Annotated in this window: 51 protein-coding genes (2 of these 51 cut by a window edge); 21 read left to right on the top strand and 30 right to left on the bottom strand. The window is 69.6% G+C overall.

Translation table 11 applies throughout. The annotated features are described in order from the left end of the window. The 5 genes from ACIN94_RS15405 to miaA form a co-directional block, all read right to left on the bottom strand. A protein-coding gene (locus ACIN94_RS15405; protein ID WP_400705459.1) for an HNH endonuclease family protein crosses the window boundary here: on the bottom strand, nt 1–396 show its 5' portion. It extends 294 nt beyond the left edge of the window; 396 of the gene's 690 nt are visible here — the first part of the coding sequence; its start codon is at nt 394–396; the stop codon falls past the left edge of the window. Nucleotides 397–572: 176 nt separating this feature from the next. Then, on the bottom strand, nt 573–2,849 hold the full coding sequence (locus ACIN94_RS15400; RefSeq protein ID WP_400705456.1) for a tetratricopeptide repeat protein: 2,277 nt from the start codon (nt 2,847–2,849) through the stop codon (nt 573–575). Nucleotides 2,850–2,895: 46 nt separating this feature from the next. Then, nucleotides 2,896–3,645: a hypothetical protein gene (locus ACIN94_RS15395; RefSeq protein WP_400705453.1), complete on the bottom strand. Its 750-nt coding sequence runs from the start codon at nt 3,643–3,645 to the stop codon at nt 2,896–2,898. 87 nt (nt 3,646–3,732) lie between these two features. Beyond that, on the bottom strand, nt 3,733–4,539 hold the full coding sequence (dapF, locus tag ACIN94_RS15390) for a diaminopimelate epimerase (RefSeq protein ID WP_400705450.1): 807 nt from the start codon (nt 4,537–4,539) through the stop codon (nt 3,733–3,735). Between the two features lie 97 nt (nt 4,540–4,636). After that, nucleotides 4,637–5,563 carry a tRNA (adenosine(37)-N6)-dimethylallyltransferase MiaA gene (gene miaA, locus ACIN94_RS15385; RefSeq protein WP_400705447.1) on the bottom strand — a complete coding sequence of 309 codons (927 nt, stop codon included), beginning with the start codon at nt 5,561–5,563 and terminating at the stop codon, nt 4,637–4,639. Nucleotides 5,564–5,782: 219 nt separating this feature from the next. Between miaA and ACIN94_RS15380 the strand changes: the two genes are divergently transcribed. Beyond that, a complete protein-coding gene (locus ACIN94_RS15380) occupies nt 5,783–6,115 on the top strand; it encodes an antitoxin (protein ID WP_400705444.1) in 333 nt (110 codons plus the stop codon). A gap of 61 nt (nt 6,116–6,176) precedes the next feature. Here the strand turns inward: ACIN94_RS15380 and ACIN94_RS15375 are convergent, their stop codons facing one another. Then, the gene (locus tag ACIN94_RS15375) at nt 6,177–6,698 is read right to left on the bottom strand and encodes a methylated-DNA--[protein]-cysteine S-methyltransferase (protein ID WP_400705441.1); all 522 of its coding nucleotides are present in this window, start codon (nt 6,696–6,698) and stop codon (nt 6,177–6,179) included. 19 nt (nt 6,699–6,717) lie between these two features. Here ACIN94_RS15375 and ACIN94_RS15370 point away from each other — a divergent pair, with 19 nt between their 5' ends. Continuing rightward, entirely contained in the window at nt 6,718–7,662 is a 945-nt protein-coding gene (locus ACIN94_RS15370; RefSeq protein ID WP_400705438.1) for a ribonuclease Z, read from the top strand. A 160-nt stretch (nt 7,663–7,822) separates the two neighbouring features. Here ACIN94_RS15370 and ACIN94_RS15365 read toward each other — a convergent pair whose 3' ends face one another. Continuing rightward, nucleotides 7,823–8,470, bottom strand: coding sequence for a response regulator (locus ACIN94_RS15365; protein ID WP_400705435.1), 648 nt, complete (start codon nt 8,468–8,470; stop codon nt 7,823–7,825). Then, nucleotides 8,445–9,623 (bottom strand): sensor histidine kinase, encoded by a 1,179-nt coding sequence (locus ACIN94_RS15360; protein WP_400705432.1) that lies wholly within the window; start codon nt 9,621–9,623, stop codon nt 8,445–8,447. The genes ACIN94_RS15365 and ACIN94_RS15360 overlap by 26 nt, the downstream gene beginning before the upstream one ends. 160 nt (nt 9,624–9,783) lie before the next feature. On the opposite strand from ACIN94_RS15360, the gene ACIN94_RS15355 reads away from it, so the two are divergent. Together ACIN94_RS15355 and ACIN94_RS15350 are read left to right on the top strand one after the other, a co-directional pair. Continuing rightward, nucleotides 9,784–10,497 carry an ABC transporter ATP-binding protein gene (locus tag ACIN94_RS15355; protein ID WP_400705429.1) on the top strand — a complete coding sequence of 238 codons (714 nt, stop codon included), beginning with the start codon at nt 9,784–9,786 and terminating at the stop codon, nt 10,495–10,497. Continuing rightward, complete coding sequence (locus ACIN94_RS15350) at nt 10,494–11,327, top strand: hypothetical protein (protein ID WP_400705426.1); 834 nt, start codon at nt 10,494–10,496, stop codon at nt 11,325–11,327. The genes ACIN94_RS15355 and ACIN94_RS15350 overlap by 4 nt, the downstream gene beginning before the upstream one ends. 109 nt (nt 11,328–11,436) lie before the next feature. Here the strand turns inward: ACIN94_RS15350 and ACIN94_RS15345 are convergent, their stop codons facing one another. The 3 genes from ACIN94_RS15345 to miaB all read right to left on the bottom strand — a co-directional run bounded on the left by ACIN94_RS15345 (nt 11,437) and on the right by miaB (nt 14,433). After that, on the bottom strand, nt 11,437–12,111 hold the full coding sequence (locus ACIN94_RS15345) for a hypothetical protein (RefSeq protein ID WP_400705423.1): 675 nt from the start codon (nt 12,109–12,111) through the stop codon (nt 11,437–11,439). Nucleotides 12,112–12,212: 101 nt separating this feature from the next. After that, nucleotides 12,213–12,743 (bottom strand): hypothetical protein, encoded by a 531-nt coding sequence (locus tag ACIN94_RS15340; RefSeq protein WP_400705420.1) that lies wholly within the window; start codon nt 12,741–12,743, stop codon nt 12,213–12,215. Between the two features lie 193 nt (nt 12,744–12,936). After that, a complete protein-coding gene (gene miaB, locus ACIN94_RS15335) occupies nt 12,937–14,433 on the bottom strand; it encodes a tRNA (N6-isopentenyl adenosine(37)-C2)-methylthiotransferase MiaB (RefSeq protein WP_400705417.1) in 1,497 nt (498 codons plus the stop codon). A 171-nt stretch (nt 14,434–14,604) separates the two neighbouring features. On the opposite strand from miaB, the gene ACIN94_RS15330 reads away from it, so the two are divergent. The 6 genes from ACIN94_RS15330 to ACIN94_RS15305 all read left to right on the top strand — a co-directional run bounded on the left by ACIN94_RS15330 (nt 14,605) and on the right by ACIN94_RS15305 (nt 20,810). Further along, nucleotides 14,605–15,267, top strand: a complete 663-nt coding sequence (locus ACIN94_RS15330; protein ID WP_400705414.1) for a Uma2 family endonuclease — start codon at nt 14,605–14,607, stop codon at nt 15,265–15,267. A 101-nt stretch (nt 15,268–15,368) separates the two neighbouring features. Continuing rightward, nucleotides 15,369–16,124, top strand: coding sequence for an amino acid ABC transporter ATP-binding protein (locus tag ACIN94_RS15325; RefSeq protein WP_400705411.1), 756 nt, complete (start codon nt 15,369–15,371; stop codon nt 16,122–16,124). Nucleotides 16,125–16,173: 49 nt separating this feature from the next. Continuing rightward, nucleotides 16,174–17,043: a glutamate ABC transporter substrate-binding protein gene (locus tag ACIN94_RS15320; protein ID WP_400705408.1), complete on the top strand. Its 870-nt coding sequence runs from the start codon at nt 16,174–16,176 to the stop codon at nt 17,041–17,043. Between the two features lie 72 nt (nt 17,044–17,115). Beyond that, a complete protein-coding gene (locus ACIN94_RS15315; protein WP_400705405.1) occupies nt 17,116–17,784 on the top strand; it encodes an amino acid ABC transporter permease in 669 nt (222 codons plus the stop codon). Beyond that, complete coding sequence (locus tag ACIN94_RS15310; RefSeq protein WP_400705402.1) at nt 17,781–18,677, top strand: amino acid ABC transporter permease; 897 nt, start codon at nt 17,781–17,783, stop codon at nt 18,675–18,677. Before ACIN94_RS15315 ends, ACIN94_RS15310 begins: the two co-directional genes overlap by 4 nt. Before the next feature lie 258 nt (nt 18,678–18,935). Then, nucleotides 18,936–20,810, top strand: a complete 1,875-nt coding sequence (locus ACIN94_RS15305; protein WP_400705399.1) for a prolyl oligopeptidase family serine peptidase — start codon at nt 18,936–18,938, stop codon at nt 20,808–20,810. Between the two features lie 27 nt (nt 20,811–20,837). Here the strand turns inward: ACIN94_RS15305 and rny are convergent, their stop codons facing one another. The 3 genes from rny to recA form a co-directional block, all read right to left on the bottom strand. After that, nucleotides 20,838–22,454, bottom strand: coding sequence for a ribonuclease Y (gene rny, locus ACIN94_RS15300; protein WP_400705396.1), 1,617 nt, complete (start codon nt 22,452–22,454; stop codon nt 20,838–20,840). Nucleotides 22,455–22,882: 428 nt separating this feature from the next. Beyond that, nucleotides 22,883–23,554 (bottom strand): recombination regulator RecX, encoded by a 672-nt coding sequence (gene recX / locus ACIN94_RS15295; protein ID WP_400705393.1) that lies wholly within the window; start codon nt 23,552–23,554, stop codon nt 22,883–22,885. Nucleotides 23,555–23,567: 13 nt separating this feature from the next. Further along, complete coding sequence (gene recA, locus ACIN94_RS15290; RefSeq protein ID WP_400705390.1) at nt 23,568–24,671, bottom strand: recombinase RecA; 1,104 nt, start codon at nt 24,669–24,671, stop codon at nt 23,568–23,570. A 281-nt stretch (nt 24,672–24,952) separates the two neighbouring features. On the opposite strand from recA, the gene ACIN94_RS15285 reads away from it, so the two are divergent. Then, nucleotides 24,953–25,225 (top strand): hypothetical protein, encoded by a 273-nt coding sequence (locus ACIN94_RS15285; protein ID WP_400705387.1) that lies wholly within the window; start codon nt 24,953–24,955, stop codon nt 25,223–25,225. A 69-nt stretch (nt 25,226–25,294) separates the two neighbouring features. Here ACIN94_RS15285 and ACIN94_RS15280 read toward each other — a convergent pair whose 3' ends face one another. Continuing rightward, nucleotides 25,295–25,489, bottom strand: coding sequence for a DUF3046 domain-containing protein (locus ACIN94_RS15280; RefSeq protein WP_400705384.1), 195 nt, complete (start codon nt 25,487–25,489; stop codon nt 25,295–25,297). A gap of 115 nt (nt 25,490–25,604) precedes the next feature. On the opposite strand from ACIN94_RS15280, the gene ACIN94_RS15275 reads away from it, so the two are divergent. Then, nucleotides 25,605–30,344, top strand: a complete 4,740-nt coding sequence (locus tag ACIN94_RS15275) for an ATP-dependent helicase (protein ID WP_400705864.1) — start codon at nt 25,605–25,607, stop codon at nt 30,342–30,344. 100 nt (nt 30,345–30,444) lie between these two features. On the opposite strand, the gene ACIN94_RS15270 is transcribed toward ACIN94_RS15275, so the two are convergent. Together ACIN94_RS15270 and ACIN94_RS15265 are read right to left on the bottom strand one after the other, a co-directional pair. Beyond that, nucleotides 30,445–31,089, bottom strand: a complete 645-nt coding sequence (locus ACIN94_RS15270; RefSeq protein WP_400705381.1) for a M15 family metallopeptidase — start codon at nt 31,087–31,089, stop codon at nt 30,445–30,447. 11 nt (nt 31,090–31,100) lie between these two features. Beyond that, nucleotides 31,101–32,279 carry an ROK family protein gene (locus tag ACIN94_RS15265; RefSeq protein ID WP_400705378.1) on the bottom strand — a complete coding sequence of 393 codons (1,179 nt, stop codon included), beginning with the start codon at nt 32,277–32,279 and terminating at the stop codon, nt 31,101–31,103. A 210-nt stretch (nt 32,280–32,489) separates the two neighbouring features. Between ACIN94_RS15265 and ACIN94_RS15260 the strand changes: the two genes are divergently transcribed. The 4 genes from ACIN94_RS15260 to ACIN94_RS15245 all read left to right on the top strand — a co-directional run bounded on the left by ACIN94_RS15260 (nt 32,490) and on the right by ACIN94_RS15245 (nt 37,296). Then, complete coding sequence (locus ACIN94_RS15260; protein WP_400705375.1) at nt 32,490–33,836, top strand: extracellular solute-binding protein; 1,347 nt, start codon at nt 32,490–32,492, stop codon at nt 33,834–33,836. Nucleotides 33,837–33,838: 2 nt separating this feature from the next. Beyond that, nucleotides 33,839–34,852: a carbohydrate ABC transporter permease gene (locus ACIN94_RS15255; RefSeq protein ID WP_400705372.1), complete on the top strand. Its 1,014-nt coding sequence runs from the start codon at nt 33,839–33,841 to the stop codon at nt 34,850–34,852. Beyond that, the gene (locus ACIN94_RS15250) at nt 34,849–35,739 is read left to right on the top strand and encodes a carbohydrate ABC transporter permease (RefSeq protein WP_400705369.1); all 891 of its coding nucleotides are present in this window, start codon (nt 34,849–34,851) and stop codon (nt 35,737–35,739) included. Before ACIN94_RS15255 ends, ACIN94_RS15250 begins: the two co-directional genes overlap by 4 nt. Before the next feature lie 102 nt (nt 35,740–35,841). After that, nucleotides 35,842–37,296 (top strand): glycoside hydrolase family 3 protein, encoded by a 1,455-nt coding sequence (locus ACIN94_RS15245; RefSeq protein WP_400705366.1) that lies wholly within the window; start codon nt 35,842–35,844, stop codon nt 37,294–37,296. Nucleotides 37,297–37,394: 98 nt separating this feature from the next. Here ACIN94_RS15245 and ACIN94_RS15240 read toward each other — a convergent pair whose 3' ends face one another. Next, the gene (locus ACIN94_RS15240) at nt 37,395–38,573 is read right to left on the bottom strand and encodes an ROK family protein (protein ID WP_400705363.1); all 1,179 of its coding nucleotides are present in this window, start codon (nt 38,571–38,573) and stop codon (nt 37,395–37,397) included. Nucleotides 38,574–38,856: 283 nt separating this feature from the next. On the opposite strand from ACIN94_RS15240, the gene ACIN94_RS15235 reads away from it, so the two are divergent. Then, nucleotides 38,857–39,306: an RrF2 family transcriptional regulator gene (locus tag ACIN94_RS15235; protein WP_400705361.1), complete on the top strand. Its 450-nt coding sequence runs from the start codon at nt 38,857–38,859 to the stop codon at nt 39,304–39,306. Nucleotides 39,307–39,632: 326 nt separating this feature from the next. Here the strand turns inward: ACIN94_RS15235 and ACIN94_RS15230 are convergent, their stop codons facing one another. The 8 genes from ACIN94_RS15230 to dapA form a co-directional block, all read right to left on the bottom strand. After that, nucleotides 39,633–39,992 (bottom strand): helix-turn-helix domain-containing protein, encoded by a 360-nt coding sequence (locus tag ACIN94_RS15230; RefSeq protein WP_400705358.1) that lies wholly within the window; start codon nt 39,990–39,992, stop codon nt 39,633–39,635. A gap of 207 nt (nt 39,993–40,199) precedes the next feature. Then, nucleotides 40,200–40,703 (bottom strand): CinA family protein, encoded by a 504-nt coding sequence (locus tag ACIN94_RS15225; RefSeq protein WP_400705355.1) that lies wholly within the window; start codon nt 40,701–40,703, stop codon nt 40,200–40,202. Then, complete coding sequence (gene pgsA, locus ACIN94_RS15220; protein ID WP_400705352.1) at nt 40,700–41,305, bottom strand: CDP-diacylglycerol--glycerol-3-phosphate 3-phosphatidyltransferase; 606 nt, start codon at nt 41,303–41,305, stop codon at nt 40,700–40,702. Before pgsA ends, ACIN94_RS15225 begins: the two co-directional genes overlap by 4 nt. A 25-nt stretch (nt 41,306–41,330) precedes the next feature. Further along, a complete protein-coding gene (gene rimO / locus ACIN94_RS15215; RefSeq protein ID WP_400705349.1) occupies nt 41,331–42,740 on the bottom strand; it encodes a 30S ribosomal protein S12 methylthiotransferase RimO in 1,410 nt (469 codons plus the stop codon). Between the two features lie 66 nt (nt 42,741–42,806). Continuing rightward, a complete protein-coding gene (locus tag ACIN94_RS15210; RefSeq protein ID WP_400705346.1) occupies nt 42,807–43,568 on the bottom strand; it encodes a helix-turn-helix domain-containing protein in 762 nt (253 codons plus the stop codon). A 79-nt stretch (nt 43,569–43,647) separates the two neighbouring features. Then, nucleotides 43,648–46,161 (bottom strand): DNA translocase FtsK, encoded by a 2,514-nt coding sequence (locus ACIN94_RS15205; RefSeq protein WP_400705343.1) that lies wholly within the window; start codon nt 46,159–46,161, stop codon nt 43,648–43,650. Between the two features lie 200 nt (nt 46,162–46,361). Continuing rightward, entirely contained in the window at nt 46,362–48,047 is a 1,686-nt protein-coding gene (locus ACIN94_RS15200; protein WP_400705340.1) for a ribonuclease J, read from the bottom strand. Nucleotides 48,048–48,211: 164 nt separating this feature from the next. Next, entirely contained in the window at nt 48,212–49,138 is a 927-nt protein-coding gene (gene dapA, locus ACIN94_RS15195; RefSeq protein WP_400705337.1) for a 4-hydroxy-tetrahydrodipicolinate synthase, read from the bottom strand. 486 nt (nt 49,139–49,624) lie between these two features. On the opposite strand from dapA, the gene ACIN94_RS15190 reads away from it, so the two are divergent. Next, on the top strand, nt 49,625–50,350 hold the full coding sequence (locus ACIN94_RS15190; RefSeq protein ID WP_400705334.1) for a GntR family transcriptional regulator: 726 nt from the start codon (nt 49,625–49,627) through the stop codon (nt 50,348–50,350). A gap of 88 nt (nt 50,351–50,438) precedes the next feature. On the opposite strand, the gene ACIN94_RS15185 is transcribed toward ACIN94_RS15190, so the two are convergent. The 4 genes from ACIN94_RS15185 to ACIN94_RS15170 form a co-directional block, all read right to left on the bottom strand. Beyond that, on the bottom strand, nt 50,439–50,915 hold the full coding sequence (locus ACIN94_RS15185) for a peroxiredoxin (protein ID WP_400705331.1): 477 nt from the start codon (nt 50,913–50,915) through the stop codon (nt 50,439–50,441). A gap of 54 nt (nt 50,916–50,969) precedes the next feature. Then, the gene (locus ACIN94_RS15180; RefSeq protein WP_400705328.1) at nt 50,970–51,659 is read right to left on the bottom strand and encodes a YoaK family protein; all 690 of its coding nucleotides are present in this window, start codon (nt 51,657–51,659) and stop codon (nt 50,970–50,972) included. Between the two features lie 358 nt (nt 51,660–52,017). Continuing rightward, nucleotides 52,018–53,040, bottom strand: coding sequence for a hypothetical protein (locus ACIN94_RS15175; RefSeq protein WP_400705325.1), 1,023 nt, complete (start codon nt 53,038–53,040; stop codon nt 52,018–52,020). Nucleotides 53,041–53,098: 58 nt separating this feature from the next. Continuing rightward, nucleotides 53,099–54,010, bottom strand: coding sequence for a DMT family transporter (locus tag ACIN94_RS15170; RefSeq protein WP_400705322.1), 912 nt, complete (start codon nt 54,008–54,010; stop codon nt 53,099–53,101). Between the two features lie 88 nt (nt 54,011–54,098). Here ACIN94_RS15170 and ACIN94_RS15165 point away from each other — a divergent pair, with 88 nt between their 5' ends. The 3 genes from ACIN94_RS15165 to ACIN94_RS15155 form a co-directional block, all read left to right on the top strand. Beyond that, on the top strand, nt 54,099–55,496 hold the full coding sequence (locus tag ACIN94_RS15165) for a PLP-dependent aminotransferase family protein (RefSeq protein ID WP_400705319.1): 1,398 nt from the start codon (nt 54,099–54,101) through the stop codon (nt 55,494–55,496). A gap of 78 nt (nt 55,497–55,574) precedes the next feature. Further along, nucleotides 55,575–56,105: a CGNR zinc finger domain-containing protein gene (locus ACIN94_RS15160; RefSeq protein ID WP_400705316.1), complete on the top strand. Its 531-nt coding sequence runs from the start codon at nt 55,575–55,577 to the stop codon at nt 56,103–56,105. Between the two features lie 131 nt (nt 56,106–56,236). Next, a protein-coding gene (locus ACIN94_RS15155) for a GNAT family N-acetyltransferase (RefSeq protein WP_400705313.1) crosses the window boundary here: on the top strand, nt 56,237–56,643 show its 5' portion. It continues 205 nt past the right edge of the window; 407 of the gene's 612 nt are visible here — the first part of the coding sequence; its start codon is at nt 56,237–56,239; its stop codon lies beyond the right edge, outside the window.

Raw genomic sequence — 56,643 nt, 5'->3', positions numbered from 1 at the left:
GCTGGTCTTCTGTCCGCGCTCGAACTTGATGGTCTTTCCGCTGTAGGGGTCGTGAAGAGTCCCGGTCAGCACGATGCAGTCATGGGTGCCGGGTTTGAACGTCTCGTCCTTCAGGTCACGCTGGAGGATGTCGTTGCGGGTGTCGCAGCCGTTGTGGTCGACGTCCGCCCAGGCGGGACCGAACCGGGCCCGGTCGAACCCGGTCAACGGGGCGCGTCCCTTGACCTGGAGCCCCTTCAGGTCCTTGAGCGCGGATGCGTAGGACTGCCCCTTACCTGCGGTCTGGTTGCCGGCCTCCGGACCTACGAGGCCGCACCCCACCAATGTGAACGCGATCGTCGCGACGACCGTCCCTCGCCCCAGCGCCGACCGCACCATGCCACCTCTCACGTGCATTCATTACCCATGAAGTGGCAAATTACTCTAAACATCAAAAGGTTACACCGAACGGGATTCTAGAGATGGAGAGCGCACCACCCGTGAGGAGATCCCTCACGGGTGGTGCGGTGGCGAGGACAGGACCCCCGGCACTCACGGCGGCACCACCGGCGCGAGCAGCCTGACGGAGGTCCCTACAGACCGTACTCCTTGGTGATGCGCTCGTGCCGCTCCACCTCGACGTCGACGGCCTTGGCCAGGTCGAGCCAGGCCAGCGGGTGCACCCAGCGCTCGGTGGCGTCGTCGAGCAGCGCGTCGACCTCGACCGGTGTGACGTCCGGCGGGACCGCGATCCAGCCGAACACGCCCCGCAGCCGCTCACCCGAGGTCGGGTGGCTCACGGTGTAGTTCTCGTCGCTGTAGACCCACATCGGCCAGCCACGCTCGGCCAGGACCTCGTTGAACTCGGTCCAGTCGGCCTCACCAGGGGCCGCGCCGTCGAAGAACCAGCTGGTGTAGCCACCCGGGCGGAGCATGCTGACCGCGGCGAACGGCGGGATGAACTTCTCCTGCTCCTCCGCCTTCTCCGGGATCGGCTCCAGCAGCTGCGGGTCGAAGACGACCAGGTCACCGGCGTTGTAGTCCATGCCCGGAGGCTGCGGGATGGCCAGGCGGGCGGTGGCGGGGCCGGTGCGCAGGCTGATGATCGCGCGCTGGCTGCCGTCGGGGGCGGGCAGGATGATGCGCACCAGGCCCATCTCCTCCTCGATCGGCCCCTCCGTCGACTGGAGCGGCATGCCGACCTCGGCGGCTCCCGCGCGGACGGTCTCCCAGTCCTCGGCGGCCGTCGCCATGGTGATCATGCGCCAGACATCCTCGGGCTCGGTGTTCCCGGCGTCGAGGAGGTCGCGCAGGATCCGGGCGCCCTTGGCGTTGTCACCGGTCTGCTGCACGGCGGTGGACCACAGGCGGCTCGCCTCGGCACCCGCACCGGCGTTGACCGCCGCCTCGCCCTCGGCCGCGGCCTGCTCCCAGCGTTCCCGCGCGCGGTGCAGACGGCCCAGGGCCAGGTGGCGCTGGGCGGCGGGGAGCCGCTCGGCCATCTGCTCCAGGCGCTCGTCCTGGCGGGCCTCGATCAGGAGACCGGTGAGGTAGGAGATGTCCTGCGGGTCGGCGGTCTCGATGTCGCCGGACTCGACCAGCATGGTCCAGTAGATGTCGGCGCCCCGGGCGGGGTAACCGAGGAAGCCCAGCGTGGTGGTGTGCCGCCTGGTGGCCTCAAGGTCCTGTCCGGACAGCGGGGTGAGCCAGCCCACCCAGCGCTCGGGGTCGGCGTTGAAGCCGTCGGCGGCGTCGAAGTAGCCGACCAGTTCGGTCTGGGGACCGGGGGCCTCCTTCGGGGTGACCCCGTCGGCGGCGGCGCGCAGTGCGGCGATCCGCTCCGCGATGTCGCCCGGACTCCTGAGCTCACCGGCGGCGGACTCGGCGATGTCGGCCAGCAACCGGGCCTGCCACGCACTCTGCCTGGCGACGGCCAGATCACCGGCGACGAGCGCGAGCTCAACCCGGGCGTGGTAGCCGCCCATCATGGCGAAGTAGTCGACCCACTGCTTGAGCACCCGGCCGAGCTGCCAGCTGTTGGTGATCTGCGCGGATCCGGCGAGCCTGCGGATGGCGTGCGCCCACTCGACCCAGTCACGCGGGTGGTCGCCGACCACGTCAAGGTCGGGCAGGGCGTCGACGGACTCCTGCACCTGGTCCAGGGTGGCGAGCACGAGCGCGCGCAGCACACCCTCACGGTGCGCCCTGGCCACCGGGTCGTCGGGCTTGAACTCGGCTGCGCCGGTGAGCGCGGTGAGCGCGTCCTGCGCGCGGCCGGCGGCGAGGAGCGCGCGGGCCGAGGCCGCCCCCAGCTCCCAGCTCGCCTCACGTCCGGCGGCGCCGAGCTTGGCCACGGCGGACTCGGCGTGGGTGATCGCCTCGTCGACACGGCCGGCGTCCACCAGAGCCGCGACGTACTGCTCGGCGACGGCGGAGAAGGCCAGCGAGTCGGGCTCGATCCCGATGGCGTCCAGCGCCGCCAGCCGCTCGGCCGCGTAGCCGGGGCCGTCGGTGTTGGCCTGCGCGACGGCCAACGCGATGACGGCGCCGGGCGCCGCCGGGCAGTCACGGACGTCTTCACGCCTCGCGAGCGCGACCAGTGTCTCCGCGTCGGCTATCGCGACCGCCCCCTGGGCGCGGTCGCCGATGCGACCGATCAGGTGCCAGTAACGAGCGTAGAACTCCAGCCAGGGCAGCTCCATGTTCTCTGCCTGCTGCGCGATGGCCGGCGCGAGCACGTCGAGCTGCGAGTATCGGCCCTCCAGCGCCTGCGCGGGCACATCGCCGATCGCCATAGCTAGACCGGTTTGTCCGGCTTCGTGCAGTTGCCGCTGGGTGTCGCCGACCCAGGCCCAGATGTCCACGTCCATGAGACGTCAGTCTGCCAGGTCGGCGACCATGCCCCAAACGACTTGGCTATCCCACCGTGCGGAGCAGTCCGGCCAGCTCAGCCGATTCCGCCTCATCCAGCACGGAGAACGCGGGCGCCATCAGCACGTCGGTGAGCATTTCCGCGCGCACCCGCCGCTCGACCGCATCGGGCCCGGGCTGGGGAAACGGCTCCGGCCAGTCCAAGAACCGCGCCATCACCTCGCCGGAGGCGATGCCCAGCGGAGTGCCGTCGTGGGCGGCGAGCAGCGTGGCCTCCAGCGGGGTCAGCCCCTCGGCCTGTACGGCTACCGCGTGCAGGCCACCGCGCAGCTCACGGACCATGTGCATGAGCTGGGCGGCACGGGCGGGAGGGTCGTCGGCCAGCGGCACTGCCCGCCAGCCCGCGAAGAGCGGGGCCCCCAGCACGTCGGCGTTGTCCACCACCGGTTCCAGCAGCTCGGCCAGGCGCGCGGCCCCGGCGAACCCGCCGAGCCTGCGGCGTCCCCAGTCGTGGCAGGCCCCGGTGTAGAGCTTGACGGCTTCGGCCACCGGCAGAGCACGGCCTTCCTCCCAGTGCTCCCTGACATGCTCGGCGGGGAAGAAGAACGCTGCAGCGACGATCACATCGGCATGCACCTCGCCGAGCACCCCGCAGCGCCCGCGGAAGTACAGCGCCCGGCCGGACAGCCCGGTCTGCTCGCACAGCGCCTTGACCTCCCGCGAGATCATGTAGCCGCCGCCGAGAACCCCGATCGCCGACTTCACTGTCGCCGCCGTGACCCGTGGATCAACCACGCCCGTCCTCCTTCTCGATCTGTCGAAGGACTCAGCATCACCTACTAGAACATCATTCGGCAACCGTGAGGTCTCACCGGCCTGTCCTCACAGGTCGAGATCTCCCGAGGCGACCAGGACCGCCGGACCCGCGAGATAGCTGGTCTGCCCGTCGAGGGTGACGGTGACGGTGCCACCCAGCACCTCGACCACCCAGGTGCCGGTGGCCTCCCCGGCAAGATGCGCCGCCGCCACGGCCGAGGCGACCGCGCCGGTGCCGCAGGACCGCGTCTCGCCCGAACCGCGCTCGAAGACCCGCATCAGGACCCGGCGCGGGCCCACCGCGTTGAGCAGCTCGATGTTGACCCCCTTGGGGAACGTCTCGGGGTCGAACGCGGGCTGGCGGCCCAGGTCGAGCTGGGCCACCGGGTCGCCGATGACGCAGGCCAGATGAGGGTTGCCCATGTCGACGTGGAGTCCTCCGTACTCACGACCCGACACGACCGTACGGCTGCGGCCCAGCACCCGGGGCAGCCCCATGTCCACGGTCACGTCGCCGGTCTCCGCCAGCCGGACCCGCCTGACCCCCGCGCGGGTCGCCACGCCGAACTCACCCGCCCTGGCCAGTCCGGCATCCACCAGGTAGCGGGCGAACACCCGCACTCCGTTCCCGCACATCTCCGCGGAGCCGCCGTCGGCGTTTCGGTAGTCCATGAACCACTCGGCGTCACCCGCCTGATCGGCCACCTCGGGGCTGAGCTCTGTCCGCGTCACGCGCAGCACGCCGTCGGCGCCGATCCCCGCTCGCCGGTCACATATCGCCGCCACGAGCGTGGCGGGCAGCTCCAGCTCGCCGTCGGGGTCGGGAAGGATCACGAAGTCGTTCTCGGTGCCATGCCCCTTTGCAAATCGCATTCCCCAACTCTATCCGCGCTGATCACGGCCTCATCCGGGCCGCCCGGGACCGTCGATCACCGGCCTTCCCGCCGCCCCGGCTCAGGTCCTTCCCCGCTCAGGGGCACCCCGCCTCAGATGACCCGCCCACCGCGGCGAGCGCCCGGTCAAGGAGATCCGGGGCCTGCTGGGGGAGCCAGATCACCCGGGGGTCGCGGCGGAACCACGACTCCTGACGGCGGACGAACCGGCGCGTCGCGCGGACCGTCTCATCCATCGCCTGCCGCTCGGTCCGCTCGCCGTCGAGGAACCGCAGAACCTGGGCGTAGCCGAGCGCGCGGCTGGCCGTACGGCCTCCGGCGAGTCCCCGCGCGGCGAGCTCCCGGACCTCGTCCACCAGGCCGGCCTCCCACATGCGTTCCACCCGCGAGGCGACCCGCTCGTCCAGGATCTCCCTCGGCACCTCCACGCCCAGCTGCACGCTGTCGTAGACCGCGTCGTAGGACGGCATCGTCGCCGAGAACGGCCGTCCGGAGAACTCGACGACCTCCAGCGCGCGGACGATCCTGCGGCCGTTTCCGGGCAGGATCACCTCGGCGGCCCTGGGGTCGCACTCACGGAGGCGTTCATACAGCGGTGCCGGCCCCGTACGCTCAAGTTCCGCCTCCAGCCGGGCACGGATCTCCGGGTCGGTGCCGGGAAACTCCAGGTCGTCGAGGGCTGCCCGCACGTAGAGCCCGGAGCCGCCCACCAGGATCGGCACGACGCCCCTGGCCCGCAGGCCGTCGATCAGCGGCCGGACCAGCGCCTGGTATTCGGCCACGCTCGCGGTCCTGGTCACGTCCCAGATGTCGAGCAGATGATGGGGAACCCCACGACGCTCGGCAGGGGACAGCTTCGCCGTTCCGATGTCCATCCCCCGGTAGAGCTGCATGGAGTCGGTGTTGACGACCTCACCCCCCAGCCGGAGGGCGAGATCCACGGCGAGGTCGGACTTTCCTGCCGCCGTGGGGCCGACGACGGCGATGACTGGTAGTTGACGCACGGAACAAGTGTGTCAACTACCCGGGGATGCATGGGAAACGACAACCCCCCACACCGGACGGCCCGCTGCCGGAGCCCGCGGGGAAAGCCGTGGCGAGACCCTCTTTTGATGCTGTTTTTTGTTTCCGAAGACCGTAAAACGGACACGCGCCCTAAGAAGGGGCGGAAATAGTTCTTCTGGCCCATACAGAGTGCATGACGCTGATCGGGGGATTCGCCTATGTCGATCTTCGACAAGGTCAAGAGCATGCTCGCCGAGCACAGCACCAAGGCTGAAGAGCTCGCCAACCAGGGTATCGACAAGGCCGCGGAGATGGCCAAGGAAAAGACCGGCGGCAAATACGACCAGTACATCGACAGCGCCGCCGAAGAGGCCAGGAAGAGGGCGGACATGATCGGCGGCCAGACCGGTACGTCCCCGGTCCCTGGCGAGACCGACACGCCCCAGGCCTCCGATGATGTCCTCGGCGGAACAGCGCCGTCAGAGGACGCCGGTGAGACCGGCACACCGCGGAAGCCCGACGAGAAGGGCACGGATCCTTACCCCGGCTAGACCGGGTTCTCTCGAGCGGACCGCCCGGTCACGTCCCCGGGCGGTTTCCGCGTGCCGCCGCTCAGTCCCACTCCAGCGTCGGCTGCAGGTAACCCTCCAGGGTCAGCAGCCACCGCTTGGACTCCACGCCCTCTCCCCCGCTGAACCCGCCCAGCCCGTTCCCGGCGACCACCCGGTGACAGGGGACGATGACGGGGAGGGGATTGGCGCCCATGATCGATCCGATCGCCCGCGCGGGAACGCCCGTCCCGCTCCGCGTGGCCAGCTCACCGTAGGTCACGGCCTGGCCGTACTTCACCGTCTCGTACAGCGTGCCCAGCACCTTGCGCTGCACGGGAGAGGTCAGGCTCCAGTCCACCGGAACGCTGAAGACCCGCAGCCTGCCCGCGTAGTAGTCGGCGAGCTCACCGAGCACCGCGGCCGTCCGGCCGGGCTCGTCCACCTCGACCAGTTTGAGCCCCTCCAGAACACGGGCCCTGAGTCCCTGTCCCTCCCTGTAGCTCCAGCCGACACCCGCCACGCCGTCCTCCGTGACGGCGACGGACATGTCCCCCAGCGGTGTCGGGACACTCCCGAACGCCACGGTTCCTACCATGTGGACTGTGTCCCTTCGCGAACTCGTCGTCCTCGGCACCTCAAGCGCGGTCCCCACCCGCCACCGTAACCACAACGGCTACCTCCTGCGGTGGGACGGTCAGGGCTTCCTGTTCGATCCCGGCGAGGGCACCCAGCGCCAGATGCTCCACGCGCGCGTCAGCGCCCATGACATCACCTGGATCTGCGTCACCCACTTCCACGGTGACCACTGCCTGGGGGTTCCCGGAATCGTCCAGCGCATCGCCAGGGACGGCGTCACCCATCAGGTCCAGGCGGCCTATCCGGCCTCCGGCGAGACCTACTGGCGCCGCCTGCGCCACGCCAGCGCCTTCGCCGACACCTCGGTGATCACCGAGCGCCCCGTCTCCGGCTCCGTCACAACCTTCGACGCGGGTCCGGTGACCCTCACCGCCCGCCCGCTCTCCCACCCCGTCGAGTCCTACGGCTACCGCCTCGACGAGCCGGACGGCCACCGGATGATCCCCTCGCTCCTCGCCGAGCGGGGAATCCGGGGCCCGTCGATCGGCGAATTGCAGCGCACCGGCACGGTCACCGCCCCGGACGGCACGGCCGTCCGGCTGGAAGAATGCAGCGAGCCGCGCCCCGGCCAGAGCGCGGCGTTCATCATGGACACCCGGCTGTGCGACAACGCGTTCGCCCTCGCCGCGGGCGTGGACCTGCTGGTGATCGAGTCCACGTTCCTGTCCGGGGAGTCGGCGCTCGCCTCGCAGTACGGCCACCTGACCGCCGCCCAGGCCGGCCGGGTCGCCGCCCAGGCCGGCCGGGTCGCCGCCGAGTCCGGTGCCCGCCGCCTCGTCCTGACCCACCTCTCCGAGCGCTACGACACCGTCGACGCCCCCCGGTTCCTCGAAGAGGCAGCCGGCACCTTCGACGGCGACATCGTCCTGGCCCACGACCTGACCCACATCCCCGTCCCCCGCAGGACCTAAGGAGAGCGCCCCCGTTCCCCGCCAAGAGCCGCCCACCCTTCACCATCCCCAGCAGCCTCCTCCAACCCTCGCTCCGCGGCCGTCAGCCGGCCCGGAGCGCGGAGCCACCCGACCGTCATCAGCGCCGGAAGCGGCGCGGCGGCATGGCCTCAGCGCGCGTTCAGAGGAAGCCGGCGTCGCGTACCTTCAGGGCGACGTGGACACGGTTGTCGGTCCCCAGCTTGGAGAAGATCCGGGTGATGTTCGCTTTCACGGTCGCGACGCTCATGTAGAGACGCTCGGCGATTTCGGCGTTCGAGCTGCCCCGGGCCACCTCGATCGCCACCTCGCGTTCGCGTTCGGTGAGCTTGGCCAGCTCCCGCTGCGCCTCCTGGCGCTGCGGTCCGCGTCCGCCGGTAGCCGCGGTGATCACCTGTCGTGTGACACTCGGCGACAGCACCGGCTCACCCCTCGCCACGGTGCGGACCGCCTCGATCATCTTCGGTGGCGGCGTGTCTTTCAGCAGAAAGCCGTCGGCACCGAGTTTCAGGGCCCGCAGCACCATGTCGTCGGCGTCGAACGTGGTGAGCACGAGGATCCGGGGCGGGTCTGGCTGGGCCAGCAGCAGCTCGGTGGTGGCCAGCCCGTCCTGGATGGGCATCCGGATGTCCATCAACACGACATCGGGCCTGAGGTCGCGGATCACGCCCATGGCCTGCCGGCCGTCCCCGGCCTCGCCGACGAGGTCCAGGTCGGGCTCGCCACCGAGAATGAGGCGCAGCCCGGTCCGCACCATCGGGTCGTCATCCACGATCACCAGTCGGGTCACAGTGTGAAGCCTCCCATGGCAATCGGGCATCGAGGATGAAGCGTCCGTCCTGGATGACATGGCGGAGAGTGCCGCCGGCCATCCGGGTCCGTTCGGCCAGGCCGACCAGACCCAGCCTTCCGCCGGGACCGGCAGGCGTCGCGGACGGCGCCGGATTGCTCACCCGGATTCGCAGGCCGTCACCCGGCCGCCCGCTGAGCTCGGCCGTCACCCGGCTGCCCGGCGCATGCTTGCGCGCGTTGGTCAGGGCCTCCTGCACGATCCGGTACGCATGCCGGCCGGTCTGCGCCGGCAGCCGTTCCCGGTTGTCCACGGTGTCGTCCACCTCGACCTGCTGGCCGGCGGCGCGCACTTCGCCGAACAGGGCATCCAGGTGGGCCAGGTTCGGCTGCGGAGCCTCCAGGGCGCCGTCGCGCCGGAGCGTGCCGAGCACGGCGCGTAGTTCGTTCAGCGACTGGTGCGCGTTCTCCTGTATCGCCAATGCGGCCTCGCGGGTCTCCTCGGCGGTGAGGTCCGTCCGGTACGCCAGGCCGCCGGCGAGCATCGACAGCAGAGAGATCCGGTGAGCCAGGACGTCATGCATCTCATGGGCGATCTTGACCCGTTCCGCCAGCTTGGCCTGCTCGATCCGCTGCAGCTGTTCGCGCTCCGCGGCCAGTGCCGCCTCCCGCTGTGAGGCGGCCAGGTCACGACGTCCGCGCAGGTACAGGCCGAAGACGGTCAGCCCGCCGAGGATGGTGGTCCCGGTCACCACGGAGACGACGGCCGCCTGGTTGACGCCGTTCCAGCTGGAACGTGCCACCAGGCACAGCCAGGACACGACCGCGAGCGCGATGAACTGACGCCACCGACGGTGCGCACCCAAGGACACGTACGCGACCTGAGCGGGGCCGGTCGCCGTGGTGGAGAAGACGGTCAGCAGGGCGGTCGCCAGCGCGATCGGCCACGGCTGGCGACGCCGCCAGCGCATCAGAACCAGCCCGATCACGCCGAGCCCCCCATCGACCAGTGCCGGCACAAGCCGATCACGGTCCTGGGAGACGACCACGGCCAGGACGGCGCCGTAGAACAGCATCGGCAGCAAGGCGCACAGGTAACGCAGCGCAATGTCCAGCTGATCCAGGGGTGGCTGGTTCTCCGTACGGTCGTGCACAGCCCACAGCCTAAAGACCACCTGGCCGATGCTTTAGCGACCTGGGTCGACATCCCGGTGGCCACAGGTCGAGAACCGGGACGACGGACCCGGCCCTGCGCCCGGTGATCCTCGACCTGGGTCCGATGATCGACTGCCTCACATCCGGTGGACTGGATCCATGATCGAGTTCAGTCACGTCAGCAAGGTCTACAAGGGGGTGAAGGCACTCGATGACGTGTCCTTCAGCGTCGAAGCAGGGAGCATCACCGGGTTCCTCGGGCCCAACGGCGCCGGGAAGTCGACGGCCATGCGCATCCTGGTCGGGCTCTCCCGCCCCGCGTCGGGTTCGGCCACCGTACTGGGCCGGCCGTACACCGAGCTGGACTGCCCGGGCTCCCAGGTCGGCACGGTGCTCGACGCCGGCGCCCAGCACCCCGGCCGCACCGGGCGGGAGATCTTGACCCTGGGCGCGATGACGCTCGGCCTGCCGATGTCGCGGGTCGACGAGGTCCTCGATCTGGTCGGGTTGACCGGCCAGGAGAGCCGGCGGACGGTCGGCGGCTACTCGCTCGGAATGAGGCAGCGTCTCGGCATCGGTCACGCCCTCCTCGGTCAGCCGAAGGTGCTCATCCTGGACGAGCCCGCCAACGGTCTCGACCCCCAGGGCATCCAGTGGATACGTGGGCTGCTCCGCGGCCTCTCCGAATCGGGTTGCTCGATGCTGCTCAGCTCACACCTGCTTCATGAGGTGGAGCAGGTCGCCGACCACATCGTGATGATCGGCCGCGGCCGCGTCCTCACCCAGGGCACCGTCGACGAGCTCAGCCAGGGCCAGAGCCTCGAACAGACCTTCCTCGAACTGACCGCGGACGCCGATCGGAGTACGGCATGACCAACACCGGCATCCCCGCGACCAAGAGAAACACGGATGACACCGCGGCGGACGACGTCAAGACCATCGGGTCGAAACCCGCGGACATCCACCGGCCCCGGACACCGATCCCTTTCCAGCGGCTGCTGGCGGTCGAGACCCGCAAACTCTTCGACACCCGCAGCAGCAAGATCATGACCGTGATTCTGATCACCCTGGTACTCGCGTCCATCATCGGTCGCGGCGTCGTCTCCGGTCCGGAGCTGCACACCTTGGTCGGCACCGCCGGAATCGGATTCGGGACCTTGCTCCCCGTGCTCGGCATCCTTACTGTGACCAGCGAATGGAGCCACCGGACCGCCCTGACCACGTTCGCGCTCGAACCCCGGCGATGGCGCGTGCTGGCAGCCAAGTGCCTGCCGCCGCTGATCACAGCCGTGGCGGCCTCTCTGTCCGCGATACTGGTCGCGGTGCCGGTGACGGCTGTCGTCGCCGGCGTTCAGGACGTCCCGGCCACCTGGGAGGTCGCCCCCCTCGCTCTGCTCGGCTGGACCGGGACGAACGTCCTCGTGGTCGCGATGGGGCTGGCCATGGGCATGCTGCTCCTGAACGCACCGGCCGCGATCGTGATCTGCCTGTCGACACCGATGCTGTGGAGCGTCGTCGGCAGGCTCGGTACCGCCGGCGAGGTCCTGACCGAGTGGTTCGACCTGAACACCACCGCAGTTCCCCTGATGGATGGCGACATGACCAGTGGCGACGTCGCCCGGTTGGTCGTGTCGATGATCTTCTGGATCGTCATCCCAATGGGGATCGGCGCCGTACGCGTGATCCGCAAGGAGGTGAACTGACATGCCTCCGAACACCCCCGGCACCGCCCCGGTCGGCCTGCCGGCGGCTATCTGAGGAGGGCCGTGGCATGGAGCGGAAGTCCCATGATTCCGTTGTCCCCCGCCGGGATCACCCCGTCCAGCGGGCGACGAAGTAGCCGACGCCGTAGGGGGCGCCCTCGTAGAGGATCTGGCCGTTCAGGGAGCCTCCCGCTCCGCCGAGGACCTGCAGGGCGGCGCGTCCGGCGACCCACAGCCCGGCGGCCTCGCCGGGGTCGAGTTCCGCGAGCGCCGGAGCCTCGGCCCGGGCGAGCGCTTCGACGATCGCGGTGTTGTACGGCTGCGCGCGGGGGTCGAGATATCCCGGGGACTTCTCGGTGAGGCAGGCGGAACCGTCAGCCATGACCAGCAGCGCCACGCGCCCTGTGGCCGCCAGCCGCTCACCGAGGGCCGCGCACTCCGCTGGAGCCGCGTCGAAGGAGATCGAGTGGAATCCCGAAGCGGTCAGGTGTTCTCTTTCGAGAAGCCACCGGCCGATCGACAGCGACAGCGGCAGGACGGGCTCCCCCTGTCCCGTCCGGAGGTCGAGGCCCCAGGGCGCCAGGCTTCCGGCCGCGTCCGCGCCGTATGCGGCGGCCCGGTCGGCGCCACCCACCACCACGATCGCGTCGGGATCGGCATCACGCAACGCCCCGACCGCCGCCGCGCAGGCAGCGCGGAGCTCGTCGAGCTCCATGGCCGCCGCACCGGCCAGCTCGGGGACCAACAGAGGAGGATGCGGGCACACAGCCGCGGCGACAAGCACGTCGCCAGACTAATCCAGACCGGTGGAACCGTCCGCCGCGGACCGCTCGCAGCCTCGCGGCGAGGGAGCGGTCCGGTGGCGTACGGCCGGCTACGGAGCCACTACTTTCCCGGCCCCTGAGGGGCCACGTACCCGGGAGGACCGTCGCTACGGGGGTCGACCTCGCCGTCCTCCGACTGCTGCGGACTGCTCTGCCGCTCCTTCGCCGGACTCTCCGCCGCAGGTTTGTCGGTGCCGGTGCCGGAGCCGCTCCTGGCAGCCTTGCCCGCGTTGGCCTCGGAACCAGTACCGGCGTCTCCGCCGGACGTGCCGTGCCGGCCAGATGCGGTGTCCGGCCGCTGGTCAGGCTCCTGCTTCCTGGCCGGCCCGGCGCTCTCATCCGATCCGGAATCCTGCGAGACGTCCTGGACACTCTCCGGTGACTGCGGCACCTGCGCGCCGCCGCGGTCGTCCCCGCCGCCGTTCACGACGGCGAAGACGGCGCCCCCGCCCAGCAGGGCGGCGGCAAGAACGGAGAAGACGGCTATGGCCGGGCCGTTTCTCCTGTTTTTCCTACGGGATTTCGGCCCACCGGCGGGGCCGGTGAGGACTTCTGGCTCTCCAGGACTGCCCGGAGATTGGGGGACATGCATGAGGAAAACTCCCTGCGGTTCTCGGGGGGAAACCTCCACGGCTTCCGAGGGTGCGGAACCACAGTAGTCACAGCAGGGAAGTGCTCGCGCAGCAACAACGGATGTATCACGAAATCACATCTATTGGGACACATGCGTTAACGCCGTACGGCCGCGACCGTCCCGGGATCTCAGCCGACGACGTGTCCGCCTGTCAGGAGGGGACGGAGCAGCCGGAGGCCTCGGGGAGCGGGGCGGGGCGGCCGATCGAGGGCATGCCGAGCATGACCCCGGGGCCGGCACTCGCCGGGGCGCCCTGCCTGGCCTCCCAGGCGTCGCCCGCGCGGGTGCGGCGGAGCCTCAGCGCGGGACCGTCGGCGACCAGGTGGTGCGGCGCGGCGTAGGTGACCTCGGCGCTCACCACGTCACCCGGGCGTGGAACCTCCGCGCCCGGCGTGAAGTGGACCAGGCGGTTGTCGGGAGCGCGGCCGGACAGGCGGCGGGTCGCCTCGTCCTTCCGGCCCTCGCCCTCGGCGACCAGCACCTCCAGCGTCCGGCCGACCTGCTCCCTGTTCTCCTCCCAGGAGATCTCGGTCTGCAGGGCGACGAGCCGCTCGTAGCGCTCCTGCACGACCTCCTTGGGAATCTGGTCGTCCATGGTGGCGGCGGGAGTGCCGGGCCGGATGGAGTACTGGAATGTGAAGGCGTTGGCGAACCGCGACTCGCGCACCACGTCAAGAGTGCCCTGGAAGTCCTCCTCGGTCTCGCCGGGGAAGCCCACGATGATGTCGGTGGAGATGGCCGCGTCGGGCATGGCGGCGCGGACCCGCTCGATGATGCCCAGGTAGCGCTCGGCCCGGTAGGAGCGGCGCATCGCCTTGAGGATCCGGTCGGAGCCGGACTGCAGCGGCATGTGGAGCTGGTGCATCACGTTGGGCGTCTCGGCCATGGCCGCGATGACGTCGTCGGTGAACGCGGCCGGGTGCGGGCTGGTGAAGCGGACCCGCTCCAGCCCGTCGATGTCGCCGCAGGCCCGCAGCAGCTTGCCGAAGGCCAGCCGGTCGCCGAACTCCACACCGTAGGTGTTGACGTTCTGGCCGAGCAGGGTGATCTCCAGCACGCCCTGGTCGACCAGGGTCCGCACCTCGTTGAGAATGTCGCCGGGACGGCGGTCCTTCTCCTTGCCACGCAGCGCCGGCACGATGCAGAACGTGCAGGTGTTGTTACACCCGACGGAGACCGACACCCACGCGGCATAGGCGGACTCGCGCTTGGTCGGCAGCGTGCTCGGGAAGGTCTCCAGGGATTCTTTGATCTCGACCTGGGCCTCCTGCTGGACGCGCGCCCGCTCCAGCAGCACCGGCAGCGAGCCGATGTTGTGGGTGCCGAACACCACGTCCACCCAGGGCGCCCTGCGGACGATCTCCCCCTGGTCCTTCTGCGCCAGGCAGCCACCCACGGCGATCTGCATGCCCGGGTTGCTCACCTTCGAGGGGCGCAGGTGTCCGAGATTGCCGTAGAGCTTGTTGTCGGCGTTCTCCCGGACGGCACAGGTGTTGAACACGACCACGTCGGCCGTCTCCCCCTCGGGCGCGGGGACATAGCCCGCGTCTTCGAGAAGGCCCGACAGGCGCTCGGAGTCGTGCACGTTCATCTGGCACCCATAGGTACGGACCTCGTACGTGCGGGCGCTCTCCACGGTGACAGTCATCTCAACAGACAAGGGTAGGCGCTCCACACGCCCCCTGGGTACGGCCCGCACCCTCCGTACGTTAAGTAATGGATCCGTCACACCGAGCTAAACAGGCTGTTAAGCCGTGGGCTCCAAAGCCGCGTGCGAGAATAAGACTCGACCGACAGAGCTGAGAGTGGTGAGCCCGCGATGGCGATGCCCGTGCAGACCTCGGAGGCGCCAGTGAAGGCCAAGAAGCCGCACAGGAAGAAGGCGGCGCCGACGTCGGACAGCATCTGGGGCACCCCGGGCGAGCTCACTGTCGATGAGTGGTTCGAGCTCAACTCGCGGGACGACGGCAGTCGTTACGAGCTCGTCGACGGGAGCCTCATCGTGTCCCCCGCCCCATCTTTCAGGCACCAGCGCCTTGGAGATCGCCTCCAGAATCTCCTGGAAAGCTTCTCACCAGAGGAGATGGTGCCGGTCACTGCCACAGGCCTGCTCCTGGACCGTAAGCCTGGAGTCATTCCCGATCTGATGGTGGTCGACAAGGCACCGTTCGAAGAGGGCGCAGACATCGCCCAGCCCGAGTGGGTGCACCTGGTCGTGGAGATCGTCTCCAAGTCCACCACGGCCACAGACCGTCGAATCAAGCATGCGAAGTACGCAGAGGCGGGCATTCCACACTTCTGGCGCATCGAGATGAGACCGTTCCGCGGCCAGGGCAATGACGAACTTCCGGTGATCTTCACTTACGTGCTCGACGAGAATGGGGAGTACCAACTCACCCACCGCGTCTCCGCGGGTGCAACCGCCGACTTCACCGAGCCGTTCAAAGTGATGCTCGATCCGGCAGCTCTCGCGGAGATCTGATCCAGACGCTGAGTCAAGTTTTACTCGAAACCGGCCGGTCGTGATCTGATCGGTACCGCAGGGTTAGCCCGGGGTGCTCTCACGGAATTACGTTGTCAAGCATGACGGAGAACGGGGACGCAACTCCTCTGGTTGTGCTTGCGGATGTCAACAAGCACTTCGGTAACCTGCATGTCCTGCGGGACATCAATCTGACGATCTCTCGTGGCGAGGTCCTCGTCGTCATCGGCCCCTCGGGCGGCGGCAAGTCGACCCTGTGCCGGACGATCAACCGGCTGGAGACGATAGACAGCGGAACGATCACCTTTGACGGGCAGCCGCTCGCGGCGGAGGGCAAGACGCTCGCCAGGCTCAGGTCCGAGGTCGGCATGGTGTTCCAGTCCTTCAACCTGTTCGCGCACAAGACGATCCTGGAGAACGTCACGCTCGGGCCGATCAAGGTCCGCGGCACCGCCAAGGCCGAGGCCGAGCGCCGGGGCATGGAGTTGCTGGAACGGGTCGGGATCGGCGCCCAGGCGTCGAAGTACCCGGCTCAGCTCTCGGGAGGTCAGCAGCAGCGTGTGGCCATCGCCCGCGCCCTGGCCATGGATCCCAAGATGATCCTGTTCGACGAACCGACCTCGGCCCTGGACCCGGAGATGGTCCAGGAGGTGCTCGATGTCATGATCGGCCTCGCCCAGGAGGGCATGACGATGATGGTCGTCACCCACGAGATGGGCTTCGCCCGCCGCGCGGCGAACCGCGTGGTGTTCATGGCGGAGGGCCAGATCATCGAGGAGAACACCCCCGAGGAGTTCTTCACCACCCCGCGGACGGATCGGGCGAAGGACTTCCTTTCCAAGATCCTTACGCACTGAAGTCCTCTTGGCCAGCTGCTCCCCCCAGAGAAGAATGAGGTAATGGAACATGCGAGTACTACGTGTCGGTGTGGCACTGGCGGCCGTGAGCGCGCTCACGATGGGCCTCGCGGCCTGTGGCGGTGACAAGACCTACTCGTCGGTCGCCGAGAAGGTGCAGGACAGCAAGAAGATTGTCGTCGGCACCAAGTGGGACCAGCCGGGTCTCGGCCTGAAGAAGGGTGCCGCGCCGGAGGGCTTCGACGTCGACGTGGCCAAATATGTCGTGAAGGAGCTGGCGGGCGGCGGAGACGTCGCGATCGACTGGAAGGAGTCCGCCTCCTCCAACCGTGAAGCCTTCCTCGCCAACGGCACCGTGGACATCATCTTCGCGAGCTACTCCATCACCGACAGCCGCAAGGAGAAGGTGTCGTTCGGCGGGCCGTACATCGTGGCCCACCAGGACACCATGGTCCGCGGCGACGACGCCAGCATCACCAAGGCCACCGATCTGAAGGGCAAGCGGATCTGCCAGGCCGCCGGATCCAACTCCTACAAGCGGATCACCGACCCGCCGCCGGACGGCAAGCTCGACCTCGACGCCCAGCTCGTCGGTGCCGCCAACTACTCGGAGTGCGTGGCCAAGCTGAGCGGCAGCAACCTCGACGCCGTCACCACGGACGACCTCATCCTCGCCGGTTTCGCCGTCCAGGCAGCCGACTCCGGTGGAAACTTCAAGGTCCTCGGCGACCCCTTCACCGACGAGAAGTACGGCGTCGGCCTGAAGAAGGGCGACACCAAGACCTGCGAGGCCGTCAACGCGGCCATCACCAAGATGTACCAGGACGGCACCGCCAAGCAGCTGCTGGACAAGTGGTTCGGCAAGATCCAGGGTCTCACGCTGCCCACGGACGCTCCCGCGTTCGAGCCCTGCGCCTAATCCGACCTTACGCAGCGGCCGGTGGCCCGGCCTCCGGGGCACCGGCCGCTTGCCGTCCTCTGGTGGAGCACGATGGATGATCTGATCAAATACGCGCCGGACCTGCTGGCGGGCTTTCTGGAGAACGTGCAGCTCTCCCTGATCTGCGCAGTCTTGTCGCTGATTTTCGGCACGGTCCTGGTGTCAATGCGAGTCTCGCCGACACCGGTCCTGCGCGCGGTGGGAACGACCTACGTCAACATCGTGCGGAACACGCCGCTGACCCTGGTCCTGGCCTTCTCCGCGCTCGGCCTCAGCGACACCCTCGGCCTGATCTTCTCCGACGAGCCGGGCAGCAACGCCTTCTGGCTGGTGGTGCTGGGACTGTCGATCTACACGGCGAGCTTCGTCTGCGAGGCGCTGCGCGCCGGCGTCAACACGGTCCCGCTGGGACAGGCAGAGGCCGCCCGGGCGATCGGGCTCACCTTCTTCCAGTCCCTGAGGATGATCATTCTCCCGCAGGCCTTCCGGGTGGTCATCGCCCCGTTGGGCAGCGTGATGATCGCCATGATCAAGAACACCACCGTCGCGATGGCCGGTGGCTATCTGGCGGAGTCGGCGTTCGTCATGAAGGACACCTTTGACGACACCGGCGCCTCGATCCCCATCTTCCTGGGGCTCGTCGTCGCGTTCATGGTCTTCACCCTGCCGATCGGCTTCTTCACCGGGTGGCTGGCCAACCGGCTGGCGGTGGTCCGATGAGCTCCCAGGCGAGTGTCCTGTTCGACGCGCCGGGGCCGCGCGCGCGGCTGCGCAACAACGCCCTGACCCTCCTCGCGGCGGTCGGGCTGGCGGCGATCGTCTACTTCGTCTACGCCAGGTTCGACGCGAAGGGCCAGTGGGACGGCAAGATCTGGCGGCCGTTCCTCGACGCCTCCACCTGGGTCGACTACATCATTCCCGGCCTGCTCGGAACCCTCAAGGCCGCGGGGCTCGCGGCGGTGTTCGCGCTGGTCTTCGGCGCGGTCTTCGGTCTGGCCAGGCTCTCCGATCACAAGTGGATCAGAATCCCCGCCGGCGCGGTCGTCGAGATCTTCCGTTCGATCCCGCTGCTGCTGCTGATCTTCTTCATCTTCTATCTCGCACCCAGCGTGCTCGGTGGCGGTGACTACACCCTGATCGCGCTCGTGGCCGGCCTGACCCTCTACAACGGCTCGGTCCTGGCCGAGATCGTCCGGGCCGGCGTCCGTGCCGTGCCCAGGGGCCAGTCCGAGGCGGGCTACGCGATCGGGCTCCGCAAGGGCGGCGTGATGCGGCTGATCCTGCTCCCGCAGGCCGTCACGGCGATGATGCCGGCGATCGTGAGCCAGCTCGTCGTGCTGCTCAAGGACACGGCGCTCGGCTACATCATCGCCTACGTCGACCTGCTGAACATGGGTTTCAAGATCATACCTGCCGTCAACTTCGGGTCCCTCATCCCGGCCGCGATTGTCATCGGGATCATCTACGTCGGCCTCAACATGACGCTCAGCGCCATCGCCACCTGGCTGGAGAAGCGCAGCCGCCGCAGCCGGAAGACCTCGGCCACGCCGATCGTTCCGCCCGGAGCGGTCGTGATGCCGGGCGCCGGAGACAGTATGTCCGCGGTGGGCTGACGCGGTTCCGCACCAGGACGGTCACCAGCCGCGGTGATATCCGGTTCCGTACCCGGCCGGTCACCAGCCGCAGTGGATCTGCCTGGTTCCGTCCAAGGGCGGTCCACTTGTCGGGGTGGATTGCCCGGATTCCGTCCGAGGGCGGCCACCGGTCGTGGTGGCCGCCCTCCGGCGTCCGGAAACCCCGAGTTACCGCATGTCATGCCGGATGCTCGCCATACCGACGACAGGCGCCGGGTTATCGGGCAGGATTACGCCATGTCCCCCGAGCAGGTCGTCCTGCCGTACGCCATCTGGCCTTCCCCGATCTCCAGCACCGGGGTGGCCCGGTCCGGACTGCGCCTGGGATTCCCGACGGTGCTCGGTGAGGAGGTGTGGTGGACCGAGGACCGCCCCGCCGAAGGCGGCCGGACCACGATCGTGCACCGAGACGCGGGCGGCACGGTCCGGGAGCTGCTGGCCGCGCCGTGGAGCGCCAGGACCCGCGTCCACGAGTACGGCGGGCGCTCCTACGCGGTGGTCCCCGGGGGCGGCGTGGTGTTCGCCAACCTCACCGACCAGCGGCTCTACCTGCTGCCTCCCGGCGGGAAACCCCGGCCGATCACGCCGGAGCCCGAGCGGGAGTCCGGGCTCCGCTACGCGGACATGATCGTCCACGACGGGCAGGTCTGGTGCGTCCAGGAACGGCACCACGACGGCGGGATCAGCCGTTCGATCGTGTCCGTCCCGCTGGACGGCGGCGAGGCGCCGCGCGAGCGGGTCAGCGGGAGTGACTTCTACGCCTCCCTCGCAATCTCCCCTGACGGCGAGCATCTGGCCCACATCTGCTGGAACCACCCCCGCATGCCGTGGAACGGCACCGAGCTGCGGATCACCCGACTGGCCGACGGCTCCTCCTGGACGGTCAAGGGGGGGTCCTCCGAGTCGGTGCTCGCCCCGCAGTGGCGCGACAACCGGCATCTCTATCTGATCTCCGACTGGTCGGGCTGGTGGAACCTCTACCAGATCGGGATACACGGCACGTCATGCCAGGCGCTCCACCCGGTGGAGGAGGAGTTCGCCGGGCCGTTGTGGCAGCTCGGCGCCACGCCGTACCGGGTGCTGGCCGACGGGCGGATCGCGGTCCTGCACGGGCAGGGAGATCTGCGGCTGGGCATCCTCGACCCGGACAGTGGCGTGCTGACCGACCTGGAGGTGCCCTACGACGGCTGGGACCCGGTTCTCGCCTCCGACGGGCACGTCCTGGCCGGGATCGGGTACGGCACGGCGGTGCCCCGGTCGATCGTCCGGGTGGACGCCGTGACCGGGCAGGCGCAGACGCTCCGCCGCGACGTCGACGAGCTGCCCGACATCGCCTACCTGCCGCGCACGCGGGCCGTGGAGGTCGAGGGCAGGTTCGGCGGCCGGATACACGCGTTCCTCTACCCGCCGTCGAATCCGAAGGCACGCGGCGACGGCGCTCCGCCATACGTCGTGTTCGTTCACGGAGGCCCCACCGGGCACAGCGTCAGCGCGCTCGACCTGGAGAAGGCGCTCTTCACCAGCCGGGGCATCGGTGTGCTCGACGTCAACTACGGCGGCTCCACCGGCTACGGCCGCGCCTACCGCGACCGGCTGCGCGGCCGATGGGGGGTGGTCGACGTGGACGACTCGATCGCCGCCGCCGAATGGCTGGCCGCGGAGGGTCTGGCAGACCCGGCACGGATCGCGATCCGGGGTGGGAGCGCGGGCGGCTGGACGGTCATGGCGGCCTGTTGCGCGTCCAACGTGTTCGCCGGCGGGGTCTCCTACTACGGCGTGAGCGCCCTCGCCTCGTTCGTCGCGACCACCCACGACTTCGAGTCCCGCTACGTCGAATGGCTGGTGGGTTCCGCGGACCCCGTCCTGTACGGCTCACGCGAGCCCCTCGGCCGGGCCGCCGGGGTGAGCTGCCCCATGCTGCTCCTGCAGGGCCTGTCCGATCCGGTGGTCCCCGCGGCCCAGTCTCAGGCGTTCGCCGACGCCCTCGCCGAACGCGGCGTCCCCTGCACCTACCTCACCTTCGAGGGCGAGGCCCATGGTTTCCGCCGCGTCGAGACACGCAGCGCGGCGCTGGCCACCGAACTGGCCTTCTACCAGCAGATCTTCCGGTGATCGCGCACGGACTTCAGAGCCGGGCCATTAGCGGGCGAACTCGGTGGCACGGGACTCGCGCACGACCGTGATACGGATCTGGCCGGGATAGATGAGCTCCTCCTCGACCTGCTTGGCGACGTCTCGGGCGATCACCTGGGCCTGGATGTCGTCGACCGAGTCGGGTTTCACCATGACCCGGACCTCCCGGCCCGCCTGCATGGCGAAGACCTTCTCGACGCCGTCGTAGGAGGTGGCGATCTCCTCCAGCCGCTCCAGCCGCTTGACGTAGGCCTCCAGCGACTCACGCCGGGCTCCCGGGCGGCCACCGCTGATGGCGTCGGCCGCCTGGGTGAGAACAGCCTCGACGGTCTTGACCTCGACCTCGTTGTGGTGGGCCTCGATCGCGTGGACGACGTCCTCGTGCTCGCCGTACCGCCTGGCGATCTCAGCCCCGATGAGTGCGTGGCTGCCCTCGACCTCGTGGGTGAGGGCCTTGCCGATGTCGTGCAGGACCGTGCAGCGCTTGAGCAGCATCGGATCGAGCCGCAGCTCCGCTGCCATGATCCCGGCGATGTGGGCGGACTCGACGAGGTGGCCGAGCACGTTCTGGCCGTAGGAGGTGCGGTAGCGGAGCTGGCCGAGCAGGGTGATGAGCTCGGGGTGCATCTCGGTGATGCCGAGCTCCATCAGGGCGTCCTCACCGGCGCGCACGCAGAGTTCCTGAACCTCGGCCTTGCTGCGCTCGTGTGCCTCCTCGATCCGCTGGGGGTGGATGCGCCCGTCGAGCACGAGCTTCTCCAGCGTCAGCCGGGCGGTCTCACGGCGGACCGGGTCGAAGCACGACAGCAGCACCGCCTCCGGCGTGTCATCGATGATCAGGTTTACCCCGGTGGTCGACTCGAACGCGCGGATGTTACGGCCCTCGCGGCCGATGATGCGCCCCTTCATCTCGTCACCGGGCAGGTGCAGGACGCTGACGACGGACTCGGCGGTCTGCTCGGCGGCCACGCGCTGGACGGCCAGCGTGACAATCTTGGTGGCCCGCTTCTCACCCTCTTTGCGGGCGTCGGTCTCGATCTCCCTGACGATCAGCGCGGCCTCACGCTTGGCCTGGTTCTCGATCTCCCGGACCAGCTCGGACCTGGCCTGTTCGCCGGTGAGCCCGGCCACCCGTTCCAGAATGGCCCTGCGTTCCTGGGCGACCCGTTCCAGATCCTCGCGACGGCCGGCGAGCTGGGTCTCCGTCTCGGCGAGCTTCCGCGCCCGGTCGGCCTGTCGTCCGGCCTCCTCATCGAGGCGCTGTTCCCGCTCGGCCAGCCGGTTCTCCCTGCGCTCAAGGTCGGACCGGAACTCCTTGAGCTCGTACTTCAGCACCCGGCTTTCGGCCTCGGCCTCTCTGCGTAGATCGGCGGCTGTTTCGACGGCGAGTTCGGCCTTGCGCAGAACCTCTTCCGCGTCGTTCTGGGCTCTGGCGCGGATATCGGCGGCCTCACACCTGGCCTCCTCCAGAACGGCCTGGATCTCGGCCTCCTGTTCGGGGGAAGGGCCGCTCCTGCCGCCTACTCCACCGGTGCGGCGCAGCAACACGATCAGCGCGACTGCCGTCACCACGGCAAGGACCGCAACCGCCCCCGCCAGTGTGACGACCACAACCGGATCCATGCGCGCCCCGCCCTCCTCGCGTCGCAGATACCAAGCACGCGAGGGGTCACACACACGGCACGGAATGTCCAAGCGCTGGCGCCACCAGGACAGATATCAACTCAGGTCCGCCATCGGGCCGGCTGTTTCCGCCGACACACCGGTTGCCCACATCCGTCAAGCTTGCTCGTCCGTAATTCACCGTTATGACAATCCGCACTGCGGAGTAACTCCTCACTGCAGTCGAGATTAGGCGTCAAAGAGGTAACAAGCAAGCAAAGAAGCATTAGGGACTTGCTAAACCTGAGGGGATGATTTTTCTCCGTTCATCCCCGGTTAAGCAAGGGGAATCGTCGAATTTCCGGCCTCCCCGGGACGTGACAGCCCCGGCTACCGCGGCGGAACGCCATCCGTCAGGTGCTCCGCACGCTTACCGTCCCGACGTGCTTTTATCCGTCATAGAGGTAATCGGACTCCGCCGAAAACGTAGGATCTTCCGCCTCTTCGCTCTCAAGCGCCTCGCGGACCACGCGAAAGGCCAGGCCGGGACCGTATCCCTTCCGGGCGAGCATGCCGGCCAGCCTCCGCGTCCTGGCCGCCGGCTCCAGACCGCGGGTCGACGAAAGCTTGCGCGCCACGAGCCTTCTGGCCGTCTCCACCTCCTGGTCGGAGTCGAGCTGCCCCACCGCCTCCTTGACGGTATCCTCGTCCACCCCGCGGTGACGCAGCTCCGAGGCGAGTGCCCTGCGGGCGAGACCTCGCCCGGCATGGCGCGAACTCACCCATGCCGCAGCGAACGCCTCGTCGTCGATGAGCCCGACCTCGGAGAACCGCTCGAGCACGGCCTCGGCCGCCTCCTCGGGCACCTCACGCTTACGCAGCGCCTCGGCGAGCTGGGCACGGGTGCGCGGCGCCATGGTCAGCAACCGCAGGCAGATCGCGCGCGCGACGGCCTGGGGATCCGCGGCCGGTCCTTGGCCTGCCGGAGAACCCTCGACCGGCCCGTCGGGCAGGACTTCCGCGGAGGAGCCCCGGGACCGCTTCTCCGGCACGTCCGCCCAGGCCCCCCAGTCCCGCGGTCCGGCCACGTCAGCCGGACCGGAGTCAGGTCCCGTCGTCATCGGTCAACCCGGTTCAGACGTCACCCGGCTTGGGGGTGGCCGCCTTGGAGCCGCGACCGGACGCGGCGGAAGCCGGTGCGGAAACGGGAGCCGCGGGCGGCGGAGTGGCCGGGCTGTCGAGGCGCGGGCCGATGCCGAGCTTCTCCTTGATCTTCTTCTCGATCTCGTTGGCCATGTCGGGGTGGTTCTTCAGGAAGTTACGGGCGTTCTCCTTGCCCTGCCCGAGCTGGTCGCCCTCGTAGGTGTACCAGGCGCCGGACTTGCGGACGAAGCCGTGCTCGACGCCCATGTCGATCAGGCCGCCCTCGCGGGAGATGCCGACACCGTAGAGGATGTCGAAGTCGGCCACGCGGAAGGGCGGGGCCATCTTGTTCTTGACGACCTTCACCCGGGTGCGGTTGCCGACCGCCTCGGTGCCGTCCTTCAGCGTCTCGATGCGGCGGATGTCGAGACGGACCGAGGCGTAGAACTTCAGCGCCTTTCCACCGGTCGTGGTCTCGGGCGAGCCGAACATGACGCCGATCTTCTCACGGAGCTGGTTGATGAAGATCGCGGTGGTGCCGGTGTTGTTGAGCGCGCCGGCGACCTTGCGCAGTGCCTGGGACATCAGACGGGCCTGGAGGCCGACGTGGCTGTCGCCCATCTCGCCCTCGATCTCGGCCTTGGGCACCAGTGCCGCGACCGAGTCGATGACCAGCAGGTCGACGGCGCCCGACCGGATCAGCATGTCGGCGATCTCCAGCGCCTGCTCGCCGGTGTCGGGCTGGGAGACGAGGAGCGCGTCGGTGTCGACGCCCAGTTTCTTGGCGTATTCCGGGTCGAGGGCGTGCTCGGCGTCGATGAACGCCGCGATGCCGCCGCCTCGCTGGGCGTTGGCCACCGCGTGCAGGGCGACGGTGGTCTTGCCCGAGGACTCGGGGCCGTAGACCTCGATGATGCGTCCACGCGGGAACCCGCCGATGCCGAGAGCCACGTCGAGCGCGATGGAACTGGTCGGGATCACTTCGATGGGCGCGCGGGTCTCGTCGCCGAGGCGCATGACAGAGCCCTTGCCGAACTGACGCTCGATCTGAGCGAGCGCGGTCTCAAGCGCCTTCTCGCGGTCGTTAGCCGCCATGGGTGCCCCCTGAAGGGTCGCGGGTTGAATCGGTTGCCAGAAAGCTACGGGGTGCCACCGACATTTTCTGAAGAGCCCGCCACGAGTGACGGCGTGTCCAATATAGCCGAACGACTGTTCGATCGTCGCTCAACTTCATCGCGCGTTCCCTGGACGGCGCAGGCCGCAGGAGACGGTGGACCCCATCCCGGAGGAGACATTCCCGGACATTCCGCGAGACGTGTTGTCAACGGGCTGACCTGGGATGATTCTGAAGGCAAACGGATCCCGAGGTGCCCGATGTGACCGCCCCGTTCGCCCGGCAACGCCTGGCCCATCTTGAGTCCCTGGCCGCCGAACTGTCCGGCCGGGGGCTGGCGAGCCGCATGCTCGGGGCCGATGCCCCGGTGCTCTGGGTGTGGCATCCGCGTAGCCGGAAACAGATCATCGTCTTCGCCTGCCCGGCCGGAGAAGGCTGGCTCTTCCTGTGGTCGCCGGACGGCCAGGAGCGCGCCGAGGACCCCGGCCAGGTGGCCGACCTGCTCAGGAAACTGCTGGACGGCGCTCCCCGTTGAATGAAGCCGGACCGCCGGTGGGCCCGGTCACACCGGAGACGCGGGAACTCGTCCCTTCACCTCGGCGCCTCAGCGCAGCCGGGCGGGGACGTCGGACACCCCGCACACAGCCCGCCAGACGTCTTTGGCTGCGATGCCGTCGGCCAGCGCCTGGTTCACGGTCCGGCCGCCCAACTCGGCGATGTTGTAGTCGCGGGCCCACGACTCCGCGTACGGGTCGCCGAAGTGCAGTCTCATCCGGTTCCAGAACTCCGACAGGCGCATCCTCCAAGTGTGACCCCTCCCCGGCGTGCTCGCGACCGAGGTCGAAGGTGCGACCACCGGGATTTTCCCCTACCTGTACGGCCTCCGTCCGCTGCCGGATTCTGTCGGTGGAGCCATGCACTATGGAACGGTGACCGGATCAGCGCTCGACCAGTTCAGCCCTGTGACCAGGGAGTGGTTCGCCGGAGCCTTCGCCTCGCCCACCGCCGCCCAGGAGGGGGCGTGGGCGTCGATCGCCCGGGGGGACAACACCCTCGTGGTCGCACCCACCGGATCCGGCAAGACGCTGGCCGCGTTCCTCTGGTCGCTCGACCGGCTGGCCGCCGAGCACGCGACCACGGTCGGCGGGCCGGGCGGAGACACCGTGAGCACCAGGCGAGGCCGGGAGCGCACGGGTGAGGGCGACGGAGGCGCCGGCCGGTGCCGGGTGCTCTACGTGTCACCGCTCAAGGCCCTGGCGGTGGATGTCGAACGCAACCTCCGGGCCCCGCTGGCGGGAATGCGGCAGACCGCGCGACGACTCGGGCTCGCGGTGCCGGAGATCTCGGTGGCGATCCGTTCGGGTGACACCCCGGCGCAGGAGCGGCGCCGTTTCGCGGCCAGGCCGGCGGACATCCTCATCACCACCCCGGAGTCGCTGTTCCTGCTGCTGACCAGTCAGGCCCGCGAGGCGTTGCGGGGGGTGGAGACGGTCATCGTCGACGAGGTGCACGCGGTGGCCGCCACCAAGCGCGGCGCCCACCTGGCCCTCAGCCTGGAGCGGCTCGACGCCCTGCTCCCCGAGCCCGCGCAGCGCATCGGCCTGTCGGCGACGGTCCGGCCGGTGGGCGAGGTGGCCGCCTTCCTCGGCGGCGCCCGCCCGGCTGCGCTGGTCCAGCCGCCCTCCGAGAAGGTGATCGAGGTCGAGGTGGTCGTCCCGATCGAGGACATGACCGAGCTCGACGGCGCCCCGCGCCCATCCCGGCCCGACGACGACCAGTGGCTGATCGAGCCCCCGGTCCGGCGGTCCATCTGGCCGCATGTGGAGGAGCGGCTGCTCGACCTGATCGGGGCCCACAGCTCGACGATCGTGTTCGCCAACTCCCGGCGGCTGGCCGAGCGGCTGTGCACCCGTCTCAACGAGCTGGCCTGGGAGCGGAGGACCGGCGGCGCGGAGATGGCGGAGATGACGGAGATGACGGAGCCCGCGCACTGGGCGGAGGGGTTCCCCGCTCCCCCCGCCTCCCTGTCCACGCCGGCGGCGATGATGGCGCAGGCCGGGGCCGCCCAGGGGGCGGTCCCGGAGATCGTGCGGGCCCACCACGGATCGGTGTCGAAGGAGGAGCGCTCCCAGATCGAGGAGGCGCTCAAGTCCGGGCGGCTGCCGGCGGTCGTCGCGACCTCCAGCCTGGAGCTCGGCATCGACATGGGCTCGGTGGACCTGGTCGCCTGTGTGGAGTCACCGCCGAGCGTGGCCGGTGGCCTGCAGCGGATCGGCCGGGCCGGGCACCAGGTGGGCGCCGTCTCGCGGGGCGTGATCTTCCCCAAATACCGGGGTGACCTGGTCCAGACGGCCGTGGTGGCCGAGCGGATGAGAAGCGGGGAGATCGAGGAGCTCCGCTACCCGCGCAACCCCCTCGACGTGCTCGCCCAGCAGATCGTGGCGATGACCGCGCTCGACGAGTGGACGGTGGACGAGCTGGAGGCCGTCGTACGGCGTGCCGCACCGTACCGGACGCTCCCCCGCAGCGCACTGGAGGCGACGCTCGACATGCTCGCGGGGCGCTATCCGAGCGAGGAGTTCGCCGAGCTGCGCCCGCGCATCGTGTGGGACCGGGTCACCGGCACCCTGCGGGGGCGTCCCGGAGCCCAGCGGCTGGCCGTGACCAACGGCGGCACGATCCCCGACCGGGGGTTGTTCGGCGTCTTCCTGGCCGGAGAGAAATCCTCCCGGGTAGGCGAGCTGGACGAGGAGATGGTCTACGAGTCCCGGGTCGGGGACGTGTTCGTGCTGGGCGCGACCTCCTGGCGGATCGAGGACGTCACCGCCGACCGGGTGCTGGTCTCCCCCGCACCCGGGCAACCGGGCAAGCTGCCGTTCTGGCACGGCGACAGCCCGGGGCGCCCGGCGGAGCTGGGCAGGGCGATCGGCGCGTTCCTCCGCGAGATGTCCGGCGCGGGCGCCGGTTCCGGTGCCGAGCCGGGCTCCAGCCAGCGGGGAGAGCCGGCGCGGGAGGAGGCGCTGGGGCGGATCAGGGCGGCCGGGCTCGACGAGTTCGCCGCGGCCAACCTGCTGTCCTACCTGGCCGAGCAGCGGGAGGCCACCGGATACGTGCCGGACGACCGGACCCTGGTGGTCGAGCGGTTCCACGACGAGCTGGGCGACTGGCGGGTCGTGGTGCACTCACCGTACGGGGCGCGGGTGCACGCGCCATGGGCGCTGGCGATCGGGCGGCGGCTGCGGGAGCGCTACGACATCGACGTCCAGGCCGTGCACTCCGACGACGGGATCGTGCTGCGCATCCCCGACACCCTCTCCGGCCCTCCGTCGGACGTGGCGACCTTCGACGCGGAGGAGATCGAGCAGATCGTCACCGAGGAGCTCGGTGGATCGGCGCTGTTCGCGGCACGGTTCCGGGAGTGCGCGGGGCGGTCCCTGCTGCTGCCGCGCCGCGCACCCGGCAGGCGCACCCCGCTCTGGCAGCAACGCCAACGGGCTTCGCACCTGCTCAACGTGGCCGGCCGCTACGGTTCGTTCCCGGTCGTGCTGGAGACGATGCGTGAGTGCCTGCAGGACGTGTACGACGTTCCGGGGCTGGTCCAGCTCATGCGGGACATCTCGGCGCGGCGGGTACGGCTGGTCGAGGTCGAGACCTCCCAGGCGTCGCCGTTCGCGGTGTCGTTGCTGTTCAACTACGTCGGCGCGTTCATGTACGAGGGGGACGCCCCCCTGGCCGAACGCCGCGCCCAGGCGCTCGCGCTCGACACGGACCTGCTGGCCGAACTGCTGGGCCAGGCGGACCTGCGCGAGCTGCTCGACCCCGACGTGATCGTCGACACCGAGCGCGAGCTGGCCCGGCTGGACCGGCCGCTCCGCGACGCCGAGGACCTGGCCGACCTGCTCCGTTCGCACGGTCCCCTCCTCGCGGCCGACGTGAGCCTGCGCGGGGGCGACCCGGTCTGGCTGTCCGATCTGGAGAGCGCGCGGAGGGCGATCGGGATACGGGTGGCCGGGCAGGAGCAGTGGGCGGCGATCGAGGACGCCGCCCGGCTGCGCGACGCGCTCGGCGTGCCGCTGCCGGCGGGAGTGCCGCATGCCTTCCTGGAGCCGGTGGACGACCCGCTGGGCGATCTGGTCGCCAGGCACGCCCGCACGCGCACCCCGTTCTCCGCCGGTACGGCCGCCGCCAGGTTCGGCCTCGGTCCAGCGGTCGTCGCTGACACGCTGCGCCGCCTGGCCACCTCCGGCCGGGTGGTGAACGGCGAGTTCAGGCCTGGCGGCCGGGGAGAGGAGTGGTGCGACGCCGGGGTGCTGCGGATGTTGCGCCGCAGGTCACTGGCCCGGCTCCGCAAGGAGGTGGAGCCGGTCTCGCCGGAGACCCTGGCCGCCTTCGCCCCCGCCTGGCACGGCATCACCGGCGCCCCACAGCGGGGCAGACCGCCGATTGACGCCCTGGTGAGCGCGGTCGAGCAGTTGCAGGGCGCGGCGATGCCCGCGTCGGCGCTGGAGACGCTGATCCTGCCTTCGCGGGTCCCGGGATACGATCCGTCGCTGCTGGACGAGCTGACATCCTCCGGCGAGGTCGTCTGGGCGGGACAGGGGTCGTTGCCGGGTGGGGACGGCTGGGTGGCGCTGTACTTCGCGGATACCGCCCCTCTGCTGGTGCCGGACCCGCTGGAGATCACCATGACCCCACTGCACGAGGCGGTCCTTACGGTGCTCGGCGGCGGCGGGGCGCTGTTCTTCCGGGAGTTGGCGGGCCGCGCCGGCTCCCTCCTGGCCGGATCGGTCCCGGATGACGGGACGCTCGCCGCCGCCGTGTGGGACCTGGTGTGGGCCGGGCGGATCACCGGCGACACGCTCGCACCGCTGCGGGCCACGCTCGGCACCGGCCGTCCCGCCCACCGTCCGGCCACGACCCGCAGGCGGCGGCCGGTGCTGCCCACCCGGAGCGGACCGCCGACCGTGGGCGGTCGCTGGTGGCTGCTGCCCAGAGCGGCGGACGACCCGACCCAGCGGGCGCACGCCCAGGCCGAGGCGCTGCTGGAACGGCACGGCGTGGTGACCAGAGGCGCGGTGACCGCCGAGCGGCTGCCCGGCGGATTCGCCGCGGTCTACCAGGTGCTCCGCGCCTTCGAGGAGAGTGGCCGGTGCCGCCGGGGCTACTTCGTGGAGGGGCTGGGCGGTGCCCAGTTCGCCCTCCCCGGGGCCGTCGACCGCATGCGCGCCACCTCCGCGCCGGCACCGGCGCCCGACCCGTGGAGCAGCCGGAGCCCGGAGGGCAACGGCCGGCGAGCGGTGGTGCTGGCGGCGGCCGACCCGGCCAACCCTTACGGCGCGGCCCTGTCCTGGCCCGCCCACCCCGGGGAGGTGTCCCACAAGCCGGGCAGGAAAGCCGGCTCGCTGGTGGTGCTCGTGGACGGGCACCTGGCGCTCTACGTCGAGCGGGGCGGCAAGACCCTGCTCTCCTTCACCGGCGACGACCGCCTCCGGCCCGCCGTGGACGCCCTGGCCCTGGCCGTCCGCGACGGTGCCCTGGGCAAGCTGACGGTGGAGCGGGCGGACGGCACCGCCATCAACGACTCCCCGCTGGCCGCCGCCCTGGAGTCCGCCGGGTTCCACCCGACCCCGAGGGGGCTCCGCCTGCGCGCCTAGGAGATCCCTGCCTGACGGGTCCGTTCTCCCGGCCGCGGCCGGGAGAACGCTGAGGACGGTCCTCACCTCTCAACGCACGGGCGCGGCCGTCGCGCGCGGGTCAGACGGAGGTGGGACCGTAGACGGCGGAGGCGGCCCCGGTGGTCATGGCCCAGTAGCGATCGCCATAGGACCAGTGCCACCATTCGGTGGGGTAGTTGACCAGGCCGGCCGACCTCAGGACGGTGCCGAGGAGGTCGCGGTGGTGGCGGGCCTCGGACGACAGGCCGGAGGCGTCGGTGTAGCACGCGCCGTCGCTCTGCTCCGGGGTGGCGTTGAGCGGGGTGCCCATGTCAAGCTCGTCCCCGTCCTCGGTGCACAGGGTCAGATCCACCGCCGCACCCGCGGTGTGCGGGGCGACCTCGACGGGCGAGACGTAGCGGCTGGCCGCCACGCAGATCTCTTCGGGCGACATTTTGGGGAATGCCACCCGCAGCTCCGCCGAGTACTCCTCGAAGATCCGCTGCTGCAGCGCCAGCGGCCGGTAGCCCTCCACGACCAGCAGCCGGTAGCCGGCTGGAAGATGCGCCTGCGCACCCTCCAGCCGGACCAGCAGCCCCTCTCTGAGATGGGCGAACGCCCCCTCGGGATCGGCCAGCCGCCTGTCCACCCGCAACCGTCCCCGGATGTCGGCCAGCCGCTCCCCTGACTCCTCGACGGGGATCGCGGAGACCCGGGGATCGGAGATCAAAACGATGTCGCGCATAGCGCCAATTCTCACACCGTCTCGGAGAACACCTGTTCCCGGGCCTGATGAAGCGCCGAGATCAGGGCACCGCGCAGCACCGGATTGCCCTGAACCTCCGTGACCACGACCCTCGGCTGGCTCGGACAGACCCTGGCCACGGCCTCCTCGACTCTGGCCGCGAGGGCTGTCCCGCCGGCCCTGCCGACGTCGCCGCTGAGCACCATCAGCGCGGGATCCAGGACCACGGCCACCGCCGCCACGCCGACCGCCAGTCTCCCGGCCAGCTCGTCCAGGAAACCCTCCGCCCCCTGGGCGACAGCCATACGGACATAGTCGCCGACGGAGCCGGCGGAGCCATCGGAACGGCCGGCGAGACCGTGCGCGGCCGCCAGGCCGGCCACGGCGTCGCCACCGACCAGACGCTGGAACGAGCCGGACTGGGGCTCGCTCACGTCGGTGGGGAGCGGCTCCCCGGGGACGGGGAGCCAGCCGATCTCACCCGCGCCACCGGTGAAGCCGCGGTGGAGGCGTCCGCCGAGCATGACCCCGAGCCCCTGGCCGACTCCCGCCCACACCAGCACGAAGTCGTCCATGCCCAGCGCCGCGCCGTGCGAGCGCTCGGCCAGCGCGGCCAGGTTCACGTCGTTCTCGATCGTCACGGGGACGTTGAGGTCACGGCGGAGCCCGGCGAGCACGCCGTCGTGCCAGGAGGGCAGGTCGAAGGAGAACCGGACGTCACCGGTACGGGGGTCGACGACGCCCCGGGTGCCGATCACGAAGGCCCGCAGGCCGGTCATGGGGATGGCCGCCGACTCACACGCCTTCTCGACGGCGCTGTGCACGAGCCGTACCGGGTCGTCGTGGCCGGTGGGGTCCACCGCTATCTCCGCGACGGTCTCACCGGTGATGTCGGCCACCCCGGCGCTGATCCGGTCCGGCAGGACGTCAAGTCCCACGACATACGCGCTCGACGGTACGACGCCATAGAGCGCGGCGTTGGGACCCCGTCCACCGGCCTGCTCACCGACTACCGCGACGAGGTCGCGATCCTCCAGCCTGGCGAGCAACTGCCCCGCGGTCACCTTGGAGAGTCCGGTATGTTCTCCCAGCTCAGCACGGGTGAGCGGACCATTGGACAGCAGGAGCTCCAGCGCTGCGCGATCATTGAGCTGGCGCAGCAGCCGAGGCGTTCCCGGACGTCTAGGCAAGGCCGACTCCCCCCGTCACGATCCGCTAACGATCGTTTCTTTTAAGAAAGTTTATTGTTAGTTTAACCGTAGTCAGCCCGCAGGCAAGTGATCGCACCGCGGGCTGCACGTAGCTCCGACCGCTCCTAGTGAGTGCAGAGGGTCGCGGGGGACCCCAGCCGATAACCGATGAGCGCAAATCCCGGCGAAAGCCTGAAAGGGAGAACTCCAGTGAAGTTCGCGAGAATCGCCACCACGACGGCCACCACCGCCGCCCTCGCCCTGGGTCTCGCCGCTTGTGGCAGCAGCGATCCTGCGCCGGCCGCCAACAGCGACACGTCCGCGCCCGCGCCCGCGCCCGCCGAGTCCGGGCCCAAGTTCGCCGGCCAGACCCTGACCGTCTGGCGTCTCGGCGCACCGGACGAGAAGCAGGACAAGCTCATGGGCGACCTGAACGCCAAGTTCAAGGAGACCACCGGCGCCGACGTCAATCTCCAGTGGGTGCCGTGGCCCGACGCGCAGGCCAAGTGGACCGCCGCGCTCGCCGGCGGCGAGGGCCCGGACGTCACCGAGTTCGGCAACGACCAGGTGGCCGCCTGGGTCGCGCAGGACGCCCTCACCGACCTGACCGAGATCGTCAAGGGCAACCCCGACTTCCAGCAGATCCCGCAGAACCTGTGGGGCTACGAGACGGTCGACGGCAAGATCTACGCCGCTCCGTGGGGCGGCGGCACCCGCGCCGTCCTCTACCGCAAGGACTGGTTCAAGGATCTGGGCATCGAGGTGCCCAAGACCTGGGACGACATCGTCGCGGCGGGCAAGAAGATCGTCGCCAAGAAGGGTAAGGACGTCGACGGCTTCGCCTTCAACGGCGGTTCCGACGCCAACATGTCGCTCTCCCCGTTCGTCTGGTCGGCCGGTGGCGACTTCGCCGCGTTCGAGGGCGGCAAGTGGGTCGGCAAGCTGACGGAGCCCGGTTTCAAGGAGGGCTTCCAGTTCTACACCGACCTGGTGACCAAGAACGGTATCTCGCGCAAGTCCGCCCTGACCCAGAACTCGGTCGACATCGCGACCCGCTTCGCCAACGGCAAGGTCGGCATGTACGTGACCGGCGGCTGGGACATCACCACCATCAAGGAGCAGAGCGGCGGCAAGATCGACGAGGAGAAGATGGCCTTCTTCTCGCTCCCCGCCAAGGACGGCAGCGGCCCGGCTCCGGCCTTCCAGGGCGGCAACGACATCGCCATCTGGAAGGACACCAAGAACCTCGAACTGTCCGCCGAGTACGTCCAGCTCGCCGCCGGCAAGGAGTTCGGCACCCGCTACGCCAAGGAGGGCGGCCTGCTCCCGCTCTACCCGGAGGCTCTGAGCGAGTACGCGGCCGACCCGGCGCAGGCGCCGTTCGCCGAGACCTTCAAGGTCGCCAAGGGCTTCCCGAACAGCACCCACTGGGCCGAGGCCAACGACACCAAGGCGGTCCTGCAGAGCGCGGCCCGCTCCGTCATCGAGGGCAAGAAGGACGTCGACGCCGCACTGGCCGACGCCAACAAGGAACTCGAAGAGATCCTGAACCAGTAATCATGGCCGACACCTCAACCATCGCCCGGGGCGGAGACGCAGCCTCCGCCCCGGCGCGGGGACACCGAGGCGCCCGGCCCCCGCGCAGGCCCAGCGGGCTCCCCGTCCGGGTGGTCCCCTACGCGCTGCTCGTCCCAGGCCTCCTGGTCATCGCCGGCCTGCTGCTCTACCCACTGTTCCAGATGGTCGCCATGTCCTTCCAGAACGTGGGACTGCGGCAGGTCCGGGGCGCGCCCGCCGAGTCGGTGGGCCTGGCGAACTACCAGAAGCTCTTCGAGTCGGAGCTGTTCTGGACCTCGCTGCGCAACACCGTCGTCTTCGCCGTCGTCACGGTGGCGTTCACCCTGACGCTCGGCACGCTGGTCGGCCTGCTCCTGAACAGGCTGGGCAAGAAGATGTCGACCTTCCTCATCATCGGCATCATGGCCGCCTGGGCCACCCCGCAGATCGCCACCGCGATCATCTGGCGCTGGCTGTTCGACGCCGAGTCGGGCGTCGTCAACTGGATGCTGAACGCCCTCCCCGACTGGTTCTCGTCCCTGCTGTTCGGCCGTTCCGACTGGACCGGGGAACCCTGGCTCAACGACGCGTTCACGATCTACGTGGTGCTCATCATCGCCGTGGTGTGGGCGTCGTTCCCGTTCATCGCGGTCTCGGTGCTGGCCGGTCTGAAGAGCATCTCGCAGGAGCTTTACGAGGCGGCACGGGTGGACGGCGCCTCCGCGTGGCGGATCTTCTGGAAGATCACATTCCCGCTGCTGAAGCCGGTCTTCGCGGTACTGGTCGTGCTCTCCGTCATCTGGGACTTCAAGGTCTTCACCCAGCTCTTCGTGCTGGCGGGCGGCACCTCCAACCGCGAGGCGTTCAACCTGTCGCTGTACGCCTTCACCCAGGCCTTCAGCGCGCCGCCCAAGATGGGCATGGGCGCGGCCATCGCGGTGGTGCTGACGCTGATCCTGCTCGTCATCACCTTCTTCTACGTCCGCCAGATCGTGAAAACGGAGGACGTGCGATGACCACCTACGACGCACGCACGCGGCCCAGGACGCAGAAGCAGCTCAGGACGCGCAAGCAGCTCGGCAAAGTCGGCCTCAACACCGCGGCCGTCCTGGTGTTCCTGTTCGCCGTGTTCCCCGTCTACTGGATGGTGACCACGGCCTTCAAGAGCAGCGAACAGATCTTCACGACGGACTTCATCCCGTTCCCGACCGACCCCACGCTCGAACACGTGCGGCGGGTTTTCACCGAGGGCGTCGCGGGTCACTCCATCTGGCGCTACCTGCTCAACAGCACCGTCGTGGCTCTCGGCACGGTGCTCATCGGCGCGGTCTTCTCGCTGCTCGCGGCGACCGCGGTCGCCCGCTTCCGCTTCCGCGGGCGCACCTCGTTCCTGATCCTGCTGCTCATCGTGCAGATGGTCCCCGGCGAGGCGCTGCTCATCCCGCTCTTCATGATGATCAAGCGGGCCGGGCTGTACAACCAGTTCCTCGGCCTGATCGTCGTGAACGTCGCGCTGACGCTGCCGTTCGCCATCTGGATGCTCCGCACCTTCGTCGCGGCGATCCCCAAGGAGCTGGAGGAGGCGGCCTGGATCGACGGCGCGAGCCGGTTCAGCACCTTCTGGCGGGTGCTGTTCCCCCTGGTGGCCCCCGGTCTCGTCGCGACGAGCATCTTCTCCTTCATCACCGCGTGGAACGAGTTCGTGTTCGCGCTGACCCTGATCAGCGACCAGGGCAGCTACACCATGCCGGTGGCGCTGCGCTACTTCGTCAGCCAGCGGTCGGTGGACTGGGGCGGCATCATGGCCGCCTCCACCCTGATGACCATCCCGGTGATCATCTTTTTTCTCCTGGTGCAGCGGCGGATGGTCTCCGGCCTCGTCGCGGGCGCCGTCAAGGGCTGACCTCCTCCGGCGCCGGTACGGCCCCGCACCCCCGGGGCGAGCCGTACCGGCCCCGTCCCCGTTCGACACCCGTCACCCCCCGGTAAGGAATCACGTATCGCCATGTCTGAGTACAGCGCGGACTCCAGCGACCAGAGGCTGCGTCGTCTCGCGGCCGGCACGTTGCTCGTCGCCTTCCAGGGCACCACCGTCCCCGGATGGGTTCTCCGGAACCTGGAGGGCGGCCTGGGCGGCGTCACCCTCTTCGGCTTCAACGTCGCCGACCCCGCCCAGCTCTCCGCGCTCACCGGCCGCCTGCGCGAGGCCGGCGACCCGGTCATCTCGCTGGACGAGGAGGGCGGGGACGTCACCCGGCTCGACTACCACGTGGGCAGCCCCTACCCCGGCAACGCGGCCCTCGGCGCCGTCGACGACGTCGAGCTGACCCGGCGCGTCTACCGGTCCATCGGTGACGACCTGGCCCGATGCGGCATCAACCTGGACATGGCCCCGTCGGCCGACGTGAACACAGCCGCCGACAACCCGGTGATCGGGACCCGCTCGTTCGGACCGGACGCCGCATTGGTCGCCCGGCACACCGTCGCGGCCGTCCAGGGTCTCCAAGCGGCCGGCGTGGCCGCCTGCGTCAAGCACTTCCCCGGTCACGGCGCCACCAGCCAGGACTCCCACCTGGAGGTCCCGCTCGTCGACGCTTCCCTCGATCTCCTAAGAGAGCGCGAGCTCGTGCCCTTCCGCGCCGCGATCGACGCCGGGACCAGGTCCATCATGACGGCGCACGTCCGGGTTCCGGCCCTCACCGGCACGACTCCCGCCACGCTGTCGGCCGCCGCCCTGACCGGCCTGCTCCGCGGCGAGCTGGGCTACGACGGCGTGGTCGTGTCCGACGCCCTCGACATGAGAGCCGTCACCGACACCTACGGCCTGGCCGGAGGGGCGGTGCTCTCGCTGGCCGCCGGAGCCGACCTGCTCTGCCTCGGCCCGCTGCCCACCGAGGACGACGTCCGCCGGATCATCGCCGAGATCGTCGCCGCGGTCGGGGACGGTCGGCTGCCGCTGGGCCGGCTGGAGGCCGCCGCCGAACGGGTGGCCCGCCTGCTCGCCTGGTCCGGCACTCCCCGGACGGGCGAGGCCGAGGCGAGCGTGATCGGCCTGACGGCCGCCCGCCGCGCGGTCAGCCTCACCGGCTCGGCGTCCCCGCTGGTCGACCCGCTGGTGGTCGAGGTGGACACTCCGCCGACCATCGCGGTCGGCGACGTGCCATGGGGTTTCACACCCCTGCTACCGCGGGCGGAGGTGGTCCGGGTCAAGCCCGAGGCCGCCGACGTACCGGACATCCTGCGGCGGGCCATCGGCCGCTCCCTGGTCGTCGTGGTCAAGGACGCCCACCGCTACGAGGCCAGCCAGTCAGTGGTGTCGGCGCTGCTGGCCGCCCGCCCCGACGCCACGGTGGTCGAGATGGGCCTGCCGATCTGGCGCCCCGAGGGCGTCACCTACCTGGCCACGTACGGCGCCGCCCGCGCCAACGCCCAAGCCGCCGCCGAACTGCTCGGGGTCTGACCCCGCCCCATGCCGGTACGGCCCGCGCCCTCGAGGACCCCCGGGGCGCGGGCCGTACCGTCGCCCGGCTCGGGACCGTCCCGTGGCGAACCGGGCTTTCAGGAGGAGAAGATCTCTTCGCGCGCCTGCTCCAGAGCGGCGAGAACGGCGCCGCGCAGCACCGGGTTCCCCCCCACCTCGCTGGGCACCACCTGCGGGCGGACCGGGCAGATCCGGGCCACCGCCTGCTCGATCCTGGAGGTGAGCGCGCCCCCGCCCGCCTGACTGATCTCCCCGGCCAGCACCACCAGCCCGGGATCGAGCACGACACACACCGACGCCACCCCCAGGGCCAGCCGACCGGCGATCTCATCCAGCAGGGGTTCCCCGCGTTCCCCCGCCTCGACCGCGTCCGCCACACACCCGGCCGCGCTCTCCCCCGCGAAGCCGTACGCCCCGGCGAGCTCGGCGACCGCCTCGGCGCTGACCAGCGACTGCAGACCGCCCGCGAGCGACGGCAGCCGTCCGGGAACCGCCCGCACGTCCTTGGCCAGCGGCACGCCGGGCACCGGGAGGTAGCCGATCTCGCCCGCGCTGCCGGACCGGCCGCGGTGCAGCCGTCCGCCGAGCACGACGCCGAGACCGATGCCGCGGTCCACCCAGAGCAGCACGAAGTCGTCGGCGCCGCGCGCCGCGCCCAGCGTGCGTTCGGCGACGGCGGCGAGGTTCACATCGTTCTCGATCGTGATGTCGCGGCGCAGGTCACGGGCGAGCGCCTCGTGGATACCCTCGTGCCAGCCCGGCAGGTCGAAGGAGAACTGCACGTCCCCGGTCCGGGGGTCGACCACACCCGGAGTGCCGATCACAACCGCCCGCAACTTGGAGAGCGCGACCTTGGCCGATCGGCACGCCTTGACAACGGCGCTGTGGACGAGGGCGACCGGATCGCCGTGCCCGTTGGGCGCGACCTTCACCTCCGAGACGATCTCCCCCCGAATATCCGCGATGGCCGTGGTGACGAATTCCGGGCCGACATCCAGTCCCGCCACATAGGCGGAGGAAGGGATAATTCCATAAAGCGCCGCATTTGGCCCTCTTCCCCCTACCAGTTCCCCCGCCACCTCGACCAGGCCGCGCCCCTCCAGCCGGGCGAGTGTCTGCGACGCCGTTACCTTGGAAAGGCCGGTGAGCTCCCCGATCTGACCTCGCGTCAGCGGTCCCGAGTCAAGCAACAGCTCCAGGGCGGCCCGATCGTTGATCTCCCTCAGTAGCCTGGGCACGCCAGGACGTCGCTCCATATGCATGCTCTCCTGTCCGCCGTTTCCCCGCCGGCTTCATATTCGGACAGAAATAACGGTTCTATTCATTAATAAAGCTTCCTGATAGTTTAGCCTCGCGAATGACCGGCGGGGGGCCCTGGGGCCCCTGCCACCCCACCGGGCACTCACCAGCACCACCGGATCCGCGCCCGGAGCACCCGGTCGCACGGGTCCCTGGGCGGCGGAGGGCGGCGGGCTCCGACTCGACCCCCCGCACGACCTCGCGCATAAGCAGTCAATAGCAGGCGGGATAATCGACTACATGCGCCTATCCGCTCGTGTCGACTATGCCCTACGTGCCGCCGCCGAACTCGCCGCCGCCGGTGACGGACCAACCACCGTGGCTGAGCTGGCAAAAGAGCAGGACATGCCGCCCAAATACCTGGAGAACATCCTCCTGCAGATGCGGCGGGCCGGCCTGGTCCGTGGTCAGCGTGGCCCCGAGGGCGGTTATGTGCTGGCCCGGCCCGCCACTGAGATCACCCTGGCCGATGTGATCCGTGCCGTGGACGGCCCCCTGGCCAACGTGCGGGGTGAACGGCCCGAGCACGTCGACTACCGGGGACCCGCGGAGTCGTTGCAGCAGGTCTGGATCGCGCTGCGCGCCAGCGAGCGGGCGATTCTGGAGGAGGTCACGCTTGACAACGTGGCCACCGGCGCACTCCCGGAGCGTGTCCGTCAGCTCTCCTCCGACCCCGCCGCATGGGACTGAGCGGGCCCTCGCGCCTGAGGGCGACGTCGTCCACCGGGTCGAGACGTTGTTCCTCGCGGGAATCTCGCTGGGCGGCCGGTGGGTGCGGTCGAGGATGTGGGAGGAGTCGTGGCGCTCGCCCAGCGATTGACGCATGCCGACAGAGAACGCCCCGAAAGAGTGACGACCGGTGATCTTCGCCCAGGACGGAGCACCTGGGTCTACGGCAGGGCAGGGAGACCGTGCCTGCGCTGCGGATGTCGGATCAGTCGCGGGGAGATGAGGGCAAGGTCAGCAGAACGGCTGATCTTCTGGTGCGGTCGCTGCCAGCCGGAGGAACCAGCCGGTTAGGCCGCGACCATGTCGTTGACCTCGGGAAATACAGAATCAGTGATGGCACCGGGCACGGTCTCGGCAATCGGCAGACGCTCCCGCTCGGGGACATCGTCGGAGAGCACCGGGGCGTGCTGAAGCTCGGCCAGCGCGAACTGGTCGGACACTTCGCGGAGCACCTGTGAAAGCGGCACGCCAAGGGCGCCGCAGATTGATGCGAGTAGCTCGGAAGAGGCTTCCTTCTGACCACGCTCCACCTCGGACAGATATCCGAGAGAAACACGGGCCAGTGTGGACACCTCACGCAAGGTGCGACTCTGCCGCACCCGCAGCCGCCGCAACACGTCGCCGAGCAGCTGACGCAGCAGGACCATCTGTCGCTCCCTCCCGGGCGCGGGCGTCTTCACGACACTCCGCGCGATCGGTTCGTGTCGCCCGTTCTTTGAACGCGGTCCTTGGTACATACTCCTCGCCGTCATCATCGTTTGACCTTTACCTCACTCACATCTCCACCGTACCCGTATCCACCAACACCGCGGCAGACCGTGATAAGCATGTTCGCTGGGGACGTAACGCGGTAATCACCCTGAATGTTCCCCCACGTTCAGCTCCAGCACGCCTTGCAGTAAGTCAACGGCCTCATTCACCGTCGCCTGCCGGATCTCCTCGCGTGTCCCGGCAAGATGGAGATCCCGGTGCCATACCCGTCCACCGGGCCCGCTAACGGCCAGGTGCACGGTGCCCACCGGCCTGCCGTCCTGCGGGTCCGGGCCGGCCACACCGGTGGCGGCCAGGCCGTAGGTGGAACCGGTGATTTCACGCACCCCGGTCGCCATCGCAGCGGCGACCTTCGGGTGCACGGCCCCCTCACGCTTCAGCAGATCCACGGGAACACCCAGCAGGCGGTGCTTGAGCTCGGCGGCGTAGGAGATGACCCCGCCCACGAAAGCCGCCGACGCGCCGGAGGGACCGGTGAGTGCGGCGCCGATCAACCCCGCGGTCAGCGACTCGGCCACCGCGACCGTCTCGCCCCGGCGGACGAGCAGCGAGAGCACGGTGGTGGCGGCCAGCAGACGGTGACTCATTGGGCTCGCGCCCGATTCGCCACCTGCCGTAGCCTGACCGCGCGGATCACGTAGTCGAGCCCGGTGCCCACGGTCACGATGGTCGCCGCGCCCATCACGGTCCAGCGGATCGGCTCGGGCACGCCCAGCCACATGTAACAGACGATCGCCGCGATCTGCAGAACGGTCTTCACCTTGCCGCCGTAGCTGGCGGGGATGACACCGTGCCTGATGACCGCGAACCGCAGGAGGGTGACGCCCAGCTCCCTGCCGAGGATCACGGCGGTGACCCACCAGGGCAGCTCGTCCAGAGCCGACAGGCTGATCAGCGCGGCACCGATCAGGGCCTTGTCCGCGAGCGGATCGGCGATCTTCCCGAAGTCGGTGACCAGCCCATAGCGACGGGCCAGCTCGCCGTCGAGCAGGTCGGTGAGCGAGGCCACCAGGAAGACCACCAGCGCGGTGATGCGCCAGCCGGAATCCGGCAGGAAGAGACAGACCGTGAAGAACGGAACCATCGCCAGCCGTATCACCGTGACGACGTTGGCGATGTTCCACGCGCTCACCTTGGGGCGTGTGACTGCCGCAGTCGGATCGGTGCCGGTCTCTGGCGTGTTGGTCATAGGCTCTCCCGGCCCGGCGGCGCACTCATGGGGCTGCCTTGATACGGGCGATCAGGTCGACCCCTTCGGAGTCGACCACGACGGCCCGGACGATCTGACCGGGGACCAGGCCGATGCCCTGAACCGTGACAGAACCGTCGACCTCCGGCCCCTGGTGGGCCGCCCGGCCTTCGTAGCCGCCGTCACCGAGGTCCTCCTCGATGAGGACGTCCACCTCGGTGCCGATCCGCTCCTCGGCCCGCTGGGCCATGAGCTCCTCGGCCAGCTCGGTGAGCGCGGTCACGCGGGCATCGACGGTCTCCTGGTCCAGCTTACCGGGCAGCGACGCCGCCTCGGTGCCGTCCTCGTCGGAGTAGCCGAAAACACCGATCACGTCGAGCCTGGCCTCCTGGAGGAAGGCCACCAGCTCGCCGAACTCCTCCTCGGTCTCACCGGGGAAGCCCACGATGAAGTTGGAGCGCACGCCCGCCTCCGGGGCGACCTCCCGGACCGTCTCGAGCAGGCTGAGGAAACGCCTGGGGTCGCCGAAGCGGCGCATCCGGCGCAGCACCGAGCCGCTGGCGTGCTGGAAGGAGAGGTCGAAGTAGGGGGCCACGCTCTCGGTCGAGGCGATCATCTCCAGCAGGCCCGGGCGGAGTTCGGCGGGCTGCAGGTAGCTGACCCGCACCCGCTCGATGCCCTCGATCGCGGCCAGGGAGGGCAGGAGCTTCTCCAGCGCCCGCAGGTCGCCGAGGTCCTTCCCGTAGGAGGTGGAGTTCTCGCTGACCAGCACGAGCTCCTTGACGCCCTGCTCGGCCAGCCACGCGGCCTCGCTGAGAAGCTCCGAGGGATCACGCGAGACGTAGGCGCCGCGGAAGGCGGGGATGGCGCAGAACGTGCAGCGCCGGTCACAGCCGGAAGCCAGCTTCAGCGAGGCCACCGGCCCGTCGCCCAGGCGTTTGCGCAGCGGCCGGGGGCCGCTGGCCGGGGCCACGCCCTCGGGCAGCTCGCCGTGGCCGGGGATGTTGGTCTTGGGGGCGGCGGCACGCTCGACCGGCGAGATGGGCAGCAGGGTCCTGCGGTCGCGGGGACTGTGCGGGACGAGCGGTCTGCCCGCGAGCACATCGTCCAGGCGCGTGCCGATCTGGGTGTAGTCGTCGAAGGAGATGACGGCTGCCGCCTCGGGCAGCGCGTCGGCGAGCTGATCGCCGTAGCGCTCGGCCATACAGCCCGCGGCGACCACCTTGGCCCCGGAGTCGGCCGCGGCGAGCAGCGTGTCGATGGAGTCCTTTTTCGCTGAGTCGATGAAGCCGCAGGTGTTGACGACGATGACATCGGGGTCACCGTCGTCCACCTGCCAACCGGCAGCCTCAAGACGCGCGGCGAGCTCCTCGGAGTCGACCTCGTTGCGCGCGCAACCCAGTGTGATCAGCGATGCGGTTCGGCGGGATGACATGGTGAACCCTACGGTAGCGGGAGTTGGCCACTACCGGCGCACCTCCCCCCGTTCAACACCGGTCATCTAGCCGGACTTGGACGCGGAAGCCCGGTAGGAGCGGCTGATCATCTGCCCCGAAGGTCCAGGAGTTCCGAGGTTCTTGCCGTTCACCCGGAGCTGGAAGGCCCCCCCGTCGCTGAAGGTGACCTTCACCCCCTCCTTCGCCTTCCACGCGGAGGTCTTCCCCTCCTCCAGCATGCCGGAGAAGAGCTTGCGGCCCCCGATCTCTCTCACCTCGAGCCAGGCAGAACGCTTGGCCTTGACCTGGAAGACGAGCAGCTCGCCTTGCTTGCCGGTGGCCGGCGACGCGTCCGGACGGGCGGCCGCGCCGGCCGGCGCGGCCGGCTTCGGCGGAACGGCCGGCGCCGAGGCCGGGCGGATCACCGCCGCGGGCGTGTCCTCCTCGCCCCCGCCCATCATCTTCACCACACCGAACACCACGACGATGGCCAGTGCGACCGCCATGGCCATCGTCCAGTTGGGCGAACGGCTCTCCCGGATCTTGATGGGCTTGTCAGCCTGGAACACGCTGGCCGCCCGCACCGGCAGCGGCACGCCCCCGTGTAGCTCGTCGTACTCGTGCACCATGGCCTCGGGATCCAGCCCGACGACCTTGGCGATGTTGCGGACGTGTCCCCGCGCGTAGAAGTCTCCCCCGCACTGGGAGAAGTCATCTCGTTCGATCCCGTGGATCAGCGCCTCTCGAACGCGCGTACGCGCGCTCAACTGGCCGACGGTCAGACCCGCCGCCCGACGCGCCTCTGCCAGATTGCTTCCAATACTCATAGCGCACGCCTCTCAGCCCCCGACGCTGCGTAGTGAGTCCTATTCAATCAGTAATCGGTGGGAGATCACACGACGGGGGTCACTCTCCGCGCAGATCGGTGAGGAGACCGGCGAGCTCGTCGGGCTTGACCATCACCTCCCGGGCCTTCGACCCCTCGCTCGGCCCGACCACGTTCCTGCTCTCCAGCAGGTCCATCAGGCGGCCCGCTTTGGCGAAGCCCACCCGCAACTTGCGCTGAAGCATCGAAGTGGAGCCGAACTGGGTGGTCACGATCAGCTCGGCCGCCTGGATCAGCAGGTCGAGGTCGTCGCCGATGTCCTCGTCGATCTCCTTTTTCGCGGAGGCCACGGCTGTGACATCAGGGCGGTACTCGGCCTGCATCTGGGTCTTGCAGTGCGTGACGACCTCGGCGATCTCTTTTTCTGAGACGAAGGCGTTCTGCAGCCGCATGGGCTTACTCGCGCCCATCGGCAGGAACAGCGCGTCACCCTGACCGACCAGCTTCTCGGCGCCCGGCTGGTCCAGGATGACCCGGGAGTCGGCCAGCGAGGAGGTGGCGAACGCGAGGCGGGAAGGCACGTTGGCCTTGATCAGGCCGGTGACGACGTCCACCGACGGCCGCTGGGTGGCGATCACCAGGTGGATTCCGGCGGCGCGGGCGAGCTGGGTGATGCGGACGATGGAGTCCTCGACGTCGCGCGGGGCGACCATCATCAGGTCGGCGAGCTCGTCCACGATCACCAGCAGATAGGGGTAGGGCTGGTAGACCCGCTCACTGCCCGGCGGTGGCACGAGCTTGCCCGCGCGCACCGCCTTGTTGAAGTCGTCGACGTGCCGGAAGCCGCTGGCGGCCAGGTCGTCATAGCGACGGTCCATCTCGCCCACCACCCATTCCAGCGCCTCGGCGGCCTTCTTGGGGTTGGTGATGATCGGCGTGATGAGGTGCGGGATGCCCTCGTAGACGCTGAGCTCGACCCGCTTGGGGTCGACCAGCACCATGCGGACCTCGTCCGGGGTGGCGCGCATCAGGATCGAGGAGATGAGGCCGTTGACGCAGACCGACTTACCCGCGCCAGTGGCGCCCGCGATGAGCAGATGCGGCATCTTGGCCAGGTTGGCAACGATTGTGCGGCCCTCGACGTCCTTGCCGAGGCCGACGATCATCGGGTGCTGGTCGGCCTGGGCCACCTGGGAACGCAGGATGTCGCCCAGCGACACGAGGTCCTTGTCTGTGTTCGGGATCTCGACGCCGATGGCCGACTTACCGGGGATGGGGCTCAAGATCCGGACATCAGCCGACTTGACCGCGTAGGCGATGTTCTTGGTGAGCGCGGTGACCTTCTCGACCTTGACCGCCGGGCCGAGCTCGATCTCGTAGCGCGTCACCGTCGGCCCGCGGGTGAACCCGATCACCTGGGCGTCGATGGTGAACTGCTCCAGCACACTGGTCAGCGCGTTGACCACGATGGTGTTGGCCTTGGTCTGCGGTTTGGGCGCGCTGCCCGGACGCAGGAGCTGCGTGTCCGGCAGGGTGTACGGCCCGTCCTGCGAGGAGAGCACGAGCTGCTCCACCTTGCGCGGCGCCGGAGTCGGCTCGGGCGCCTCGGCCTGGCGGACCGGGGCCTCCTCCAGCAGCAGTCCCGGCACGACCTCCGGCGGGCCTTCGGCGAGCTGCGTGCTCTGTGACTCGGTGACGACCGGGGTGTCGTACGGCTTGACGTTGTCGCCGGTCTCCGGCCCCTCATCCGGCTTCCTGCGCGCGGGCCGCTTCCTGGACCCGCGGGTCCCCGCCGGGACGTCCCGGGTGAAGAGCATGTGCCTGATCTCGGCCAGCCGCTCCGGGATCCGGTGCACCGGCGTGGCGGTGATCACCAGGACACCGAAACCGGACAGGATCAGCAGCAGCGGGATGGTGATGAAGGCGGGCAGGATGCTCGCCGGAGGCGCCGAGATGACAAAACCGATCATGCCGCCGGCGGCCGACACCTTGTCCATGCCGTCGGAGGCGTCTCCCGAGGGGTACGGCGTGTCGTGCACGATGTGCACGACGCCGAGAACCCCGACGGTGAGGGCGGACCACCCGATGCTCATCCGGCCGGTGTCGGCGTTCTGATCCGGGTGACGCAGCAGCCGCCAGGCCAGCAGCGCCAGCAGGATGGGGATCAGCCAGGCCAACGACCCGAACACGCCGTGCATGACGGCGTTGACCACCGTGGAGACCGTGCCGGTGCTCTCCCGCCAGGTCATCGCGGCCAGCACGATCGCCCCGGAGAACACCGCCAGGCCGAGCCCGTCACGGCGATGCACCGGGTCGAGCTCGCGCGCGTTCTGTCCCATTGCCCGCGCCGCGCTGCCAATGCCGCCTGCGAGCAGCATCCAGATTCCCATGAACAATTTGCCGATCATGGTGAAGACCCAGCCGATCGGGTCCTGGTTCGGCGTGACGGGCCTGCGGGCCGAGGTCGCGCTCTTCGCCCGCGTGGCGGGGACCCTCCTGGCGGGGGCCTTACGGGACGAGGGGGACCCGGACCGGCCAGAGGCCCTCTTGGCGGAGGGCTTACCTGCGGCGCCTTTAGACGTACGGGTGGCCATACTAGTGAGGCTATCGAGACACCCGGCGAATCGTGTGAAGGCTCGCCGGGACCGGTGCGAACCGTACCCGAACGCGCAGGCCGGATCAATGACCACCCGCGGAGCGCCGGTGGAAGAAGTCGCCGCATGCGGTCCGAGCCGGCCGCCACCCGCGGCGGCGGGCCGTACGGTGGCCGGTGGGGCCACCGTACGGTGACGGATCAGACCTCGACCACCACGGGGATGATCATTGGACGGCGGCGGTAGGTGTCGCTCACCCAGCGCCCGACGGTCCTGCGGACTATCCGGCGGATCTGCTGGATGTCCACCACCCCGTCGGCCGCGTGCTCCGCCACGGCCTTCTCGATCTGCGGGATGACCTCGTCCAGCCGATCGGGGTCGATGCCCGACCCCCTGGCGTGGATCTCCGGGCCGCCGGTCAGCTTGCCGTTGGCGGTGTCGACCACGATGACGACGGAGATGAAGCCCTCCTCGCCGAGGATCCGCCGGTCCTTCAGCGCGAAGTCGGTGACGTCACCCACCGAGGTGCCGTCCACGTAGACGTAACCGGCGGGGACCGCTCCCATGATCTTCGCCCGGCCGTCGAGCAGATCCACCACGACGCCGTCCTCGGCGATCACGATGTGGTCGGCGGGCACGCCGGACAGCTCGGCGATCTTGGCGTGCGCCCGCATGTGCCGCCACTCGCCGTGCACCGGCATGAAGTTGGACGGCCGGGTCACGTTGAGCAGGTAGAGCAGCTCACCCGCGGCGGCGTGCCCGGAGACGTGCACCTTCGCGTTGCCCTTGTGCACCACGCGGGCGCCCCAGCGGGCCAGCCCGTTGATGACCTTGTTGACGGCGGTCTCGTTGCCGGGCACCAGCGAGGAGGCCAGTAGCACGGTGTCGCCCTCGGCGATCCTGATCGGGTGGTCGCGATTGGCCATGCGCGACAGCGCGGCCATCGGTTCACCCTGGGACCCGGTGCAGATCAGCACCACGTCCTCCGGCGGCCAGGTCTCGATCTCCTTGGAGTCGACGATCAGGCCCGGCGGCACCTTCAGGTAGCCGAGGTCGCGGGCGATGCCCATGTTGCGCACCATGGAACGGCCGACCAGCGCGACCTTGCGGCCGTGGTTGGCCGCGGCGTCCATGACCTGCTGGACGCGGTGGACGTGGGAGGCGAAGCTCGCCACGATCACGCGCTTCTCCGCGGTGCGGACCACCTCGTCGATGACCGGCGCGATCTCCCGCTCGCTGGTGACGAAGCCCGGCACCTCGGCGTTCGTCGAGTCGGACATCAGCAGGTCGACACCCTCGGCGCCGAGCCTGGCGAATCCCCCCAGGTCGGTCAGCCGCCCGTCGCTGGGCAGCTGGTCCATCCGGAAGTCACCGGTGTGCAGGACGATGCCCGCGGGTGTCCTGACCGCGACGGCCAGCGCGTCCGGGATCGAGTGGTTGACCGCGAAGAACTCGCACTCGAACGGCCCGAACCGGTGCCGCTCCCCCTCGACGACCTCAAGCTTGACCGGCTGGATTCGGTGCTCGGTGAGCTTGGCCTCGATCAGCGCCAGTGTCAGCTTCGATCCCACGACCGGGATGTCACGGCGCTCGCGCAGCAGGTACGGCACGGCGCCGATGTGGTCCTCGTGCCCGTGGGTCAGCAGCACCGCCTCGACGTCGTCCAGGCGGTCCCGGATGTATTCGAAGTCTGGCAGGATCAGGTCGATGCCCGGCTGGTCGGGCTCGGGGAAGAGCACTCCGCAGTCGATGATCAGCAGACGGCCTTCGTATTCGAACACCGCCATGTTGCGGCCGATCTCACCGAGACCGCCCAGCGCGATGATGCGTAGTGCGCCTTCGGGCAACGCCGGCGGCGGCCCGAGTTCGGGATGGGGGTGACTCATTCGGCCACACCTCTCTTACCTGTCTTACATGCGTCGACGGAATCCCCAGACGGCAGGACTGCTCCCTCGCCGAGCACTCCGCCCTCCGGCGGACGACTGTGCCCTCTGTCGCTCAAACTCCCGTTCCTCCCCACTGCGACCACTGCCGGTCGCCACGTTCCTTCTCATGACACAACCCCGTCGGACAGCTTCACGCCGCCCGCGATCAAGTCTTCTCTCAGCCGCGCGACCTGCTCTTCAGTGGCCTCCACCAACGGCAGTCGCGCCGGTCCCGCGGATCGCCCCACCAGGGTCAGCGCCGCCTTCGCCATGATCGCACCACCGGCCTGCGTCATGATTCCCGAGATCACCGGGAGCAGCCTGCGGTGGACGGCCAGCGCACCCGAGACGTCGCCCGAGCGGTACAGCTCCATCATCGCAGCGATCTCGGCCCCCACGACATGCCCGACGACGCTGACGCACCCCGCGGCTCCGACCGAGAGCCACGGCAGGTTGAGGGTGTCATCGCCGGAGTAGAACGCCAGGCCGGTGGCCGCCATCATCTGCGACCCGGCGAACAGGTCGGCCTTGGCGTCCTTCACCGCGACGATCCGCTCATGGCGGGCCAGCCGCACGAGCGTGTCACCCTGGATCGGCACGCCGCTGCGGCCGGGGATGTCATAGAGCATGACCGGCAGACCGGTGGCGTCGGCGACGGCGGCGAAATGGCGGTAGAGCCCCTCCTGGGGCGGCTTGCTGTAGTAAGGCGTCACCAGCAGGAGCCCGTGGGCCCCGGCACGCTCGGCGCTCCGGGCCAGCTCGACACTGTGGTGAGTGTCGTTGCTGCCGGCCCCGGCCACGACGGCGGCGCGATCACCGACGGCCTCGACGACGGCGCGCAGGATGCGCTCTTTCTCGTCGTCGGAAGTGGTCGGGGACTCGCCTGTCGTGCCGCTCACGACGAGGCCGTCATTGCGCTGCTCGTCCACCAGGTGGACGGCCAGGCGCTGCGCTCCCTCGTAGTCGACCGCGCCGTCCTCGGTGAACGGTGTGACCATCGCGGTCAGCATGCGGCCGAAGGGGGCGCCGGAGGTTCCAGTTGGCACTGCCATAGACCGAACGGTACCCGGATCCACACAGACGGTGGACCCCGCCACCCCGTCTAACCTCGGTACACCGACGGACTCAAGGGTTGATATCCCTACAAAACACCTTAATTCACGCTTTAAAGTCAGATACGTCGTGCCGATCAGCGGCACCGGTCCCTCGCGGGCCGGCTACGGCCACCGCCGGGAGAGAGAGGCCCTACTTTCTCCCCTTGTAGGGATAAAAAATAAGTAAGAGGATTTATGTCTGGTTCAACCGGCCGGCGCCCCTCGCGGAGTAAGGAGGACCGTCGATATGTGCTCGGGGGTACACACATCGACGGCCTCTATCGATGAATCGCGGGCGCTTACGCGGGCGTTACATGGTCTCTGAGATATTTTCGGCCACTTTCGGGGCGACCTCAAAGTTGGAGCTCCAAATTGGAGCCATTACCCTGAGTTGTCCACCGAATACGACAGGATGGGTCGTCTGTCGAACCCAGGGATGAACACGTGGCAACCTCCGATCCTGTCTACCTGCGCGTCGTCGCCGACATCCGCCGGCAGATCGTCGACGGCTCCCTTCCCCCGGGCGCACCGATCCCCTCCCGCGCCCAGCTCACCCGGAAGTACGGCGTGGGCGAGACGGCCGCCCGCCACGCGCTGCGTGTGCTGGCGGCCGAAGGCCTGATCGTCGGCCGCGTCGGCTCGGGCCACTACGTCCGGACCCAGCCGGTCCTGCTCCCCCTGCACCGCCTGCGCTTCTACGACCACCACGCCCCCCTCGGCGCCGACGTCCAGTCACCGGGCACCCGCACCACCTGGGACTGGCGGGCCGAACCCGCGGAGGCGACTCCGGACATCGCCCAGCGCCTGCGCCTGGACGACTCCGCCCCGGTGACCCGCACTCACTACGTCTTCCGGGGGGACGGCAGGCCGATCCAGCTCGCCACCTCCTACGAACCCGCCGAGTTCGGCGAGGCCGCCGCCGAGGAGAACCTCCGCGGCCCGGTCGCCCGCCTGTCCGCCCTCGGATTCAAGATCACTGAAATAGTGGAGCAGGTCTACACCCGCATCCCCCAGCCCACCGAGAGCGACGCCCTGGCCCTCCCGGCAGGCGTCCACGTGCTGCACGTGGAACGCACCCACTGGGCCGGTGACCGCCCGGTCGAGACCAGCGACATCATCGTCCCCGGCGACCGTTACCGCCTGGTCTACACCCACTCCCTGCAGCCCTAGACAGCCGGCCTCCTCCCTGGAGGGCATGGAACGCCCTCGCCGTCCTGGCAGCAGATCTCGGACAGGACGGTCTGCCCTCTCTGCCAGGTCACGCCCCGGCCCGCGCTCGCAGAACCTCCAGGGCCCGGTCAGCGTGTGCCTGCATGCCGGTCTCGCTGTGGATCACTTCGAGGAGCCGGCGGTCGACGTCGATGACGAAGGTCATCCGGCGGGTGAGGAAGGGCCCCACCGCGATACTGCGGCGAGCGCCCAACCGCCGGGCGACCGCGCCGTCCGGGTCGGACAGCAGGGGATATCCCAGCTGGTTGGTCTCCGCGAACAGCCGTTGCCGGTCGACCGTGTCACGGCTGATCCCGACCCGGGTCGCCCCCACGACGGCGAACTCGGCCGCCAGATCCCGGAAGTGGCAGCTCTCCGCCGTGCATCCCGACGTCATGGCCGCCGGGTAGAAGAAGAGCACCACCGGACCCTTGGCGAGGAAGTCGCTGAGCCGCCGCGCCGTACCGGTCTCGTCAGGGAGCTCGAACTCCTCGACTGTGTCTCCAACGGCAAGGCCTGCACCCATGACATGTCCTCCCTGCGTCACTGTGACCGCTCACCGCAACCTCCGGCGCCTCTGTCAGGTTAAGTCTCGCAGGCGCGTCGCGACGGTGACGAGCGCGAGAAGCACGAACACCGGCGGAAGCGCGCCCGCCCAGACAGGCGCCAGGTGCAGGAGCAGTGACGAGCAGAGCGCACCGGCGACGAGGGCCAGGACGATGACGGCGCGGGGCGCGATGCCGGCGGGCGCGCGCGACACCAACGACTCGGTCAGGGAGGTGAGAGTGCCGGTGACGAACGCGGTGGTGATGCCCGCGATGTTGACCCGGCGGGCCGCCGCCACCTGCATGCCCATGGCGCAGGACGCCACCGCGATCAGCGCGAGTGTCAGAGCCGGTCCGGGTACGGCGTCGCAGAACGTCCAGGCGGCGAGGAAGACGAGTTGGAGGGCGAGGTCGGCCCAGATCAACCGGGTGACGGTCGGCGGCCACCGCCCCTCCTCCCGCCCGCGGCCGGGCGCCGTGAAGCCGGCGAAGAGCCCGGCGCAGAAGACCACGCACGCGAGTCCCGCGCGGAGCGCGCGGGACTGCCAGTCCCCGCTGCCGACGAGAGCGAGAAGGATCAGGTTGCCGGTCATGTTCGCGGTGAAGACGCCGCCGAGCCTCAGGAAGGCGATCGCGTCCATCGCACCCGCCGCCAGAGTCATCAGGACCAGGACGACGTAGCTCCACCGTCGCGCCGACGCGGCCCCGTGACTCACCGTCCCCACGTGCCGGGTCCCCGCCGGCCGTACTCGACGGGCGGTCCCGGAACGCACCGCCGGCCGGAACCCGTGTCGGCGATCGTCATCTGCCCGGACCGGCTGGTGGTCGCCATATCCGAGTCTCCGCTCTCACCGGCCCGTCCGTGCGAGGTCGAGTCTGCCGCATCGCGGGCGCGACGGGGTCGCGGCTCGCCGGATACGCGCGGCGTCATCGTCTACCCGGCACCGTTCGGCGTCTGATCCGACCGGGCCCCGCTCGGGGCCGGGCGCGGTTTCCTTCCCGGATGGCCCCTCCCTCTGCCCGGGCCCGGGTGGAGACTCAGATCCATCCGGAGCGACGCCCGGCCGTGGCCCAGGACGGCACCTAGAACACGGGGATGATGTCCTCGGGGTCGAGGAAGTCGACCTCGACGCCGTCGATGTCGAGTTCGGGGATGGCGGGGAACTCGATGCCCCAGCGCTCCACGATGGCGCGGATCTTGGCCATGGCCATGCGCCAGTTGTCGGCCTGCTCGTCATAGGAGAGCACGCCCAGGCCCGCGTCGCGGGCGTGGTCCATCAGGATGCGGTGGTTGTGCAGGAAGTACGGCGGCAGGTCCCAGAACCCGCCCGGCGGCTCCCAGAGGATCATGGAGAGGAAGACGAATCCGGCGCGGAGCTGGCGGGTGATCAGCGAACGGGTGTCGTCGGTGAGGCCGGGCCACTCGTTCTCCAGGATGGTCATGCAGATCTGGAGGTGGCGCGACTCGTCACGGCCGATGCGGTGGAACATGTCGCCGAAGACCGGATGCCTGGTCCCACCGGCCATGCCCCGGAACAGGGTGGAGGCGGCCATCTCGCCCATCATGAAGCTGGTGAACAGCACCGGCAGGGTGTACTTGCCGACGGCGCTGTTGTAGCCCGTCCAGTAGCGGCCACCGTTGTGGTAGAGCCAGCCGATGTTGTTGTGTGCGGCCTTCTCCAGGTCGGTGGCCGGGGTCCAGTTCAGCGGGCCGCCCGGCCAGATCTTGGCGATGGTGCGCTGGCAGCACTCCTCGTGGTTCATCTCGTCCCGCGTGATCGAGAAGAAGCACTTGCGGACCGGGTCCTCCTCGTGCTTCTCGAACGCCTGGATGGTGGCGCGGGCGAAGACGGCCGGTCCCGAGGCGTCGAAGTTGGCCAGCACGGAGAACCAGTACATGATCCCCAGGCGCTGCTCGGTGGTGAAGTCACCCGGGTCGAGGTCGTCCCATGACAGATCGGCGGGGTTCCAGACGACGCGCTTGGACTTCTCGTAGATGGCCGCCAGCTTCTCGGTCTCCACCCGCCACTCCATCGGGTAGATGTTCGGCTGGGGGATCTCCGGAGCAGGCCAGAAGCCACCTTCGGGAATCGACAGGTCCGTCATGATTCCACCCCTTTTGTGACAGATGTAGCTCATATCCTGCGCCTCGATGTCACATCTTTCAAGAGCGTGCCCGCTGGGTCATGGCGACACACACGAGCACGGCCAGCGCGGCCACGACCGTGAGCGGGCCGAACCGCTCACCGAGCAGGAGCCAGGCCCACAGCAGCGTCAGCAGGGGCTGGGCGAGCTGGGTCTGCCCGGCGCGGGCGATCCCTCCCGCCGCCAGGCCCGCGTACCAGGGGATGAAACCGAGGAACATCGAGACCAGGCCCGCGTAGGCGAATCCGGCCAGCGACGCCACGCCGGGACGCATGTCCGTGGTCAGCGCCAGTGCGACCGTCACCGGGACGGTGATCGGGATGGCGACGACGAGGGCGTGGGAGATCACCCGCCAGCCCGGGGTCTCGCGGGCGAGGCGTCCGCCCTCGGTGTAGCCGGCGGCCGCCGACAGGAGCGCGCCGACGAGGAGCAGATCGGCTCCGGTGACGTGGCCACCGCCTCTGCTGAGGGTGAAGGCCGTGATCGCCACGGCTCCCAGGCCGCAGGCCACCCAGAACAGCGGCCGGGGCCACTCTCCTCCTCGCAGGACGGCACAGGCCGCGGTGGCGGCGGGCAGGAGCCCGATGACCACCGCCGCGTGGGAGGCGCTCGCTCCGGCGTCGAGCGCCAGCCCGCTGAAGAGGGGGAACCCGAACACCACGCCGGCCACGATGACGAGGTAGGACCGGAACTGCGACCGGGGAGGCAGCATCGGCACTCCGGCGACCATCAGGAGGACCAGCGCCGCGACGGCGCCCACCGCCGCGCGACCGATCGCCACGAGGTAGGGGTCGAAACCCTCCATCGCGAAGACCGCCGCCGGAAACGAGCCCGAGAACGAGAGCACTCCGATGCTCGCGAGCAGGCTCCCCCGCCACGCGGGGTTCAGGGAGGCCCACGGACCGGCCGCACGACCCGGCACGCGGCCCATCGCGCGGTCCGTCGGGAGGTTCGTCGGGAGGTTCGTAGCGGGGGCGACCGCTACTCGGCCGGAGACGATAGCGCTATCGTTATCATTCATGAATGACGATAGCAGTATCGTCCGGCTGGCGGCCATGCTCCGCGCGGAGGCGGAGCGGCTACGCCCTGGAGACAGGCTGCCATCGAGCCGGGAGCTGATGCGGCTCCACGGCGTCAGCCCGGTGACCGTGTCGCGGGCACTCGCCCGGCTTGCCGCGGAAGGTCGGGTGGTCACCAGGCCGGGCAGCGGGACCTACGTGGCCCCCGCCGTCACGCGGTCCAACGGCACCGCGGACCTGTCCTGGCAGACGGTGGCGCTCGGTGACCGGACGGTGGACGACACGGCGGTGAGTGGCCTGCTCACTCCCCCACCGGACGGCGTCATCCCGCTCACCGGCGGTTACCTCAACCCTGCCCTGCGCCCCTCCAAGGCCCTGTCCGCCGCCGCCGCCCGCGCGCTCCGCCGTCCCGACGTCTGGGCGTTGCCGCCCCTGACCGGCCTCCCCGAGCTGCGCAGGTGGTTCGCACAGGAGGCGGGGGGTGACGTCACCCCGTCGGATGCCCTCGTCCTCAGCGGCGGCCAGTCCGCCCTCACCCACGCCTTCCGCACCCTCGCCGCGCCGGACACCCCGATCCTCGTGGAGACCCCGACCTATCCGGGGGCGCTCGCCGCCGCACGGGCCGCCGGACTCCGCGCGACAGCCGTACCCATGGATCGCGACGGGGTGAGACCCGACCTGCTCGCGGAGGCCTTCGCCGTCACGGGCGCGCGGGTTTTCTTCTGCCAGCCGACCCTGCACAACCCCACCGGTGCGACCCTGACCCTCGAACGGCGTAGGCAGGTGCTCGCCATCGCCCGCGCGGCGGGAGCGTTCGTCATCGAGGACGACTACGCCAGGTATTTCGCGGCGCCCCCGGTCCCGCCTCCGATGATCTCGCTGGACGCCCACGGCACGGTCGTGCACGTCAACTCCCTCACCAAGGTCCTGTCACCCAGCATGCGGGTCGCCGGGGTCATCGCCCGAGGTCCGGCCGCGCGGCGGCTGCGGGCGACCCAGGTCGTGGAGTCGTTCTTCGTCGCCAGGCCGCTGCAGGAGACGGCGCTGGAGTTCGTCGGCTCGTCCGCCTGGCCACGCCACCTGGCCGGGCTGGGCGCCGAGCTGGCGGCACGCAGGGACGCGCTGGCCGCCGAGCTGACCGTCCGGATGCCCACCGCCGAGATCCACCTCCTGCCCAGGGGCGGCCTGCACCTGTGGGTACGGCTGCCGTCCGACCGGGACGAGGACACCGTGGTGGAGGCGGCCAGGCGGGCGGGAGTCCTGGTGAGCCCGGGACGCATCTACTATCCGGCCGAACCTCCGGGCCCCCGGATCCGGGTGACCCATGTGGCGGCCCTTCACCTGCCGGAACTGGTCGAGGGGGTCCGCCGGCTGGCGACCGCGCTGGACGGCGCCTGAACCGCCGGGAGCAGGTCAACCCACGGCGGATACAACCCCCTAATGAAATACAGTGGTTTCGAAGAGGTGAGCGAAACCATGAACAACCCCTCCGACCTGGTATGCGACTTCGTCAACACCTACGACGTCGAGAGCGGGTCCGACACGATCCCCTCCCCCGCCGCGCTGGCCGCGTGGCTCGGCAGGCACGACCTGATCGGGCCCGGAGATACGGCCGACGACGACCACCTGGCCCTGGCCGTCAACCTGCGCGAGGCTCTACGCGTGGCACTCCGCCACAACCACGACCACGGGCCGCGGCTGTCCCACCCGTTCACCGGCCTCCCGTTGCGGGTCACCCTGACGGCCGACGGTCCCGTTCTCGAACCGGTCTCCGCGGGGGTGCCAGGCGGGCTGGCCAGGATCGCGGCCGCGGTGATGAACGTGCAGGCCGACGGGATGTGGCCGAGGCTGAAGGTGTGCACCGAGAGCACCTGCCAGTGGGCGTTCATCGACTCGTCCAAGAACCGTTCGCGCTCCTGGTGTTCCATGAGGGTGTGCGGTAACCGCACAAAGACTCGGGCATATCGGGCTCGGCGTCAGACGGAGACAGCTTCACGTCATCTCTGAGTCCGATTCCCCGATACGGTGTAGGAGCCTGTCTCGGGGATCCACCCGCCTGATGCCCGCTCGCGTGGCACGGACCCGCGAGACAGTGCTTCCCGAGGCGACGGCAGACGGCAGAGAAGGAGCGGGCCGAGATGGCAGACGTGGGCGTGCGGGCGGCTCGGCACGATGATGTCGCCGCTGTGACGAGCACCCAGATACGCGCCTGGAAATACGGCTACCGGGATTTCCTCCCGGAGGGGCCGTTGGAGCAGATGACCGGTCCCGCCGCTGAGGCGATGTGGCGGCGTCAGTGGGACGAGGCGATCCTCACTCCACCGTCCTCCCGGCACCGGGTGCTGGTCGCGGTGGAACAGGTTGTCCTCGACACCGACGCGTTCCCCGCCCTCGGTCCCGGCGGGATCGAGGCCGCCGCGGCGATGCGGGGCGCCGAACGCGTGGTGGGCCTCGCCTCCCACGCCCCGGCGGAGGACCCCGACCTCGACCCGACCACCACCGCCGAGATGCTCTCCTTCCTGGTGGACCCGGACCACGTCCGGCG

It is taken from the genome of Streptosporangium sp. NPDC087985 (assembly GCF_044741965.1).
In the GTDB taxonomy this organism is placed as follows: Bacteria; Actinomycetota; Actinomycetes; order Streptosporangiales; family Streptosporangiaceae; genus Streptosporangium.
Note: the sequence above shows the minus strand (reverse complement) of the source record. Positions and strands in the feature narration are given on the sequence as shown.

What these genes read in the sequence shown, in the direction of transcription:
- ACIN94_RS15165 (WP_400705319.1), top strand. Translation starts at nt 54,099, where the DNA reads ATGAATGACGATAGCAGTATCGTCCGGCTGGCGGCCATGCTCCGCGCG.
- ACIN94_RS15350 (WP_400705426.1), top strand. Translation starts at nt 10,494, where the DNA reads ATGACCAACACCGGCATCCCCGCGACCAAGAGAAACACGGATGACACC.
- ACIN94_RS15355 (WP_400705429.1), top strand. Translation starts at nt 9,784, where the DNA reads ATGATCGAGTTCAGTCACGTCAGCAAGGTCTACAAGGGGGTGAAGGCA.
- ACIN94_RS15380 (WP_400705444.1), top strand. Translation starts at nt 5,783, where the DNA reads ATGTCGATCTTCGACAAGGTCAAGAGCATGCTCGCCGAGCACAGCACC.
- ACIN94_RS15400 (WP_400705456.1), bottom strand. Translation starts at nt 2,849, where the DNA reads ATGGACGTGGACATCTGGGCCTGGGTCGGCGACACCCAGCGGCAACTG.
- dapA (WP_400705337.1), bottom strand. Translation starts at nt 49,138, where the DNA reads ATGGCAGTGCCAACTGGAACCTCCGGCGCCCCCTTCGGCCGCATGCTG.
- ACIN94_RS15315 (WP_400705405.1), top strand. Translation starts at nt 17,116, where the DNA reads ATGGATGATCTGATCAAATACGCGCCGGACCTGCTGGCGGGCTTTCTG.
- ACIN94_RS15275 (WP_400705864.1), top strand. Translation starts at nt 25,605, where the DNA reads ATGCACTATGGAACGGTGACCGGATCAGCGCTCGACCAGTTCAGCCCT.
- ACIN94_RS15255 (WP_400705372.1), top strand. Translation starts at nt 33,839, where the DNA reads ATGGCCGACACCTCAACCATCGCCCGGGGCGGAGACGCAGCCTCCGCC.
- ACIN94_RS15235 (WP_400705361.1), top strand. Translation starts at nt 38,857, where the DNA reads ATGCGCCTATCCGCTCGTGTCGACTATGCCCTACGTGCCGCCGCCGAA.
- ACIN94_RS15175 (WP_400705325.1), bottom strand. Translation starts at nt 53,040, where the DNA reads ATGACGGACCTGTCGATTCCCGAAGGTGGCTTCTGGCCTGCTCCGGAG.
- ACIN94_RS15240 (WP_400705363.1), bottom strand. Translation starts at nt 38,573, where the DNA reads ATGGAGCGACGTCCTGGCGTGCCCAGGCTACTGAGGGAGATCAACGAT.
- dapF (WP_400705450.1), bottom strand. Translation starts at nt 4,539, where the DNA reads ATGCGATTTGCAAAGGGGCATGGCACCGAGAACGACTTCGTGATCCTT.
- ACIN94_RS15305 (WP_400705399.1), top strand. Translation starts at nt 18,936, where the DNA reads ATGTCCCCCGAGCAGGTCGTCCTGCCGTACGCCATCTGGCCTTCCCCG.
- ACIN94_RS15325 (WP_400705411.1), top strand. Translation starts at nt 15,369, where the DNA reads ATGACGGAGAACGGGGACGCAACTCCTCTGGTTGTGCTTGCGGATGTC.
- recA (WP_400705390.1), bottom strand. Translation starts at nt 24,671, where the DNA reads ATGGCGGCTAACGACCGCGAGAAGGCGCTTGAGACCGCGCTCGCTCAG.
- ACIN94_RS15245 (WP_400705366.1), top strand. Translation starts at nt 35,842, where the DNA reads ATGTCTGAGTACAGCGCGGACTCCAGCGACCAGAGGCTGCGTCGTCTC.
- ACIN94_RS15205 (WP_400705343.1), bottom strand. Translation starts at nt 46,161, where the DNA reads ATGGCCACCCGTACGTCTAAAGGCGCCGCAGGTAAGCCCTCCGCCAAG.
- ACIN94_RS15270 (WP_400705381.1), bottom strand. Translation starts at nt 31,089, where the DNA reads ATGCGCGACATCGTTTTGATCTCCGATCCCCGGGTCTCCGCGATCCCC.
- pgsA (WP_400705352.1), bottom strand. Translation starts at nt 41,305, where the DNA reads ATGACCAACACGCCAGAGACCGGCACCGATCCGACTGCGGCAGTCACA.
- ACIN94_RS15185 (WP_400705331.1), bottom strand. Translation starts at nt 50,915, where the DNA reads ATGGGTGCAGGCCTTGCCGTTGGAGACACAGTCGAGGAGTTCGAGCTC.
- ACIN94_RS15310 (WP_400705402.1), top strand. Translation starts at nt 17,781, where the DNA reads ATGAGCTCCCAGGCGAGTGTCCTGTTCGACGCGCCGGGGCCGCGCGCG.
- ACIN94_RS15200 (WP_400705340.1), bottom strand. Translation starts at nt 48,047, where the DNA reads ATGAGTCACCCCCATCCCGAACTCGGGCCGCCGCCGGCGTTGCCCGAA.
- ACIN94_RS15170 (WP_400705322.1), bottom strand. Translation starts at nt 54,010, where the DNA reads ATGGGCCGCGTGCCGGGTCGTGCGGCCGGTCCGTGGGCCTCCCTGAAC.
- ACIN94_RS15340 (WP_400705420.1), bottom strand. Translation starts at nt 12,743, where the DNA reads ATGCATGTCCCCCAATCTCCGGGCAGTCCTGGAGAGCCAGAAGTCCTC.
- ACIN94_RS15210 (WP_400705346.1), bottom strand. Translation starts at nt 43,568, where the DNA reads ATGAGTATTGGAAGCAATCTGGCAGAGGCGCGTCGGGCGGCGGGTCTG.
- ACIN94_RS15230 (WP_400705358.1), bottom strand. Translation starts at nt 39,992, where the DNA reads ATGGTCCTGCTGCGTCAGCTGCTCGGCGACGTGTTGCGGCGGCTGCGG.
- miaB (WP_400705417.1), bottom strand. Translation starts at nt 14,433, where the DNA reads ATGACTGTCACCGTGGAGAGCGCCCGCACGTACGAGGTCCGTACCTAT.
- recX (WP_400705393.1), bottom strand. Translation starts at nt 23,554, where the DNA reads ATGACGACGGGACCTGACTCCGGTCCGGCTGACGTGGCCGGACCGCGG.
- ACIN94_RS15280 (WP_400705384.1), bottom strand. Translation starts at nt 25,489, where the DNA reads ATGCGCCTGTCGGAGTTCTGGAACCGGATGAGACTGCACTTCGGCGAC.
- ACIN94_RS15250 (WP_400705369.1), top strand. Translation starts at nt 34,849, where the DNA reads ATGACCACCTACGACGCACGCACGCGGCCCAGGACGCAGAAGCAGCTC.
- rimO (WP_400705349.1), bottom strand. Translation starts at nt 42,740, where the DNA reads ATGTCATCCCGCCGAACCGCATCGCTGATCACACTGGGTTGCGCGCGC.
- ACIN94_RS15320 (WP_400705408.1), top strand. Translation starts at nt 16,174, where the DNA reads ATGCGAGTACTACGTGTCGGTGTGGCACTGGCGGCCGTGAGCGCGCTC.
- ACIN94_RS15160 (WP_400705316.1), top strand. Translation starts at nt 55,575, where the DNA reads ATGAACAACCCCTCCGACCTGGTATGCGACTTCGTCAACACCTACGAC.
- ACIN94_RS15225 (WP_400705355.1), bottom strand. Translation starts at nt 40,703, where the DNA reads ATGAGTCACCGTCTGCTGGCCGCCACCACCGTGCTCTCGCTGCTCGTC.
- ACIN94_RS15330 (WP_400705414.1), top strand. Translation starts at nt 14,605, where the DNA reads ATGGCGATGCCCGTGCAGACCTCGGAGGCGCCAGTGAAGGCCAAGAAG.
- rny (WP_400705396.1), bottom strand. Translation starts at nt 22,454, where the DNA reads ATGGATCCGGTTGTGGTCGTCACACTGGCGGGGGCGGTTGCGGTCCTT.